The 55,083-nt window shown below is 71.7% G+C and carries 59 protein-coding genes and 1 pseudogene (2 of these 60 running past the window's edge); 33 read left to right on the forward strand and 27 right to left on the reverse strand.

Features of this window, described 5'->3' with window-relative positions; all coding sequences use genetic code 11:
* Together EV187_RS03065 and EV187_RS03070 are read left to right on the forward strand one after the other, a co-directional pair.
* A protein-coding gene (locus tag EV187_RS03065) for a purine-cytosine permease family protein (RefSeq protein WP_130351543.1) crosses the window boundary here: on the forward strand, positions 1 to 311 show its 3' end. It extends 1,081 nt beyond the left edge of the window; only the last 311 of its 1,392 coding nucleotides appear in the window; its start codon lies beyond the left edge, outside the window; its stop codon occupies positions 309 to 311.
* Complete coding sequence (locus EV187_RS03070) at positions 304 to 933, forward strand: cyclase family protein (RefSeq protein WP_130351544.1); 630 nt, start codon at positions 304 to 306, stop codon at positions 931 to 933. The genes EV187_RS03065 and EV187_RS03070 overlap by 8 nt, the downstream gene beginning before the upstream one ends.
* A 60-nt stretch (positions 934 to 993) precedes the next feature.
* On the opposite strand, the gene EV187_RS03075 is transcribed toward EV187_RS03070, so the two are convergent.
* The gene (locus EV187_RS03075; RefSeq protein WP_207221715.1) at positions 994 to 1,686 is read right to left on the reverse strand and encodes an NAD-dependent deacylase; all 693 of its coding nucleotides are present in this window, start codon (positions 1,684 to 1,686) and stop codon (positions 994 to 996) included.
* Between the two features lie 97 nt (positions 1,687 to 1,783).
* On the opposite strand from EV187_RS03075, the gene EV187_RS03080 reads away from it, so the two are divergent.
* On the forward strand, positions 1,784 to 2,341 hold the full coding sequence (locus EV187_RS03080) for a hypothetical protein (RefSeq protein ID WP_207221716.1): 558 nt from the start codon (positions 1,784 to 1,786) through the stop codon (positions 2,339 to 2,341).
* Between the two features lie 88 nt (positions 2,342 to 2,429).
* Here EV187_RS03080 and EV187_RS03085 read toward each other — a convergent pair whose 3' ends face one another.
* On the reverse strand, positions 2,430 to 2,849 hold the full coding sequence (locus EV187_RS03085; protein ID WP_130351546.1) for a DoxX family protein: 420 nt from the start codon (positions 2,847 to 2,849) through the stop codon (positions 2,430 to 2,432).
* Positions 2,846 to 3,040 (reverse strand): hypothetical protein, encoded by a 195-nt coding sequence (locus EV187_RS03090; RefSeq protein ID WP_130351547.1) that lies wholly within the window; start codon positions 3,038 to 3,040, stop codon positions 2,846 to 2,848. Before EV187_RS03090 ends, EV187_RS03085 begins: the two co-directional genes overlap by 4 nt.
* A gap of 30 nt (positions 3,041 to 3,070) precedes the next feature.
* Between EV187_RS03090 and EV187_RS03095 the strand changes: the two genes are divergently transcribed.
* On the forward strand, positions 3,071 to 3,718 hold the full coding sequence (locus tag EV187_RS03095) for a uracil-DNA glycosylase (RefSeq protein ID WP_130351548.1): 648 nt from the start codon (positions 3,071 to 3,073) through the stop codon (positions 3,716 to 3,718).
* A 12-nt stretch (positions 3,719 to 3,730) separates the two neighbouring features.
* Here the strand turns inward: EV187_RS03095 and EV187_RS03100 are convergent, their stop codons facing one another.
* Both EV187_RS03100 and EV187_RS03105 read right to left on the reverse strand, forming a co-directional pair.
* Positions 3,731 to 4,447 (reverse strand): IclR family transcriptional regulator, encoded by a 717-nt coding sequence (locus EV187_RS03100; protein WP_130351549.1) that lies wholly within the window; start codon positions 4,445 to 4,447, stop codon positions 3,731 to 3,733.
* An 8-nt stretch (positions 4,448 to 4,455) separates the two neighbouring features.
* Positions 4,456 to 5,631 carry an adenosylhomocysteinase gene (locus tag EV187_RS03105; RefSeq protein ID WP_130351550.1) on the reverse strand — a complete coding sequence of 392 codons (1,176 nt, stop codon included), beginning with the start codon at positions 5,629 to 5,631 and terminating at the stop codon, positions 4,456 to 4,458.
* A 147-nt stretch (positions 5,632 to 5,778) separates the two neighbouring features.
* Between EV187_RS03105 and EV187_RS03110 the strand changes: the two genes are divergently transcribed.
* Positions 5,779 to 6,858, forward strand: coding sequence for a trans-sulfuration enzyme family protein (locus EV187_RS03110; protein WP_341272743.1), 1,080 nt, complete (start codon positions 5,779 to 5,781; stop codon positions 6,856 to 6,858).
* Between the two features lie 19 nt (positions 6,859 to 6,877).
* Here EV187_RS03110 and EV187_RS03115 read toward each other — a convergent pair whose 3' ends face one another.
* A complete protein-coding gene (locus EV187_RS03115; protein ID WP_242609403.1) occupies positions 6,878 to 7,711 on the reverse strand; it encodes an alpha/beta fold hydrolase in 834 nt (277 codons plus the stop codon).
* 59 nt (positions 7,712 to 7,770) lie between these two features.
* Between EV187_RS03115 and EV187_RS03120 the strand changes: the two genes are divergently transcribed.
* Positions 7,771 to 8,565, forward strand: a complete 795-nt coding sequence (locus EV187_RS03120) for an EI24 domain-containing protein (RefSeq protein ID WP_242609404.1) — start codon at positions 7,771 to 7,773, stop codon at positions 8,563 to 8,565.
* Positions 8,566 to 8,594: 29 nt separating this feature from the next.
* On the opposite strand, the gene EV187_RS03125 is transcribed toward EV187_RS03120, so the two are convergent.
* Together EV187_RS03125 and EV187_RS03130 are read right to left on the reverse strand one after the other, a co-directional pair.
* Complete coding sequence (locus EV187_RS03125) at positions 8,595 to 9,185, reverse strand: class I SAM-dependent methyltransferase (RefSeq protein WP_165391088.1); 591 nt, start codon at positions 9,183 to 9,185, stop codon at positions 8,595 to 8,597.
* 63 nt (positions 9,186 to 9,248) lie between these two features.
* The gene (locus EV187_RS03130) at positions 9,249 to 10,199 is read right to left on the reverse strand and encodes a cytochrome b/b6 domain-containing protein (protein ID WP_130351552.1); all 951 of its coding nucleotides are present in this window, start codon (positions 10,197 to 10,199) and stop codon (positions 9,249 to 9,251) included.
* 278 nt (positions 10,200 to 10,477) lie between these two features.
* Between EV187_RS03130 and EV187_RS18285 the strand changes: the two genes are divergently transcribed.
* The 3 genes from EV187_RS18285 (at position 10,478) to EV187_RS03140 (ending at position 13,404) form a co-directional block, all read left to right on the forward strand.
* Positions 10,478 to 10,615: a hypothetical protein gene (locus EV187_RS18285; protein WP_165391089.1), complete on the forward strand. Its 138-nt coding sequence runs from the start codon at positions 10,478 to 10,480 to the stop codon at positions 10,613 to 10,615.
* Between the two features lie 139 nt (positions 10,616 to 10,754).
* Positions 10,755 to 12,137 (forward strand): NAD(P)-binding protein, encoded by a 1,383-nt coding sequence (locus tag EV187_RS03135; protein WP_130351553.1) that lies wholly within the window; start codon positions 10,755 to 10,757, stop codon positions 12,135 to 12,137.
* Between the two features lie 160 nt (positions 12,138 to 12,297).
* Positions 12,298 to 13,404, forward strand: coding sequence for a phage tail sheath family protein (locus tag EV187_RS03140; RefSeq protein ID WP_130351554.1), 1,107 nt, complete (start codon positions 12,298 to 12,300; stop codon positions 13,402 to 13,404).
* A gap of 70 nt (positions 13,405 to 13,474) precedes the next feature.
* Here EV187_RS03140 and EV187_RS03145 read toward each other — a convergent pair whose 3' ends face one another.
* Positions 13,475 to 14,620 (reverse strand): epoxide hydrolase family protein, encoded by a 1,146-nt coding sequence (locus tag EV187_RS03145; RefSeq protein ID WP_130351555.1) that lies wholly within the window; start codon positions 14,618 to 14,620, stop codon positions 13,475 to 13,477.
* Between the two features lie 63 nt (positions 14,621 to 14,683).
* On the opposite strand from EV187_RS03145, the gene EV187_RS03150 reads away from it, so the two are divergent.
* The 3 genes from EV187_RS03150 to EV187_RS03160 all read left to right on the forward strand — a co-directional run bounded on the left by EV187_RS03150 (position 14,684) and on the right by EV187_RS03160 (position 17,534).
* On the forward strand, positions 14,684 to 15,652 hold the full coding sequence (locus tag EV187_RS03150; RefSeq protein ID WP_130351556.1) for a helix-turn-helix transcriptional regulator: 969 nt from the start codon (positions 14,684 to 14,686) through the stop codon (positions 15,650 to 15,652).
* On the forward strand, positions 15,649 to 16,098 hold the full coding sequence (locus EV187_RS03155; RefSeq protein WP_130351557.1) for an SRPBCC family protein: 450 nt from the start codon (positions 15,649 to 15,651) through the stop codon (positions 16,096 to 16,098). Before EV187_RS03150 ends, EV187_RS03155 begins: the two co-directional genes overlap by 4 nt.
* Positions 16,099 to 16,259: 161 nt before the next feature.
* Positions 16,260 to 17,534, forward strand: coding sequence for an endonuclease/exonuclease/phosphatase family protein (locus tag EV187_RS03160; protein WP_130351558.1), 1,275 nt, complete (start codon positions 16,260 to 16,262; stop codon positions 17,532 to 17,534).
* An 82-nt stretch (positions 17,535 to 17,616) separates the two neighbouring features.
* Here the strand turns inward: EV187_RS03160 and EV187_RS03165 are convergent, their stop codons facing one another.
* Together EV187_RS03165 and EV187_RS03170 are read right to left on the reverse strand one after the other, a co-directional pair.
* A complete protein-coding gene (locus EV187_RS03165) occupies positions 17,617 to 18,153 on the reverse strand; it encodes a hypothetical protein (protein WP_130351559.1) in 537 nt (178 codons plus the stop codon).
* 67 nt (positions 18,154 to 18,220) lie between these two features.
* Positions 18,221 to 19,210, reverse strand: a complete 990-nt coding sequence (locus EV187_RS03170; RefSeq protein ID WP_242609405.1) for an NAD(P)-dependent alcohol dehydrogenase — start codon at positions 19,208 to 19,210, stop codon at positions 18,221 to 18,223.
* A gap of 141 nt (positions 19,211 to 19,351) precedes the next feature.
* Between EV187_RS03170 and EV187_RS03175 the strand changes: the two genes are divergently transcribed.
* Positions 19,352 to 20,095 (forward strand): TetR/AcrR family transcriptional regulator, encoded by a 744-nt coding sequence (locus EV187_RS03175; RefSeq protein WP_130351560.1) that lies wholly within the window; start codon positions 19,352 to 19,354, stop codon positions 20,093 to 20,095.
* A gap of 5 nt (positions 20,096 to 20,100) precedes the next feature.
* On the opposite strand, the gene EV187_RS03180 is transcribed toward EV187_RS03175, so the two are convergent.
* Positions 20,101 to 20,715 (reverse strand): histidine phosphatase family protein, encoded by a 615-nt coding sequence (locus EV187_RS03180; protein ID WP_130351561.1) that lies wholly within the window; start codon positions 20,713 to 20,715, stop codon positions 20,101 to 20,103.
* A 972-nt stretch (positions 20,716 to 21,687) separates the two neighbouring features.
* Between EV187_RS03180 and EV187_RS03185 the strand changes: the two genes are divergently transcribed.
* Genes EV187_RS03185 through EV187_RS03195 form a run of 3 tightly spaced genes read left to right on the forward strand, consistent with a single transcriptional unit; the run spans position 21,688 to position 24,258 of the window.
* Positions 21,688 to 22,425, forward strand: coding sequence for a DUF2306 domain-containing protein (locus tag EV187_RS03185; RefSeq protein ID WP_130351562.1), 738 nt, complete (start codon positions 21,688 to 21,690; stop codon positions 22,423 to 22,425).
* A gap of 4 nt (positions 22,426 to 22,429) precedes the next feature.
* Entirely contained in the window at positions 22,430 to 23,566 is a 1,137-nt protein-coding gene (locus tag EV187_RS03190) for a sensor histidine kinase (protein WP_130351563.1), read from the forward strand.
* On the forward strand, positions 23,563 to 24,258 hold the full coding sequence (locus tag EV187_RS03195; protein WP_278038596.1) for a response regulator: 696 nt from the start codon (positions 23,563 to 23,565) through the stop codon (positions 24,256 to 24,258). The genes EV187_RS03190 and EV187_RS03195 overlap by 4 nt, the downstream gene beginning before the upstream one ends.
* Before the next feature lie 90 nt (positions 24,259 to 24,348).
* Here the strand turns inward: EV187_RS03195 and EV187_RS03200 are convergent, their stop codons facing one another.
* Positions 24,349 to 25,383: a ScyD/ScyE family protein gene (locus EV187_RS03200; protein ID WP_165391090.1), complete on the reverse strand. Its 1,035-nt coding sequence runs from the start codon at positions 25,381 to 25,383 to the stop codon at positions 24,349 to 24,351.
* Between the two features lie 246 nt (positions 25,384 to 25,629).
* Between EV187_RS03200 and EV187_RS03205 the strand changes: the two genes are divergently transcribed.
* A complete protein-coding gene (locus EV187_RS03205; RefSeq protein ID WP_130351566.1) occupies positions 25,630 to 26,331 on the forward strand; it encodes an endonuclease/exonuclease/phosphatase family protein in 702 nt (233 codons plus the stop codon).
* Positions 26,332 to 26,391: 60 nt separating this feature from the next.
* Here the strand turns inward: EV187_RS03205 and EV187_RS03210 are convergent, their stop codons facing one another.
* Together EV187_RS03210 and EV187_RS03215 are read right to left on the reverse strand one after the other, a co-directional pair.
* Positions 26,392 to 27,327, reverse strand: a complete 936-nt coding sequence (locus EV187_RS03210; protein WP_130351567.1) for an aldo/keto reductase — start codon at positions 27,325 to 27,327, stop codon at positions 26,392 to 26,394.
* Positions 27,328 to 27,349: 22 nt separating this feature from the next.
* A complete protein-coding gene (locus EV187_RS03215) occupies positions 27,350 to 28,222 on the reverse strand; it encodes an aldo/keto reductase (protein ID WP_130351568.1) in 873 nt (290 codons plus the stop codon).
* Positions 28,223 to 28,340: 118 nt separating this feature from the next.
* On the opposite strand from EV187_RS03215, the gene EV187_RS03220 reads away from it, so the two are divergent.
* Complete coding sequence (locus EV187_RS03220) at positions 28,341 to 29,249, forward strand: LysR family transcriptional regulator (protein ID WP_207221718.1); 909 nt, start codon at positions 28,341 to 28,343, stop codon at positions 29,247 to 29,249.
* 173 nt (positions 29,250 to 29,422) lie between these two features.
* Entirely contained in the window at positions 29,423 to 30,034 is a 612-nt protein-coding gene (locus EV187_RS03225; RefSeq protein WP_130351570.1) for a dihydrofolate reductase family protein, read from the forward strand.
* Between the two features lie 54 nt (positions 30,035 to 30,088).
* Here EV187_RS03225 and EV187_RS03230 read toward each other — a convergent pair whose 3' ends face one another.
* The 5 genes from EV187_RS03230 to EV187_RS03250 form a co-directional block, all read right to left on the reverse strand.
* The gene (locus tag EV187_RS03230; protein ID WP_242609406.1) at positions 30,089 to 30,886 is read right to left on the reverse strand and encodes a siderophore-interacting protein; all 798 of its coding nucleotides are present in this window, start codon (positions 30,884 to 30,886) and stop codon (positions 30,089 to 30,091) included.
* Between the two features lie 68 nt (positions 30,887 to 30,954).
* A complete protein-coding gene (locus EV187_RS03235; protein ID WP_130351571.1) occupies positions 30,955 to 32,721 on the reverse strand; it encodes a glycoside hydrolase family 35 protein in 1,767 nt (588 codons plus the stop codon).
* Between the two features lie 97 nt (positions 32,722 to 32,818).
* On the reverse strand, positions 32,819 to 34,159 hold the full coding sequence (locus EV187_RS03240) for an ABC transporter substrate-binding protein (RefSeq protein ID WP_130351572.1): 1,341 nt from the start codon (positions 34,157 to 34,159) through the stop codon (positions 32,819 to 32,821).
* Between the two features lie 98 nt (positions 34,160 to 34,257).
* A complete protein-coding gene (locus tag EV187_RS03245; RefSeq protein ID WP_130351573.1) occupies positions 34,258 to 35,199 on the reverse strand; it encodes a carbohydrate ABC transporter permease in 942 nt (313 codons plus the stop codon).
* A complete protein-coding gene (locus tag EV187_RS03250; protein WP_130351574.1) occupies positions 35,196 to 36,131 on the reverse strand; it encodes a carbohydrate ABC transporter permease in 936 nt (311 codons plus the stop codon). Before EV187_RS03250 ends, EV187_RS03245 begins: the two co-directional genes overlap by 4 nt.
* Positions 36,132 to 36,248: 117 nt before the next feature.
* Here EV187_RS03250 and EV187_RS03255 point away from each other — a divergent pair, with 117 nt between their 5' ends.
* Positions 36,249 to 37,286: a LacI family DNA-binding transcriptional regulator gene (locus EV187_RS03255; RefSeq protein WP_242609408.1), complete on the forward strand. Its 1,038-nt coding sequence runs from the start codon at positions 36,249 to 36,251 to the stop codon at positions 37,284 to 37,286.
* Between the two features lie 83 nt (positions 37,287 to 37,369).
* Positions 37,370 to 38,902, forward strand: a complete 1,533-nt coding sequence (locus tag EV187_RS03260) for a glycosyltransferase family 39 protein (protein WP_165391091.1) — start codon at positions 37,370 to 37,372, stop codon at positions 38,900 to 38,902.
* Here the strand turns inward: EV187_RS03260 and EV187_RS03265 are convergent.
* Positions 38,884 to 39,654 (reverse strand): SDR family oxidoreductase, encoded by a 771-nt coding sequence (locus EV187_RS03265; RefSeq protein WP_130351576.1) that lies wholly within the window; start codon positions 39,652 to 39,654, stop codon positions 38,884 to 38,886. The two genes, EV187_RS03260 and EV187_RS03265, sit on opposite strands and share 19 nt — an antisense overlap.
* Complete coding sequence (locus EV187_RS03275) at positions 39,651 to 40,169, reverse strand: hypothetical protein (RefSeq protein WP_207221719.1); 519 nt, start codon at positions 40,167 to 40,169, stop codon at positions 39,651 to 39,653. The genes EV187_RS03265 and EV187_RS03275 overlap by 4 nt, the downstream gene beginning before the upstream one ends.
* A gap of 144 nt (positions 40,170 to 40,313) precedes the next feature.
* Between EV187_RS03275 and sigJ the strand changes: the two genes are divergently transcribed.
* On the forward strand, positions 40,314 to 41,231 hold the full coding sequence (sigJ, locus tag EV187_RS03280; RefSeq protein ID WP_130351577.1) for an RNA polymerase sigma factor SigJ: 918 nt from the start codon (positions 40,314 to 40,316) through the stop codon (positions 41,229 to 41,231).
* Positions 41,232 to 41,299: 68 nt separating this feature from the next.
* Complete coding sequence (locus EV187_RS03285) at positions 41,300 to 42,382, forward strand: DNA glycosylase AlkZ-like family protein (protein WP_130351578.1); 1,083 nt, start codon at positions 41,300 to 41,302, stop codon at positions 42,380 to 42,382.
* Between the two features lie 19 nt (positions 42,383 to 42,401).
* Here EV187_RS03285 and EV187_RS03290 read toward each other — a convergent pair whose 3' ends face one another.
* A complete protein-coding gene (locus tag EV187_RS03290; protein ID WP_130351579.1) occupies positions 42,402 to 43,925 on the reverse strand; it encodes an ATP-dependent DNA ligase in 1,524 nt (507 codons plus the stop codon).
* Between the two features lie 79 nt (positions 43,926 to 44,004).
* Positions 44,005 to 45,195 (reverse strand): MFS transporter, encoded by a 1,191-nt coding sequence (locus EV187_RS03295; RefSeq protein ID WP_130351580.1) that lies wholly within the window; start codon positions 45,193 to 45,195, stop codon positions 44,005 to 44,007.
* Between the two features lie 154 nt (positions 45,196 to 45,349).
* Here EV187_RS03295 and EV187_RS03300 point away from each other — a divergent pair.
* The 8 genes and pseudogenes from EV187_RS03300 to EV187_RS03335 form a co-directional block, all read left to right on the forward strand.
* Positions 45,350 to 45,748 (forward strand): annotated as a pseudogene (locus tag EV187_RS03300) (winged helix-turn-helix transcriptional regulator); the annotation flags it as partial.
* A gap of 131 nt (positions 45,749 to 45,879) precedes the next feature.
* Positions 45,880 to 46,902 (forward strand): 1-aminocyclopropane-1-carboxylate deaminase, encoded by a 1,023-nt coding sequence (locus tag EV187_RS03305; RefSeq protein ID WP_130351581.1) that lies wholly within the window; start codon positions 45,880 to 45,882, stop codon positions 46,900 to 46,902.
* Positions 46,903 to 47,087: 185 nt separating this feature from the next.
* Positions 47,088 to 48,035 (forward strand): NAD(P)/FAD-dependent oxidoreductase, encoded by a 948-nt coding sequence (locus EV187_RS03310; RefSeq protein ID WP_130351582.1) that lies wholly within the window; start codon positions 47,088 to 47,090, stop codon positions 48,033 to 48,035.
* 53 nt (positions 48,036 to 48,088) lie between these two features.
* Positions 48,089 to 48,538, forward strand: a complete 450-nt coding sequence (locus EV187_RS03315) for a hypothetical protein (protein ID WP_130351583.1) — start codon at positions 48,089 to 48,091, stop codon at positions 48,536 to 48,538.
* Positions 48,539 to 48,715: 177 nt separating this feature from the next.
* Positions 48,716 to 49,696, forward strand: coding sequence for a methionine ABC transporter ATP-binding protein (locus EV187_RS03320; RefSeq protein ID WP_130351584.1), 981 nt, complete (start codon positions 48,716 to 48,718; stop codon positions 49,694 to 49,696).
* On the forward strand, positions 49,693 to 50,448 hold the full coding sequence (locus EV187_RS03325) for a methionine ABC transporter permease (protein WP_242609410.1): 756 nt from the start codon (positions 49,693 to 49,695) through the stop codon (positions 50,446 to 50,448). The genes EV187_RS03320 and EV187_RS03325 overlap by 4 nt, the downstream gene beginning before the upstream one ends.
* Before the next feature lie 78 nt (positions 50,449 to 50,526).
* On the forward strand, positions 50,527 to 51,369 hold the full coding sequence (locus EV187_RS03330) for a MetQ/NlpA family ABC transporter substrate-binding protein (protein WP_130351585.1): 843 nt from the start codon (positions 50,527 to 50,529) through the stop codon (positions 51,367 to 51,369).
* Positions 51,370 to 51,487: 118 nt separating this feature from the next.
* On the forward strand, positions 51,488 to 51,808 hold the full coding sequence (locus tag EV187_RS03335; protein ID WP_242609411.1) for a TfoX/Sxy family protein: 321 nt from the start codon (positions 51,488 to 51,490) through the stop codon (positions 51,806 to 51,808).
* Between the two features lie 41 nt (positions 51,809 to 51,849).
* On the opposite strand, the gene EV187_RS03340 is transcribed toward EV187_RS03335, so the two are convergent.
* Together EV187_RS03340 and EV187_RS03345 are read right to left on the reverse strand one after the other, a co-directional pair.
* Entirely contained in the window at positions 51,850 to 52,323 is a 474-nt protein-coding gene (locus EV187_RS03340; protein ID WP_130351586.1) for an SRPBCC family protein, read from the reverse strand.
* A gap of 149 nt (positions 52,324 to 52,472) precedes the next feature.
* Positions 52,473 to 53,270, reverse strand: a complete 798-nt coding sequence (locus EV187_RS03345; protein ID WP_130351587.1) for a bestrophin-like domain — start codon at positions 53,268 to 53,270, stop codon at positions 52,473 to 52,475.
* A 161-nt stretch (positions 53,271 to 53,431) separates the two neighbouring features.
* On the opposite strand from EV187_RS03345, the gene EV187_RS03350 reads away from it, so the two are divergent.
* Complete coding sequence (locus EV187_RS03350) at positions 53,432 to 54,196, forward strand: SDR family NAD(P)-dependent oxidoreductase (RefSeq protein ID WP_130351588.1); 765 nt, start codon at positions 53,432 to 53,434, stop codon at positions 54,194 to 54,196.
* Positions 54,197 to 54,229: 33 nt separating this feature from the next.
* Positions 54,230 to 54,520: a DUF4287 domain-containing protein gene (locus EV187_RS03355; protein ID WP_130351589.1), complete on the forward strand. Its 291-nt coding sequence runs from the start codon at positions 54,230 to 54,232 to the stop codon at positions 54,518 to 54,520.
* A gap of 15 nt (positions 54,521 to 54,535) precedes the next feature.
* Here EV187_RS03355 and EV187_RS03360 read toward each other — a convergent pair whose 3' ends face one another.
* Positions 54,536 to 55,083: the 3' portion of an NUDIX hydrolase gene (locus EV187_RS03360; RefSeq protein ID WP_130351590.1), read on the reverse strand. 64 nt of this gene lie beyond the right edge of the window; only the last 548 of its 612 coding nucleotides appear in the window; its start codon lies beyond the right edge, outside the window; the stop codon is at positions 54,536 to 54,538.

Here is a 55,083-nt window from a genome sequence, read left to right on the forward strand (position 1 = left end):
CGATCATGATCGCCGACTACTACATCGTCAAGCGGGGGGCCTACACGGCCGACATCCTCAAGGCGCGCGAGGGCCGATACTGGTACCTCGCCGGGGTGAACTGGGCAGCCGTCGTCGTGTGGGCGATCGGGGCGGTCGCGGCGTACGTCTTCACGTACACCCTGCCGACGCCGGTCGGCGCGACGATCCCGGCGTTCGTGATCACCTTCGTGCTCTACCTGCTCGTCTCGCTGCGGGAGCGCTCCTCGACGCGGGCGGAGCCGAGCACGAACCTCGCGGATGCCGCGCCCGAGGCCGTGCCGCATGCGTGACCTGAGCCATCCGATCCGATCGGGGATGCAGGTCTACCCGGGCGACCCCGAGGTCCGACTGTCGGCGGCGCTCGAGCTGGAGCGCGACGGCGCCGCCGTCACCGCGCTCCAGCTCGGGTCGCACAGCGGCACGCACGTCGACGCGCCGGCGCACACCGTCGCCGGCGGACGCACGATGGACGCCGTCGGCCTCGACGAGCTCGTCGGCGACGCCCTCGTGATCCGGGTGCCGGGCCTCGCCGACGGCGCGACGGTCGGCATCGACGAGCTCGGTGAGGTGCCGGCGGGGGTGCCCGGGATCGTCGTGATCGACACGGGCTGGGCGCGGCACTTCGGCACCGAGCGGGCGCTGCGGCATCCGGCGATCGGCGTCGAGGCGGCGCGCCTGCTCGTCGACCGCGGCATGCGGGTGCTCGGCGTCGACACGCTGAGCCCCGATCCGACGGATGCCGCGGGCACCTCGGAATTCCCGGTGCACGAGGTCGTGCTCGGCGGCGACGGGCTCATCGTCGAGAACCTCACCGGGCTCGACGACCTGCCGACGCGCGTGCGGATCGGGATCTTCCCGCTGCGCCTCGGCGACGACGGCGCACCCGCCCGCGTGGTGGCGTTCGTGGACTGAGCGGCTCGCCGTCCGGGCGATCCGACGGGCTCACGGCCCACTGTCGCACGGACGTCGCGCTCAGTCGCCCGCCAGCACCTCGTCGACCCACTCGGGCACGACGAGGCTCGCGGGCCCGTGCCGCACCTCGTCGAAGAGCGGCGTGATCTCGCTGGCCGCGAGGTTCAGCTCGATCGTGGTGGCCCCGGCCTCGGCGGCCGTCATCACGAACCCGGCCGCCGGGTAGACGGCGCCCGAGGTGCCGATCGCCGCGAAGAGGTCGCAGGTGGTGAGCGCGTCGTCGATGACGTCGAGGTCGTACGGCATCTCGCCGAACCACACCACGTCGGGGCGCAGCATCCGCCGGCCGCACTCCGGGCACGGCGGGCGCTCGGCGAGGTCGGCCATGACCGGGACCCGGCGCCCGCAGCCCAGGCACGACGCGAGCAGCAGGTCGCCGTGCATGTGCACGACGCGCTCGGAGCCGGCCCGCTCGTGCAGGTCGTCGATGTTCTGCGTGACCACCAGCAGGTCGTCGCCGACCTCGCGCTCGAGCCGGGCGAGCGCGTCGTGGGCGGGGTTGGGCACCGCCAGGGCGACGGCGTGCCGGCGCAGGTCGTAGAACCGCTGCACGGTGTCGGGGTCGCGCTCGAACGCCTCGGGGGTCGCGACGTCCTCGACGCGGTGCCCCTCCCACAGTCCGCCGGCGTCGCGGAACGTGGGCACGCCGCTCTCGGCCGAGATGCCGGCGCCGGTGAGCACGACGATGCGCATGGCCACCATTCAATCGCGGATCGTACGACGAGGGGTGTACCCCGGGTGACTCCGACGAGCGGATGCCGCGGCGCCGCGGCCCCGGCATCGTGGAGGCATGACCACCTCCACGACGCGAACGACCCCGCGCCCGGCGACCGGCTCCCGGGTCATCCGGATGCCGCTCTCCGCCCGCACGCGCAAGCTGCTGCTGCTCGTGCACATCGCGTCCGCCGGGGTGTGGCTGGGACTCGACCTCGTGCTCGGCATCCTCGTCTTCACGGTGCTCACGGGCGATGGGACCGGGGCGGGCGCCGCCGCCGCGAGCCTCGCCGCGGTCGCGACGTGGCCGCTCGTGGTGGCGGGCCTCGCGACGCTCGCCTCGGGCGTGCTGCTCGGACTCGGCACGAAGTACGGGCTCGTGCGCTACCGCTGGGTGCTCGTGAAGCTCGTCGTCAACGTGGTGCTCGTGACCCTCGTGGTGCTCGTGCTCTGGCCCGGCATGGTCGCCGTCGGCGAGGCCGGTCGCGCGGCGCTCGCCGACGGGACGGCGCCGGCGATGACCGCGACGCTCGTCTTCCCGCCGGTCGTCTCGTCCACCGCCCTGCTCGTGGCGATGGCGCTGTCGGTGTTCAAGCCGTGGGGGCGCACGCGACGGGTCCCGCGCGACGAGTGATCCGTGAGGCGCGAGCGGCAATGCCGAAGTACCGGAGTACCCGAGGAATCGCGAGCGAACACGATCGGGCGACCGGGTCGATTGCGGGTCAGGAGCGCCGGTCGGCGGGCGTCGTCGACCAGACGGCGAGCGCCACGAGCAGCGGCTGGAAGAACAGCCGGATGAAGCGGGCACGGTCGGTCGTGAGCCCGAAGGCGCTTCGCCGCTCCGCCCACTGCGCGAGGTTGCCGGGGAACACGGCGATGAAGAACGCGGCGACGATCGCGCCGATGCGCTCACGCTCGCGCGGGAGCGCGACGAGCGCCGCTCCGAGGCCGATCTCGGCGACACCCGACCCGACGACCACCGCGTCGGCGTCGATGGGCACCCACGGCGGCACCTGCGCCCGGAACTCACGGCGCGCCCAGAACAGATGGCTCACCCCCGCGAAGACGAGGGCGCCGGCGAGCATGAGGCGTCCGATCGAGCGAGCGGGAGTCGACCGCGGGATGCCGGCCTTCCGCGTCATCGCTCGATCGACTTCTGCTCGTCGGGGCGTCGCACGAAGTACCGGAGCGCGAAGAAGACCACGACCGCGACCACGGCGACGATCGCGAGCTTGCCGATGAACCAGAGCAGGCTGAACAGGACGTCGACGAGGAACCAGGCGACGATCACCGCGACGATCACGCCGATGACGGTCCAGACGGTGCGGCTCATGCTTCGAGGCTAGTCGTAGGATGACGGCTCATGACGCCGGATTCGATCGAGGCCTTCGTCGAGCGGCTCGCGGCGAGCCCATCGGGCCCGAGCAGCGTGAACCCGTTCGACGCCACGCGCAGCGACAACGCGATCAGGCGTCGGAACCTCGCGCGGTACCTCGGGCAGCTCTCCGAGCGACGACCGACCACGCTGCTCGTGGGCGAGGCGCCCGGCTATCGCGGCATGGCGATCACGGGCGTCCCGTTCACGAACACGGTGCTCCTGCAGCGCGGCATCCCGGAGTTCGGGCTGCTCGGCGCCGCGAACGGCTACGAGGTTCCGGATGCCCCGGGCGTCGCCGCCGAACCGACGGCGACCGTCATGTGGCGCACGCTCGTCGCGCTCGACTTCCTTCCGGTGCTGTGGAGCGCCTTCCCGCTGCATCCGCACCGACCCGGGGACCCGAGGTCGAACCGCACTCCGACCATGACCGAGACCTCCGAGTGGGCCTGGTCCTGGCAGGCGCTGACGCAGGTCTTCCCGATCCGGTCGGTGGTCGCGGTCGGCAGCATCGCCCACTCCGCACTGGCGAGGAGCGGGTGGTCGGCGCCGCGCGTGCGGCATCCCGCGCACGGCGGTCGTGAGGAGTTCCGGCTCGGCCTCGAGGCGCTGCTCGCCGAGGGCGCCATCGCCTGAGCCGGCGTCGACTCAGCGGATGCCGCCGCCGAGGCGTGCCGAGATCTCCGCCGCGGTCGCCCGCGCCGCGTGCACCACGTCGTCGAGCCGGACCGCGCTGTACGAGGTGCCGATGTACGGCACGGTGAGCGCCGCGACGGTGCCGCCGATCCGGTCGGTGACCGCGACGACCACGTCGGTGACGCCGGCTTGCAGCCGATCCGGGCGGGTCAGGTAGCCGTCGGCGAGCTGCTCGGCCTCGCCGGGCAGGAGGTCGGCCGCGGCATCCGACGCCCCCGCCGAGAGCACCGCCCCGGTCGCCGTCGACTCCAGGGGGAAGCGCGCCCCCACCCGCACCTGGTAGCCGAAGTCGGCCGGCGACTCGGCCTGCGCGATGATGCGCACCGCCCCGGCGTCATCGACGCCGAGGTTGCAGGACTGCCGGATGGCGTCGGCGAGCTCGCGCATGGGGCCCGCCGCGAGCTGCACGAGTCCGCGGAGCGGCGGGTGCCGGTGCGCCAGGTCGAAGAGCGCCATCGACAGCACGTACCGACCCGAACGCTCGTCGCGGGTCAGGTAGCCTCGGCGCTCGAGTGTCGCGAGCACGCGGTAGATCTGGCTGACGTTGCGGCCGACCGCCTCCGCGATCTCGGTCTGCGAGAGGCCACCGGCCTGGGCCGCGAGGAGCTCGAGGATGTCGAGCGCCTTGTCGAGGGCGGGGGCGGAGTAGTCGGTCGTGCGTTCGGCCATGGCGGGCCTCAGCGGTCCGCGCCCATCGCCCGCACGAAGCGGCGGGCGATCTCGCGCTCGAGGTCGTCGGGCACGGGCTGCGCCCCCGGCGCAAGCGACCCGGCATCCGTCGCGACCCGCTCGAGCGAGAGGGACTGCAGGAGGAACCCCAGGTCCATCGCCTCGAGCGAGTTGCCCTTCGGCTCGCGCCCGGCGAGGTTCACCATGCGACCGCCGGCGAGCAGGATGAGCTCCCTCCCGTCGGGCAGGTCGACCCGCTCGATCGCCGTGTCGAGCTCGGTCACGGCGACGGCGCGGGCGGCGAGCGCGGCCGTGTCGATCTCCCACGGGAAGTGCCCGGCGTTCGCGAGCACGGCGCCGCTCGGCATCCGGTCGAACACCTCCTCGGTGACGATGCCCGGGTGTCCCGTGGCGGTGATGAAGAACTCGCCCCACTCGGCGAGGTTGCGGAGGTCGTCCACCCGATACCCGTCGAGGGCCGCCTCGAACGCCTTGATCTCGTCGATCTCGGCCACGGCGACCCGCCCGCCGAACGCACGCAGGTACTGCGCGATGCCCCGCCCGCACCAGCCGTACCCGGCCACGACGAATCGCCGCCCCGGGATCATCAGGTTGGTGATGCGCATGATGCTCTCGACCACCGACTGGCCGACCCCGTGGCGGTTCTCGCCGATCGCCTTGAGCGGGCTGTCGTTGATCACGATCGTCGGGAACGGCACTCGGCCTGCGAGCTCGGTGCGCAGGCGGATGCCGCCGCTGGTCGTCTCCTCGGTGCCGCCGATCACGTGGCGGGTCGCGTCCGCCGCGACGATGCCCGCCACGAGGTCGGCGCCGTTGTCGAGCACGATGTCGGGCCGGGCGTCGACGACGGCGGCGACGTTGGCCTCGTGCTCCGCGAGCGTGTCGTTGCGTCGGCCGAACACGGTCATGCCGAGGCTGCGCAGGTAGGCGACGATGTCGTCCTGCGTCGACCCGTGATTGCCCGTCGCCACGACCTCGGCCCCGCCCGCCGCCAGCACCTCCAGCAGCACGGCGGTCTTCGGCTCGACGTGCAGCGACATGCCCACGCGGCGGCCGGCGAACGGCCGGCGCTCGGCGAAGTCCCGCCGAGTCGCGGCGAGCAGGGGCATCCGCGACCGGATCCAGGTGGTGCGGGCCGCGCCGCGATCGAGCAGTTCCGACATCTCGTCCGTCTTTCATATATGAATGCAGCTTTCACATATGGTACCGCTACGCCTGCCGAAACACACCCCGACCCCGGGATACGCTGGCCGGGGCGCGCTGCCGCAGGCGTGGCATCCGCTCGCCCGGAGATCCCGGAGGTCTGGAACGTGCACGACGCGAACGACGAGATGCCCCTGCATCCCGACACCATGGCGATCATCGCCGGGCGGCCCCCGCACGAACCCGACCAGCCCATGAGCGTGCCGGTGCACCTGACGTCGACCTACGTGGCTGGCGGCCAGGTCGAGTACGGCCGCTACGGGAACCCGTCGTGGACGGCGTTCGAGGAGACCCTCGGTGCGCTCGAGGGCGGCCACTGCGTGTCGTTCGCCTCCGGCATGGCCGCCATCGCCGCCGTGTTCGACCTCGTCGAGCCGGGGGGCACGATCGTCGCGCCCCGGCACTCGTACACCGGCACCGTCGCCGCGCTGGCGGAGCGCGAGGAGCACGGCCGGGCGAAGGCGCTGTTCGTCGACATCACCGACACGGCGGCCGTCGCCGAGGCGTGCGCGGATGCCGCGATGGTGTGGTTCGAGACGCCGACCAACCCGGCGCTCGAGGTCGCAGACATCACGGCGATCGTGCGTGCCGCGCACGCGCACGGCGCCATCGTCGCGGTCGACAACACGTTCGCGACGCCGCTGCTGCAGCGTCCGCTCGAGCACGGCGCCGACATCGTCGTGCATTCGGCCACGAAGTACATCTCGGGACACAGCGACGTGCTCATGGGCGCGGCCGTCACGGCCTCCGACGAGCTCGCCGCCGCCCTGGTGCAGCGCCGTTCGTTGTACGGCGCGATCCCGGCCCCGCTCGAGGCGTTCCTCGCGCTGCGCGGGCTGCGCACGCTGCCCGTGCGCCTCGAGCGCGCGCAGGCCACCGCGCAGGAGCTCGTGCGACGCCTCGACGGGCACCCGGCCCTGGAGGAGGTGCGCTACCCCGGCTTCGGCGCGATCGTGTCGATCGTGGTGCGCGGCGGCGCCGATCCGGCCGACGCCCTCGTCGGACGCACGCGGCTGTGGGTGCACGCGACGAGCCTCGGAGGCGTGGAGTCGACGTTCGAACGTCGCCGCCGCTGGCCGCTTGAGCAGCCGACCATCCCCGAGGGGCTCGTGCGCTTGTCGGTCGGGCTCGAGCACGTCGACGACCTGCACCGCGACCTGGTCGGAGCGCTCGACTCGCTCGGCTGACGCCCCGGCGTCACCCGATTCAGGAGCCGCGCTCGAGCAGCCAGTCCATCGCGTCGGGCACGGTGTCGAGCACCGAGACGTGTCCGTCGTCGAGCCGCATCCAGAGGGTCGCCCTCGGCAGCCGTCCGAGCATCCAGGACGCGTGCCGCCGCGGGACGACCCGGTCGCCCTCGCCCTGCACGAGCAGCACCGGCGCCCGCACCGCCTCGAGCTCGAAACCCCATGGCTTCGCGAACGCGACGTCGTCGTCGATGAGCCCGTCGGGCCCGAACTGCGCCGACCGCGCGACGTCGTCGCCGAGCGCCGACCAGGGTCCGTCGAGCGCCGCGAAGTCCGCGGGCAGGAACTGCTCGGGGTCGAACTCCTCGGTCTCGGCGTATCCGGCGCGCGCCTCCCGCCCGTCCATCGCTGCGCGCAGGCCGCCGGGCGCCTGCATGCCGTCGAACCAGTCGAACGCGTCGGTCCACGGCGCGATGGCGGCGAGCGTGACGACCGCCGTCACGCGATCCGGCAGCAGCGCGGCCCCCGCCAGCGCGTGAGGGCCGCCGCCCGAGGCACCCATGGCGGCGAATCGCGCGACGCCGAACGCCTCCGCGACGGCGGCCGCGTCGGCCGCGGCCGAGGCGACGTCGCGACCCGGCTGCGGCGTCGATCCACCGTACGCGGGCCGTGCGTACGAGAGCACGCGGATGCCGCGTGCCGCGGCCGCGGCCAGCACCGGCGCGAGCGGGGCACCCGTCTGCGGGGAGCCGTGGTGCCACATGAGCACGAGCCGCGCCGCGGCATCCGCCCCGCTGTCGTAGGCCCGGAGCACGCGCCCGTCGTCGAGTCGCACGTCGACCGTTCTCAGCACGCCGATCCCTCCGTCGTCAACCCCGCCACCCGCGGAGGTCACCAGCCTAGGCTGGGCGCGTGGTGGGCGGCTTCTTCTCAGGTGCGGGGATGCTCCTGCGCGGATTCCGATTCTGGGGTCGGCGCCCGGGCGTGATGCTGCTCGGCCTCATCCCGGCCGCGATCGTGTTCCTCCTCGTGCTCGGCGCGCTCGTCGCGCTGGGCTTCGGTCTGCCGGGGTTCACCGGCTGGCTGACGCCCTTCGCCGACGAGTGGGTGGACCCGTGGCCGACGCTGATCCGCAGCGCGATCGGCGCGATCCTCTTCGGCGCCGCCGTCGTCCTCGCCGCCGTGACGTTCACCGCCGTGACGCTGGCAGTGGGCGACCCGTTCTACGAGCGCATCTGGCGCGCGATGGAGCTCGAGCTCGGCGGCAGCGTCCCCGAGCAGGGCGCCGGGTTCTGGCGCGGCGTGCGCGACTCGGCCGCCCTCATCGGGCTCGGGCTGCTCGCGTCGATCGGCGTGGTGCTCACCGGGTTCCTGCCCGTGGTCGGCGCGGTGGCAGCGCCCGTGCTGGGCATCCTGCTGTCGGGGCGGCTGCTCGCGATGGAGCTCAGCTCACGGGCGTTCGAGGCCCGTGGCATCCCGGCCTCGCACCGGCGGATGCTGCTGCGCGGCCACCGGGCGAAGCTGCTCGGGTTCGGCGTCGCGACGCAGCTGTGCTTCATGGTTCCGCTCGGCGCCGTGCTCACGATGCCGGCGGCGGTCGCCGGGTCGACGATCCTCGCCCGGTCGGTGCTCGATGCGGCCGCCGGACGATCGGCGGATGCCGCGGCAGTCGGTCCGGCAGCGGCGACGGATCACCGCCTGGCATAGCCCGCTCCCCCGCAACGTCCTGCGCTTCGTCAGCCGCCGGGCGCGCGACCGTCGAAGAGCAGCATCGGCACCGGCCCGAACGGCCGCGAGCGCACGCGCAGGCGGCGGATGTCGCCGCCGACGAACCCCGCGTCGACGAGCGTCCGCTCGGTGTCGCGGTCCCAGTGGCATCCGTGGCAGACGCGCTTCGAGATCGGCGTGGCCACCCGCTGCACGAACCGCTTGAGGGTGCCGTCCGGCGCGACGACGTGGTCGACGAACACCACCCGGCCGCCCGGCACGAGCACGCGACGCACCTCGGCGAGCGCGGCGGCCGGGTCGGTCACCGAGCACAGCACGTACGTGCCGACGACCGCGTCGACGGAATGATCCGGCAGCGGGATCGCCTCGGCCTTCGCGTCGAGGGGCACGGACTCGTGCCGCCACTCCCGGGCGCGCGTGGCGAGCTCCTGGCGTCGCTTCGCGTCGGGTTCGAGCCCCTGCCACGTGACGCTCGGGTCGAACGCGCCGAAGTTCTCGCCGTCGCCGGCGCCGATCTCGAGCACGCGCCCGCGCACCCGCGCCAGGAAGTCGCGCTCGAGTTCGTCGAGCTCGTCGTCGCCGATCAGCGGGGTGGCCACCACCGCACGCTACCGCGCCGCGGCCCGGGCGTCACGGGGGCGTCGGCCTCGCGGCATCCGACGTCAGCCCTGCACGCGACCCGACGTGGCCGCGATCCGCTTCAGCAGCGGTGGCTTCGCGAGCACCCACGCGACGACCATGACGACGACGGATGCCGCGAACACCGCGAACCCGATCCAGTCGTCGGCGTCGCGCGCGGCGTACATCTGGTTGAGCTTCCGAAGCGCGCCCGTGGTGAGCACGAGCACGACGTGCACGAACGTGAACAGGAGGAAGAACAGCATCACGGGGTAGTGCAGGGCCTTCGCGAGCTTCTCCGGGAACGCCCGCACGAGCGGCCCCTCGAGCGGCCACACCGACGAGAGGCGAAGGCCGGTGAGGATCGCGATCGGCGACGCGATGAACACGATCGTGAAGTAGGCCAACTGCTGCAGCGAGTTGTACACCACCCACGAGTTCTCGGTCGGCCACTCGAGCGACGCGTACTGCAGCGCCGCGGAGAGCGCGTTCGGCACCACCGCCCAGTCGGTGGGCACGATGCGAAGCCACTGCCCGGTCGCGAACAGGAGCACGACGTAGACGACGCCGTTGAGCACCCAGAACGCGTCGAGCCACAGGTGGAACCAGAGGTGGATGCCCATGCGCCGCGGATTGCGCCGGGTGCGCGGCCACCGCGTGTTGTCGCGTGTCCAGAAGCCGGGCGGCCGCTGCTTCGAACGCAGTTGGTAGCCGGTGCGCACGATGAGGAGGAGGAAGAACGAGTTCAGGAAGTGCTGCCAGCCGAGCCACGCGGGGATGCCCACCGGCGTGCCCTCGGGCGGCGGCACGATGCCAGGGTACGTGGCGATGAACTCCTCCACCGCCGGCAGTTCGCGGAGCCACCGCGCCACGAGCACGACGACCACGAGCGCGGCGAGCGAGATGACGGTCGTCCACAGCACCAGCCTGCGCTGCGCCCTCCACCAGTCGGCGGCACGAGCGGCGCGGCTGGGCTTCGACGAGGTCACGGTCATCTCCGGGGGCGGTTCCTTCTCCGGCGGAGGCCGGGCGGGGCGCGGCGGCCGGGCGCGGGCGCGCCGACCACCGCGATGAATTGCGGATGCCTCGACGATAGCGGCGGCGGCCGGGAGCGCGAAGTCCGACCGCAACAGCACGCCACACCGCGCCGGGCCGCCGTCGCTCGCAGCCCTCGAGCCGGCCGGCGGGGCCGGTCACCTGAGGGACTCACAGCCTGCGGGCATAGGGTTGCGAGCACGGGGCCGTCCGGGCTCCCGAATCAAAGGGCGTCACCGTGTCAGACAAGTCACCGAAGAAGTCGTCCAGCAAGACCGCAGCCTCCAAGACGCTCAAGGAGAAGCGCGCCGACAAGAAGGCGAAGGTCGCCAACCGCGCCGGCAACGACGTCACCGACGTCACGCACCGCAAGTAGCGCGCCACTCGACGAGGGCGCCGCTCCGGCATTCCGCGAACGGTGCCCGTCGTCGGGCGCGCGCGGCCGACGGCCACACCTCACGCGTGATCGCGGCACACGCGTAGACGCGCCGCCTCCGCAGTGCTTCAGTGGTCTCGTGACCCACCCGGTCGAAGCCGACTACCTCGTGGTGGGCGCCGGCGCCACTGGGATGGCGTTCACCGACGCCCTGATCGACCATGCCGACGGCGTGCGGGTGGCGCTCGTCGACCGCCGTCACGGTGCGGGCGGGCACTGGCTCGAGGCCTACCCGTTCGTCCGGCTGCATCAGGCCTCCGCCTTCTACGGCGTCGCGTCGACGCTCCTCGGCGGCGGGCGGGTGCAGCATCGCGGACCCGAGGCCGGACTGCAGGAACGGGCGACCAAGTCGGAGATCTGCGCATACTACGAGCGGATGCTGGCCGACCGCATGCTCGAGTCGGGACGGGTCGACTTCTTCGCGGGCTGCGAGTACGTCGGCGACCATACGTTCGTCTCGCGGGTCTCGGGCGAGCAGTACACGGTGGCCGAGCGGTGCCGGATCGTCGACGCGCACCACCTGTCGCCCGTGATCCCTGCTGAGCAATCGGCGCCGTTCGGTGTCGGCGACGGTGCGCGGGTCGTGTCGGTCAACGAGCTGGCGCACGTCGCGGAGGCGCCGAGCCAGTACGTGATCGTCGGCTCGGGCAAGACCGCGACCGACGCGTGCGTCTGGCTGTTGGCGCGCGGTGTGGATGCCGACGCGATCTGCTGGGTACGGCCGCGCGATCCGTGGATGCTCAACCGTGCCGTGATCCAGCCGGAGCCGACGGTCTTCCTCGGCATGGTGGCCGACACGATGCGCGCGGCGACCCGGGCGGCATCCCTCGACGACCTGTTCCTGCGGCTGGAGGAGGCCGGGATCATGCTGCGCATCGACCGATCCGTCACGCCCACCATGGCCAAGACGCCCACACTCGCAACCTGGGAACTCGAACGGCTGCGCACGATCGAGCACGTCGTGCGGCACGGGCACATCGCACGGGTCGACCGGGGACGCATCGCGTTCGCGGACGCGTCGGTCGCGATCGCCGACGACGCCCTCGTGGTGCACTGCGCGGGTGAGGGCCTGCGATATCCGCCGCTCGTGCCGGTGTGGCGGCCCGAGGCGATCACGCTCCAGCCGATCAGGTCGGGTTTCCCGTGCTTCGGCGCGGCGCTCGTCGGGTACGTGGAGGCGACCCGCGACGACGACGCCGAGAAGAACCGGCTGTGCCCGCCGACGCCCTACGGCGACTCGCTCGCCGGGTGGGCGCGGATGACCGTCATGGGCGCCCGCGCCTCGAGGTCGTTCGGAGCGGAGCCCGACATCACGGCCTGGGCGTCCACGGTCGCGCTCAACCCGGCGCGCATCCCACCCGAACGGGCCGGGTCCGCCGATCTCGTCGAGGTGCTCGACCGCCTGCAAGCCGACCTGAGCGGTGGACTGGATCGGCTCGCGCACCTGGCCGGCATGGCCTGAGGCAGCGGGGCGGCATCACGACGCGAGGGCGCGGAGTTCCTGCCCCGCGCCTTCGCCGTCGCCGCCGGATCCCCGCCTTCCCTTGACGCCGGGCGAGCCCGGGAGGAGGCTCGCGACGAGGCATCCACCGACGCATCGTCTCGAAGGGCGGGAGGGCTCCATGACACGACCGATCGAGGGCGTCGGGACCAACGTGGCCGCCTTCGTCGGGCTCGCCGAGACGGGCCCCTTCGACACGCCGGACACGTTCGACGGCTGGGGCACCGACGAGGACGAGCTCTTCGACCGTTTCCGGGCTCGTCCCCTGGGTCGCGCCCTGAAGAGCTTCTTCGAGAACGGCGGCATGTCCGCGGTGGCGGTCCGCGTCGCCGACGCCGGCATCGACGGCGTCCGCCCGGGGCTCGAAGCCCTCGAGCGGGTGGACCTCGTCAACCTGCTCGTGCTTCCCGCGGAGTCCGCCGACCGGGATGACGCTCGCGAGATCGTCGCCGAGGCGGTCGCATACTGCGGGCGCCGACGGGCCATGCTCCTCGTCGACCCGCCGTCGACGTGGACGAGCGCCGAGGCGATGACCGCGGCCTTGGCGGACGGCGCGGTGACGGCGGTCGGCACCGCGAGCCCGAACGCCGCGCTCTACGCCCCGCGCCTTCGTCGCGCCGACCCGACGCAGGTCGGCGTGATCGACCCCTATCCCGCCTCGGGCGCGGTGGCGGGCGTCATCGCCCGCACGGATGCGGCGCAGGGCGTGTGGGCCGCGCCCGCGGGCCAGGAGGCCGAGCTCCGCGGAGCCGACGACCTCGAGTTCCTCCTGGAGCAGGACGACGTGCGGGAGCTCGGCGCCAAGGGCGTCAATGCCCTGCGCCGCTTCCCCGGCCGCCGGCCGATCGTGTGGGGCGCTCGCACGCTCGCGGCGGGCGACCCCGCCGCCGGCGAGTGGAAGTACGTGCCCGTGCGCCGCACGGCGCTGTTCCTCGAGGAGAGCATCGAGCGCGGACTGCAGTGGACGGTGTTCGAGCCGAATGACGAGCCGCTGTGGCGGGAGGTCCGGGAGTCCGTCGGCGCCTTCCTCCACGACCTGTTCCGGGCGGGGGCCTTCCACGGTCACTCGGCGTCGGATGCGTACTTCGTGCGCTGCGACCGCGAGACCACGACGCAGCGCGAGCGCGCCGCGGGTGAGCTCGTGGTGCTGGTCGGCTTCGCCCCGATCCGTCCGGCCGAGTTCGTCGTGCTGCGGATCCGGGCGCGGGCGCTGCCGCCTGCCGAGTGAGCGACCTCGCCTGACGCGAGCGGATGCCGCGAGCCCGTGCCCGCGGCATCCGTCCTTCTTGACGGCGGGGTCAGCCCTGCAGCGAGCCAAAGAACGCCCGGATGTCGCCGACGACGAGCTCGGGGCGCTCGAGCGCGGCGTAGTGACCGCCCTCCTCGAACCGGCTCCAGTGCACGATGTTCGAGTTGTCGCGCTCGGCGAACACCTTGATCGTCTGGAAGTCGTCCTTGAAGACCGCGACCCCGGTGGGCGCCGCGTTCACCTGCGGCTCCGCCTCGAGGCGGGCGTTCTCGAGGTAGCTGCGGCTCATGCCGGCCGCGGCGTTCGCGAACCAGTTCACGCTGACCTCGGTGAGGATCTGCTCGAGCGGCACGAGCGCGGTGCCGTTGCCGAAGGAGTTGAACAGCTCGCTGTAGGCGAGGAGTGCGACCGGGGAGTCGCTGAGGCCCACGGCCACGGTCTGCGGCCGCGAGGCGTTCATGGTGTTGTAGCCGCCGACCGACTGGAACCACTGCATGTGCTCGAGTCCCGCGTAGTCCTGCGGCTCGAGGCGCTCGAACTCGCTCGGGTCGCCCGACGGGAACGAGAACAGCTGCAGCACGTGCAGGCCGAGGAAGCCCTCGGGATTCTGCAGGCCGAGCTCGCGGGCCACGAGCGCGCCGTTGTCCGAGCCGTGGATGCCGTACTCCGAGTACCCCAGCCGGTGCATGAGCTCGTCGTACGCGCGGGCGACTCGCGGCATCGCCCACCCCGTCTCGGTCACCGGATTCGAGAAACCGTAGCCCGGGGCATCCGGCACCACGACGTCGAAGGCGTCCTCGGCGCGACCCCCATAGGCGACGGGGTCGGTGAGCGGGCCAATCATGTCGAGGTAGTCGACGGATGACCCGGGGTAGGTGTGCGCGAGGATCAGCGGTGTGGCATCCGGGTGCGGCGACCGCACGTGGATGAAGTGGATCGGCTGCCCGTCGATCTCGGTGATGAAGTGCGGGAACGCGTTGATCCGTGCCTCCTCGGCGCGCCAGTCGTAGGTGGTGCGCCACTGCTCGACGGCGTCGCGGAGGTAGGCGTTCGGGGTGCCGTAGTCCCAGTCGTCGACCGGGGCCGGTTGCGGGAGCCGGGTGCGGGCGAGGCGTTCCATGAGGTCGTCGAGCTCGGCCTGGTCGACCTCGACGCGGAAGGGACGGATGTCGGTGGAAGCGGTGGTGTTCGTCATGTCTCCGACGCTACGGTGCATATAGGCACGTTCAGTTCCTAATACTTCGGAAAGGAGGAGCCGATGTCCGATACGGCCGCACGGCTGCTCGCGCTGCTCTCCCTCCTGCAGTCGCGCCCCGACTGGAGCGGCACCGAACTGGCCGAGCGCCTCGGCGTCACCACCCGCACCATCCGCAACGACATCGACCGCCTGCGCGAGCTCGACTACCCGGTCGACGCCACGCGCGGCGCGGCCGGCGGCTACCGGCTGGGCGCCGGTGGCAAGCTCCCCCCGCTCCTGCTCGACGACGAGGAGGCGGTCGCCGTGGCGATCGGGCTGCGCGAGGCCACCGGCATCGCGGGCATCGAGGAGTCGAGCGCTCGCGCCCTCGCGAAGCTCGAGCAGGTGCTGCCGTCGCGCCTGCGCCCGACCGTGGCCGCGATCGGCGCGGTGGTCGATCGCGCGCCCGAGAACATCGGCACGGATGCCCCCGACCCCGAGGTCGACCACGCCGTGCTCGCCGCGATCGCCGCCGCCATCCGCGACGAGGAGTGGCTCCGCTTCGACGACCGCGGCACGCCGAGGCTCGTCGAGCCGTACCGCCTGCTGAGCTGGCAGCGACGCTGGTACCTCGTCGCGCGGGACCCGCAGTCGGGCGAGTGGGGCGTGTTCCGCGCCGACTGGATCGAACCGCGGATGCCGACCCGCCGCCGCTTCTCGCCCAGCCCGCTGCCCGACGGCGACTACACCGCCTTCGCGATGCGCTCGATCGCGATGAGCGGGTGGAACGTGCACGCGCGCTTCCGCGTGGCGGCGCCGGCCGACGCCGTGATCGCGCGTATCAACCCGACCGTCGGCGTCGTGGAGGCGGTGTCCGACGACGAATCGGTGCTCGTCACCGGCGCCGACTCGCTCGACACCATCGCCGCCTACATCGGCATGCTCAACATGGACTTCACCGTCGAGTCCCCGCCCGAGCTCGCTCCGTTGCTGCGCACGTACTCCGAACGCTACGCGCGCGCCGCCGACGGTGGGAGGCTGGAGCCATGACGACGATCGAGCGCCGAATCGACATCGCAGCATCGCCCGAGGTCGTGTTCGACCTCGTCTGCGACCTGCACGGCTACGGCCGCTGGTTGCCGTCGTCCGGCGACTATGAGGGCACGAGCGAGATCGCTCCCCCACCCGTGGCCGTCGGCACGACCTATGCCGAGCACAGCCGACGCGGCGTCCGGCACGGAGTCGTCATCGCGCTCGCCCGCCCCGACGTCGTCGCGTTCCGGCAGCCGATGGCCCTGCGCCCCCGTCTGGCCGGCACGATCGACAGCACGGTGTCCATGTCGATCGCGGCCACCGCCATGGGGGCGCGCGTGACGCGCACCGTCGAGCTCGGCATCCCCGCACGGCTCCGACTCGTGCGCTCGCTCATCGTGGGGCGCTACGCGAAGGAGAGCGAGCGGATGCTCCGTGCACTGAAGGCCTACGCCGAGCGCTGAGCGCCGAGCGCCGAGCGCTGGAGCGATCCCGGGGCCGCTCGGCCTCACCGGGAGGAGCAGAACGGGACATCCGGCCACCGCAGGTTCTTCCGGTCGTCACCATCGATGCCTAACGTGGGTGTGGTCGCACACCGCCGATGACGCCGATGAAGGAGAAGGGCATGTCCACGAGACGCCGCCGCACCACCGCCGTACTGACCGCCGCCGCCACGCTGATCGGAGCCGCCGCCGTCACGGCGATGGCCGGACCGGCCTCCGCGGCACCGCCCGACGGGCGCGGCCCGACCGAGCTGCGCGTGGCCACCTACAACCTCTCGCTCAACCGAAACGCCCCCGGCCAGCTCGTCGCAGACCTGTCGACCGGCACGAACGCGCAGGCGAAGACGGTCGCCGAGATCATCCAGCACGCGAACCCCGACATCGTGCTCCTCAACGAGTTCGACTTCGTCGAGGGCGGCGTCGCCGCCGACCTGTTCCGCGAGAACTACCTCGAGGTGCCGCAGGGCACCGCCGACGCGGTCGAGTACCCCTATGCCTTCGTCGCCCCGTCGAACACCGGCATCGCGAGCGGCTTCGACCTCAACAACAACGGCGCCACGGTCACCACGCCGCTCGCGCCGGGCTACGGCGACGACGCGTTCGGCTTCGGCGCGTTCCCGGGACAGTTCGGCATGGCCGTGCTCTCGAAGTACCCGATCGTCGAGGAGGACGTGCGCACCTTCCAGCGCTTCCTCTGGAAGGACATGCCCGGCGCGCTGCTGCCCGACGACCCGAACACGGCCGCGCCCGCCGACTGGTACTCCCCCGCGGAGCTCGCGGTGTTCCGCCTGTCGAGCAAGTCGCACTGGGACATCCCCGTCGAGGTGGGCGGCAACATCCTGCACGTGCTCGCCTCGCACCCGACGCCCCCCACGTTCGACAGCGTCGAGGACCGCAATGGCCTGCGCAACCATGACGAGATCCGGTTCTGGGCCGACTACGTGCAGCCCGGTCCGGGCTCGGACTACATCTACGACGACGCGGGGGCCAGGGGCGGTCTCGCGCCGGGCGAGTCGTTCGTGATCCTCGGCGACCAGAACGCCGATCCGCTCGACGGCGACTCGGTCGCGGCCGCCATCGACCAACTGCTGCGCCACCCGCGCATCACGGACCCGCTGCCCACGTCGGCGGGCGCCGTCGAGGCGGCGGCGCTCCAGGGCGGTGCGAACCTCCTGCACGAGGGCGACCCCAAGTACGACACGGCCGACTTCAACGACAACCCGGCGCCCGGCAACCTGCGTGCCGACTACGTGCTGCCGTCGCGCGACCTGCGGGTGACCGACGCGGCCGTGTTCTGGCCGGTCGCCGCCGACCCGCTCTCGGCGCTCACGGGCAACTTCCCGTTCCCGTCGAGCGACCACCGGCTCGTGTGGGTCGACCTGCGCGTGCACCCCTGAGCGGGGCTCGAACGTCGCGCATGCCATGAGATGACGGATGCCGCGGGCCTCGTGCCCGCGGCATCCGGGTGCCGGCGACGGACTATCCGGAGCCGGGCAGGCCGACCCGATCGGGCACGGCGCCGACGACCCGGGGCAGCCAGGACTCGACGTCGGGCCAGGCTCGCCCGGTCGGCAGGTGCCGGAGCAACCGCGCGAGGGAGTCGTCGCCGGTCGGCCACGGGATGACCCTCGTGGGCGACTCGGAGGCGAGGACGCCGAGCCACCAGTGCTTCCAGGTGATCGGGAGCGTCTCGGGATGCAGCACCACGTAGTAGTCGGGAACGCTCATCGCGTGGCGCTCGGCCGCCTCCATGGCGCGATCGATCTCGAGCTCCAGCACCCCGAAGGTGGACTGGTCGTCGAAGAACTCCACCCAGGCGGCCGCGACATGACCGAGTGGATCGCGGTCGTGCACGACGTAGGGTGCACCCGCGGTGGCGGACCAGCGGGCCACCTCGTCGTCGGATGCTCCGGAGAAGCTCGCCGCGCGAACGTTGGCGAACCCCTCGAGCGCATGGATGGCCGACGTCGCCTCGTCACCGACGACGACCAGTGTGGTGCTGGCCGGTGCCTCCATTTCCGAATTCTACGTCCGTCACCTGCGAGCGCCGCCGGATGCCGCGGCGGGTTCGAAGAGCGACGGATCAGGGAATGCGCAGCACCACGTTGCCTCGCTTGCGGCCGCTGTCGACGTAGCGGTGGGCCTCGACGATGTCGTCCAGGTCGTACGTGCGGTCGATCACGGGCCGGATCCCGCCCTCCTCGGCGAGGCGCGAGAGCCCTGCAAGGTCGTCGTGCGAGACGGGCCCGGGCGTGAACGTGACGGTCTTTCCGCTGCGACGCGTCTGCCGCGACGCGGCCAGCATGCCGCCGAGGCCCGTGATCACGAGCAGGAGGGCACCGCCGGGCCTCAGCGAGTGCTCCACCCGCGTGAACGGGGCGTCGCCGCCGCACTCCACGATGACGTCGTAGGTGCGACCGCTCGCGGCGAAGTCCTCACGGGCGCGATCGATGACGTGGTCGGCGCCGAGCGAGCGCACCAGGTCGGCCTTGCCCGCGCTGCACACGCCGGTGACGGTCGCGCCGCGCTGCTTCGCGAGTTGCACGACCGCCGTGCCCACGGCACCGGATGCCCCGTTCACGAGCACCTCCGAGCCCGTGCCGAGCTGCACGCGGTTGAGGTAGGCGAGCGCCGTGTACCCGCCGAACACGAGCGACGCGGACTCCTCGAAGGTGAGGTTGCGGGGCTTCTGCGCGATCGCGTCGGCCTGCGGCACGCACGCGTATTCGGCGTGTGCGCCGAACGACGCTCCGAGCATCGCGATCACCTCGTCGCCGGGTGCGAAGCCGGTGACCTCGTCGCCGACGGCCTCGACGACCCCGGCGGCATCCATGCCGAGCACCCGCCTGCGCGGCCGGAACACCCCGAGGGCGAGCGGGATGTAGAACCACATGCCCTTCGGCAGGTCGCGGCTGCGCGTGCGGTGGTCGGCGATGCTCACGGTGCTCGCGTGCACCCGCACGAGCAGCTCGTCGGCCTTCGGCACCGGCTTGTGCACGCGCTCGACCTGCACGACCTCGGGCCCACCGAAGCGGTGGATCACCGCGGCCCGCATCGTCGTCGTCTGCGTCATCGTGGCTTCCATGAGCTGCACCTGCCTTACGTTGTAAGTCTTACAACGTAAGGTAGCGTGGATTCCGACGGTTGTCGAGAGGGAGAATCCCGCACACGTCGCACGCTTGTAGCGTGGTGAGCACGAGGGGAGGACGAGCCGATGTCGTCGACCACCGCACAGAGCGCCGCGCGGAACGCCGCGCGCAGCGCCGAGGGCCGCACCCCGCTCACGCGCGAGCGGGTGCTGCAGACGGCCGTCGACCTCGCCGACGCCGGCGGCATCGACGCGCTGACGATCCGCCGCCTCGCCGAGCAGCTCGGCGTCGAGCCCATGTCGCTCTACTACCACGTGCCCAACAAGGAGGCGATCCTCGACGGCATCGTCGAGCTCGTGTTCGCCGAGGTCGAGGCGGCGACGGGCGGATTCGACGTGCCCGACGCGGACGCCGCGTGGAAGGCCTCGCTGCGCACGCGCATCCTCGCGGCGCGCGGCGTGATGCTGCGGCATCCGTGGGCGCCGGGGGTCATGGACTCGCGCCACGGGCTCGGCCTCACGACCGCCCGCTACGTCGACTCGGTGGTGGGCACCCTGCGATCCGGCGGCTTCTCGTACGACCTCATCCACCACTCCATGCACGCACTCGGCAGCCGCATGTTCGGGTTCTCGCAGGAGCTCGGCGAGGAGGACGGCGGTGACGCGGCGTCCGGTGACTCCGAGCAGCTCCAGCAGATGGCCGCGCAGGTGCCCCACCTCGCCGCGATGCTCTCGGTCGTGCGGCACGACGACCCCGACTCCACGCTCGGATGGTGCGACGACCAGTTCGAGTTCGAGTTCGGGCTCGACCTCCTGCTCGACGGGCTGGAGCGGGCCCGGCAGCGAGAATCGAGCCCGGGGCCGCGGTGACCGGCTCAGCCGGCGAGCCGGAGCTCCGCCTCGCGCTGCTCGATCTCGAGGCGCACCCGCTCGAAGTCGACGCCACCCACGGAGAGCACCTGCCACGCGGCATCCGTGCGCCGCACATGTGACGACGAGGCGTTGTCGAGCTTCGGGTAGTGGGCCGCCTCGTGCCCGCTGATCTCGGCGAGCGTGTGGCGGATGAGAGTGCCGTGCGCGACGACGAGCACGCGTGCACCGTCGTGGTCGCGCGCGATCCGCTCGATGCCGCGCAGGCCGCGCGGTCCGACCTCCTCGTCGGGCTCCTTGCCGGCGAAGTCGCGGTCGGGCCAGCGCACGTACAGCTCCGAGACGGGCGTCCCCTCCGCCGCGCCGAAGTCCTGTTCGACGAGCTCGTCGTAGCTGGCGCCGAGCGGCAGGCCGAGTGTCGTCGCGATGACCTGCGCGGTCTCGCGCGCCCGCACGAGGGGCGAGCTCACGACCGCGTCCCACGGCGCGCCCGCCAGGGCGGATGCCGCGGCGAGCGCCTGTGCGCGACCCGTGTCGTTGAGCGGGATGTCGGTGCGCCCCTGCATGACGCCCGCGAGGTTCCAGTCGGTCTGTCCGTGGCGGATGAGGGCGAGCAGCATGCCCTCCAGCCTAGGCGGGCGCGGCTGGGCGGATGCCCCGTGCGGAGGCGTGCGGCGGTGCGTGCTGTCGATTCGGCAGACCCGCTGCAGGGGGTACCTGCAGTTGGCGACTCGCGTGCGCCGATACGACTTCCGCTGCACTGCCGCACGACCGCGCGGCCATGCGACCGCGCCACCGCACGACGGACTGCACAACCGCACCACCGCACTACGGACCGCACAAGCGCACCACCGCACGACGACCGCACAACCGCACAACCGCACCAGAGCACCAGAGCACCAGAGCACCAGAGCACCAGAGCACCAGAGCACCAGAGCACCAGAGCACCACCGCGCCACAGCACCACCGCGCCACAGCACCACCGCACCACAGCACCACCGCACCACAGCACCACCGCACCACAGCACCACCGCACCACAGCACCACCGCACCACCGCACCACAGCACCACCGCACCACAGCACCACCGCACCACCGCGCCACCGCGCCACCGCGCCACCGCGCGACGGACCGCACCACTGCGGCACCGCACAACCGCACCACCGCACCACCGCACAACCGCACAACCGCACAACCGCACCACCGCACCACCACACGACGGACCGCACCACCGCACAACCGCACAACCGCACCACCGAACCACCACACGACGGACCGCACCACCGCACAACCGCACCACCGCACCGCCACACGACGGACCGCACCACCGCACAACCGCACCACCGCACCACCGCGCCACCACACGACGGACCGCACCACCGCACAACCGCACCACCGCACGACCACGCCACCGCACGACGGACCGCGCCACCGCACCGACCGCACCAGCGCGCGACCGGAAGGACACGACTTCGAACCGCGGCGACCGACGACGCGCGAACGGCCGGCTGACGTGCGACTCGGCCGATCGGACGAGGCGATTCGGGCCGATCCGCCGATGCCCCGAACGGCGTGGCTCCCGAGCATTGAGGCATGACCGCATCCTCCGCGCACCCGTGGGCGCGCATCCGCCCGCCGATCCCCTCCCCACCGCCGGCGAAGCCGCGACGCGAGTGGCTGGCCCCCGCCGGACTCATCCTCCTGAGCCTCGTCCCGGTGCTCGCCGGGTCAATGCGGCTCACCGAGCTGGCGAGCGGCGGCACGGTCACTCCCGAGAACGCCCGGTTCCTCGACTCGCCGGTTCCGGTCGTGGTGCACATCGTCGCCTCGACGGTGTTCCTGCTGCTCGGGGCGCTGCAGTTCGCGCCCTCCCTGCGCCGCCGACGCTGGCACCGCCTCGCCGGGCGCGTGCTGGTGCCGGCCGGACTGCTCTCGGCGCTCTCGGCGATCTGGATGACGCTCTTCTACGACCTGCCCGCCGTGAACGGCGTCGCGCTCTTCGTGATGCGCCTCGGCTTCGGCTCGGCGATGGCAGCGGGCATCGTGTTCGCGTTCGTCGCGATCCGGCGCGGCGACGTCGTCACGCACAGCGCATGGATGACCCGCGCCTACGCGATCGGCCTCGGCGCCGGGACGCAGGTGTTCACCTTCCTGCCGTGGACCCTGGTGTTCGGCGCTCCGGATGAGGCGATCCACGCGCTGCTCATGGGCGCCGGCTGGGTGATCAACCTCGCCGTGGCCGAGGTCGTCATCCGTCGTCGGGCCGCTCGCCGCGGTGGCCCGTCCCGTTCGGCCGGCCGATCCGGCGCAGCTCGTGCGCCCCTATCATGAGGGCATGACGAGCCCCCTCCGCTCGCTCTGGGACGCACCGGCCGCCGTGCCGCCGCCACCCCGGCGTGTCTGGCGCGACTGGGTGCTGGTGGCCGTGCTGCCGCTCGTCGCGATCTTCGAGGCGGCGGTGCGCCCCGACGACGTGCCGTGGCGCTGGCTCTGGGTGGGCGTGCTCGTCGCACTCGTGCCGACCCTGCTGTGGCGCCGGACGCACCCGCTGGCGATGCTCGCCATCGCGTTCGGCGTCGGGTCGGTCTTCACTCTGGCGACCGGCGGCGACCCGCAGCTCGTCACGACGGCGTACTTCCTGCTGCTCGTGTACGCCGTCGTGCGGTGGGGCTCGGGACGCGCGATGGCGGCGGCGGGCGCGATCATGCTCGCGTCATCCGCGTTGTCGTTCGCGCTCGCCCCGACCGCCATCGGCGATGTCATCGGGGGCCTGGCCGTCGTGGCCGCGACGGTCAGCCTCGGCGTGGCCTTCCGCTGGCGGGCGGCGGCACGGGCTCGGGAGATCGACCGCGTGAAGCTCCTCGAGCGCGAGCAGCTCGCCCGCGACCTCCACGACACCGTCGCCCATCACGTCTCCGCGATCGCCATCCAGGCGCAGGCCGGCACGGCGGTGGCGGCCACCGATCCCGCCGCCGCCGTCGAGGTGCTGCGCGTCATCGAGGGCGAGGCCTCCCGTACGCTCGACGAGATGCGCTCCATGGTCCGCGTGCTCCGTCGCGACGACGTCGCCGATCGATCGCCGGGTCCGGGGCTCTCCGATCTCCGCGCGCTCGCGCACGCCGGCACCGGTCGCGGGCCGACCGTCGAGGTCCGACTCGTCGGCGACGTCGAGGCCGTTCCCCCCACCGTCGCCGCCGCGGTGTATCGCCTCGCGCAGGAGGCGGTGACGAACGCCCGGCGCCACGCGCGCAGTGCCACCCGCGTCGACGTGCGCGTGGAGGTGGACGAGGCGGCGATCCGGCTCGACGTGCGCGACGACGGCGACCCCGTGGCATCCGCCGCCGCCGGCTACGGGATGACGGGGATGGCCGAGCGGGCGACCCTGCTCGGCGGCACCTGCGAGGCGGGCCCCGCGTCCGGAGGCGGATGGGCCGTGTCGGCCGTGCTTCCACGGTCGGGCTGGTCGACGTGAGCGTCGACACGAGCGTGCGCGTGCTCATCGCCGACGACCAGGAGCTCGTGCGCACCGGGCTCCGGATGATCCTCGATGCGCAGCCCGACATCGAAGTCGTGGGCGAGGCGGCCGACGGTGCGGAGGCCGTGGCGCTCGCGCGGAGCATCCGCCCCGACGTGTGCCTCTTCGACATCCGGATGCCGGTGATGGACGGCCTCGAGGCGACGCTCGCCCTCGCCGGGCCGGGCGTCGACGACCCCGTCCCGGTCGTCGTGATCACCACCTTCGACCTCGACGAGTACGTGTACGCGGCGCTGCGCGCGGGAGCCCGGGGCTTCCTCCTGAAGAACGCGGGAGCAACGCTGCTCGCCCAGGCCGTGCACGCCGCCGCCCGCGGCGACGCCCTCATCGATCCGAACGTCACCGTGCGCCTGATCCGGACGTTCTCCGGTTCGACTGCGGGTGGGCGCACGTCGCGCCCGGTGCAGCCGATCGAGCCGCTCACGCCGCGCGAGGAGGAGGTGCTCGCGACCGTCGCGCGGGGGCTCGGCAACACCGAGATCGCCGCCGAGCTCCACATCTCGCTGAGCACCGTGAAGACGCACCTCGCGAGCCTCATGGCCAAGATCGGCGCACGCAACCGCGTCGAGGTCGCGATCTGGGCGTACCAGACCGGACGCGTCGATGCGGGGCCGGATCGCCGGACCTAGACGGATGGGCGTGCGGTCACGGCCACGGCGGCCTGCCCGCAGGAGCTCGCCGACGAGCCGGCCACCGCGAGGGCCGCGCCGCGCGTCGCGTCAGCCCTGGCCCTTGGGCCCGCACCCTCCCCACATGCCGTGACGGTCGGGGGCGACATCGTCGACGACGAGCACGTCTCCCCCGAGCGTCACGATGAACGCCGTGTCGCCGACGAACGACAATGACGTCGGACGATCGAGGTCGTCCACGATGACCGTGAACGTGCCGTTGCCGTTGACGCGCAGGAGCTCGCCGCTGTCGGGGAGACCCGGCGAGCCTGGTTCCACGTCTCCCGGCGAGTCGCCCTGCGAGAGGGCGTAGTAGCCGCACGAGGCCGCCTCGACGTCGACGATGAGGCTGGAGCCCGCCGCCACGGCACGCGGCGACGACGGATGGCTCGGATCGATGACGACCACCCTGCCGGTGGCCGGGTCGTGCGGGATCGGCCCCGCTTCGGCCATGAACACCTTCGCGCCGTCGACCTGCAGGCCCGTGGGGACGATGTTCCCGTACTGGGCAACCTCGCTGACCTCGCCGTCGAGGTCGGCGAACAGCAGCCGGTTGTGGTGCCCGTCGGTGACGAGGAACCCGTCACCGTACGGCACGAACGCGTACTGCACGCCGCTCGGCACGAAGTAGTCGGCGTCCGGCGGATTCTCGATCGACCAGTTGGCGGTGTCGGCGATGAGCGTCGTGGAGTCGACGTCGTCGACGCGGTAGATGCCGCCGGTGTCGCTGCCGCCCACGTCGGGACCGACGACGCTGATGAGCACGTACGCCGTCTCGCCGATGAAGGCGACGTCGAAGACGCCGCCCGGCGCCGTGATCGGCAGGCCAGTCGCGAACGGCGTCGTCGCGCCGGTGGTCGTGTCGATGCGCACGACCTCGCCGCCTGCCCGGTCGGCGACGTACAGCGCACCATCGGGGCCGATGGTGCTGCCGATCGGACCGGCCAGCCCGGTGGCGAGCACCTCGGCGACCGGCTCGGGACGCTCGCCCGGCGGGACCGCGTTGGCCGTCGTCGGCAGGAGCACCGCCGGCACCAGTGCAGCCGTCATGATCGCGGCGATGATCGCCGCTCGTCTCGTACCCATGTCCTGCATCCCCAATGCATGTCGAGCCGTCGGCCACGCCGCGGAAGCGGTGCGACCCCGGGGCGCCGCCCTGCGCAGGATCACGGATGTCGCTGCGAGGAGGCAGCACCGGCCCAGCCTCCTCCTGCGCGGCGTAAACGTCAAGGATTCCTCAGTTTTGCAGCGGGCTCCGACGACGCGATCGGGAATCCGGGAGCATGCTGTCAAGCGCGTCACAGGTGCCCCGGCGCTGCGTAGGCTGAGCGGGTGAAGGTCGTCAGCTACAACCTCCGGAAGCATCGGGCCATCAACGAGCTCGCGGCGCTCGACGAGCGCTACTCCCCCGATCTGATGTGCCTGCAGGAGTGCGACACCACCGACCTCCCGCAGCGCCTCGGTCACCTCGAGCTCGCCATGTCGACGTCGGGCAACCGGCTCGGGCTCGCCGTGTACTACCGCCCCGATCGATACGAGTTCCGGGTCGTGCGGAGCTTCGCGCTCAAGAAGTCGCTGCACGACCACCTGCTGCGCCCCGCCCACGAACGGCTCATCGGGGTGCGCCTGCTCGACCTCGAGGCCGAGCGCGAACTCGTCGTGGCCTCGTTCCATGCGGCGCCGCTCACCGCGCTGAACTCCCTGCGTCGCCACCAGATCAAGTCGGCGCTCGCGCAGCTCCAGTTCCTCGGCCCGGGGCTGCCGACGCTGATGGTCGGCGACTACAACTACCCGGTCTTCAAGGACAACCTCGCCGAGAAGGTCCGCGAGGTCGGCTACGAGCTGACCCTCAGCGACAGCCGCACGTACACGCGCTACAAGTTCTTCCGCGGGCACTTCGACCTCGCGACTTCCGTCGGCTTCGACATCGACCGGGTCGAGACCCTGCCGCGCGGGTCGTCCGACCACCTCCCGATCCTGGTCGACGCGCGGTACGCCGGCGTGCCCGCCCAGGCGGCGGACGTCGTCATCTGAGCCCGGCCGCGCACCTCGTTCGGTGCCCGGCCGGGGGCCGCTCGCGAAGCGATCCGAGGGTCAGGGCACCAGGTGGCCGGCGGCCCGGAAGAGCTCGTACCACTCCGCGCGCGTCAGCGGGATCTCGGAGCCCTGCGCCGCGGCCGTGACGCGCTCCGGGCTGGTCGTGCCGAGCACGACCTGCATCTTCGCGGGGTGGCGGGTGATCCACGCCGTCGCGATCGCGATCGGCGGCACGTCGTAGGCGCCTGCCAGCCGGTCGATGACGGCGTTGAGCTCGAGGTACTCGGGCGAGTCGAGGAAGACGCCCGTGAAGAATCCCGCCTGGAACGGCGACCACGCCTGCACGGTGATGTCGTGGAGGCGGCAGTAGTCGACGATGCCGCCGCCGTCGAGCGTCGCCGACTGGCCCTCGGCCGCCATGTTCGCCGCGACGCCCTGGGTGATGATCGGCGCGTGCGTGATCGAGAGCTGGAGCTGGTTGGCGACGATGGGCTGCCGCACGTGCTTCCTCAGCAGGTCGATCTGGCGCGGCGTGTGGTTCGACACCCCGAACGCCCGCACCTTGCCGGCGGCCTCGAGCTCGTCGAAGGCGCGGGCGACCTCCTCGGGCTCGACGAGCGCGTCGGGCCGGTGCAGCAGCAGGATGTCGATGTAGTCGGTGCCGAGCGCGGCCAGCGAGCCCTCGACCGCTTCGATGAGGTGCTCGTACGAGAAGTCGAAGTACGGGCCGTTGCGCACGATGCCGGCCTTGGTCTGGATGGTGAGCTCGGCTCGCTCCGACGGCGAGAGTCGCATCGCCTCGGCGAAGCGTCGCTCGCACTCGTGCAGCTCCCGGCCGTAGATGTCGGCGTGGTCGACGAAGTCGATGCCGGCGTCGCGCGCCGCGCGCACCAGCTCGCGGATCTCGTCGTCGGTCTTGTCGGAGATGCGCATCAGGCCGAGCACGACGTTCGGCGCGGCGATCTCGGTGCCGGGGAGGGTGAAGGTCTTCATGGTGCTCCTGGTCGGGATGGGGTCAGGCCGCCTGCGAGAGCTCGGCGAGGACCGCCAGCTCATCGGCGGTGAGGGAGAGTTCGGCGGCGCGCACGGAGTCCTCGATGCTCTGCGTCCGCGAAGCACCCGGGATCGGGATGACGACGGGCGCGAGCGCGAGCTCCCATGCGAGTGCGACCTGCTGCGGGCTGACGCCTCGCCCGTCCGCGACCTCCTGGAACGTCGAGTGCTGTCGGCCCATGTCGCCGGCTCGACGGATCCCGCCGAGCGGCGACCACGGGAGGAAGGCGATGCCGAGCGCGGCGCAACGGTCCAACTCGGGGAGGCTCGATCGGAATGCCGGAGAGAACTGGTTCTGCACCGAGACGAGCCTGCCGTCGAGGATCGCGTTCGCCTCGTCGATCTGGGCGACATTCGCATTCGAGATGCCCGCCATCTGGATCACGCCGTCATCGAGCAGGTCGCGGATGGCGCCGATCGAGTCGGCGTACGGAACGTTCGGGTCGGGCCGGTGGAATTGGTAGAGCCCGATCGACTCGACGCCGAGGCGGCGTGCCGAGGCCTTCGCGGCCTCCTTCAGGTACTCGGGCCGGCCGTTCTGCGTCCATGACCCATCGCCGGGGCGCAGGTGGCCGCCCTTGGTGGCGACGAGCACCTCGGAGGTGTCCGCGCCGTAGGACCTCAGCGCCTCTGCGATGAGCTCCTCGTTGTGACCGACGTCGTCGGCGCGCAGGTGGTACGCATCCGCGGTGTCGATGAGGGTGACGCCGGCGTCGAGTGCCGCGTGGATGGTCGCGGTCGATCGGGCCTCATCGGGCCGTCCTTCGATGGACATCGGCATTCCGCCGAGGCCGATCGCACTGACTGCACGAGATCCGATGGTTCGCTGCTGCACGATGGTGCCTTTCCTGTCGCTGGGCTTGCCATCTCACACTAAGGACGAGCATCCTAGAAGTCCAACAACTAATAGTCATGGTATTGAGAAGCGGTACTGATCAATGGACCTTCGGCAGATGGAGTACCTCGTCGCCCTGGCCGACGAGCAGCAGTTCACGCGCGCGGCTGCGGTCTGCAGGGTCTCGCAGTCGGGCCTTTCGGCGGCGATCCGCAGTCTCGAGGACGAGCTCGGTACGACCCTGTTCCTTCGCACGACCCGCCGCGTCGAGGCGACCGACGCCGGGCTCGCCCTGCTCCCGTACGCGCGCACCATGCTCGCCCAGGCGGCTGCCGGGCGCGACGCCGTCGTCCACGCGACGCGCGAGCTGTCGGGCAAGCTGCGCGTCGGCGCCGAGCAGTGTCTCGGGATCGTGGATGTCCCGCCCCTGCTCGAGCGATTCCGTCGCCGGTACCCGCTCGTCGACATCCACTTCACGCAGGCCGGCTCGCACGACCTCGTCGAGCAGGTTCGCGACGGAGAGCTCGACGTGGCGTTCGTCGCGACGACCGATCACCTCACCGGCATGACGCGCACGGAGCTCGGTCGACGGCCGCTCGTGCTGTTGTGCCCGCCGGAGCATCCGCTCGCCCGCTCCGCCCGTCTCGAGTGGGAGGAGCTTCGCGACCAGGACTTCATCGACTTCCAGGAGTCGTGGGCGGTGCGCTCCGTCAACGACTCCGAATGTGCCGCGCACGGCGTCGGCCGTCGGGTGCGCTGCACGGTCAACGACGTGCACACGCTCATCGACCTCGTCCAGCGTGGTCTCGGCGTGGCGCTCGTGCCCCACCATGTCGCCTCCAAGCCGCAGGCGGCCGGTCTCGTGCCGGTGCAGTTGGCGCAGAGCGCGACGCCGCAGTGGGTGGTGTCGGCCGTCACCGGCAGTCCGGCCGCGGCATCCGCCCCTCTGCTGCTCGAGATCCTCGATACCGAACTGGGGCGCCCCGAGCCGGTGCGGGACGTCGTCGCGGCTACACCCCGATCGTGAGCGCCGCCGTGTACCCGGCGGCGACGGGAGGTCGGCGACCCGGCGCTCGTCCTCCCTCGACCCGGCGTGCGCTCGTCGCTAGCGTGGCACGTGGTGGTGTCGATTCCGGGCCACGCCGATCGACGCATGGGTAGAGGCGGCATCCGGTCGCCGTTCACGCGAAGGAGCACACCATGGGAATCCTCTCCGTCGACCTGTTCATCACCCTCGACGGCGTGTACCAGGCGCCGGGCGGCCCCGACGAGGACCGGGAGGGCGGCTTCGAGTTCGGGGGCTGGCAGGGCGCGTACTTCGACGACGAGACCGGCGAGGCGATCGGCGCCGGTATCGACCACATGGACGCGCTGCTGCTCGGTCGCAAGACGTACGACATCTTCGCGGGGTTCTGGCCGAACCAGGGCGACGACCCGATCGCGGTGACGTTCAACGCCCTGCCGAAGTTCGTCGTGTCGCGCACGCTGACCGACCCGGGGTGGGAGGGCACCACCGCGCTGTCGGATGTCGCGGAGGTGGCCGCGCTGAAGGACCGGTTCGAGGACATCCACGTGATCGGCAGCGGCGACCTCGTGCGCTCGTTGCTCGAGGCCGACCTCGTCGACCGGCTGAACCTCATCCTCTATCCGCTCACGTTCGGATCGGGCAAGCGGCTCTTCGCCGACGGCACCGGCGTGCCGGCGGCGTTCCGCTTCGCGCAGCCGCCGCGAGCGTTTCCGAAGGGAGCGATCTCGCTGGTCTACGAGCGTGCCGGCGCCCCGGTCACGGGGGTCGACATCAGCCAGGGCTAGTCGCGGCGTGCGCCGGGCCGGGTCGCGCCCGGGGCATCCGCGCGCCGCGTCGGCTCACTGCGCGGCGCGCCAGTAGCCGCAGAAGGTGACGTTCGCCTTGGGCACCGCGCGGTCGTTCACGAGGTGGCGCCGGGCGCCCGTGGCGAGCTTCGACTCGCCGGCCGCGAACGCGTTCACCGACCCCGCGAACGGCGGCAGTTCGCGCAGGTGGTCGAGGGCGGCGACGCCCACCGGCCCACCCGGCTCGCGCACGATCCAGTGCACGTCGACGCCGTCGGGCGCGTCCACGGGCTGGCGATCGTCGAGGTCGGGCAGCTCGATGAGCGCGTGGCCGCGCGCATCGCGCGGCAGGTCGCGCAGGATCCCGACGACGGCCGGCAGGGCGCTCTCGTCGCCGACGAGCAGCACGTCATCGGCGTCGAGCTGCCGATACCCGCAGCCCTGGTCGATGAGGGCCACGGATGCCCCGATCGGCAGGCCCTGCGCCCAGGGCCCCGCCACCCCGGCGTCGCCGTGCACGACGAAGTCGACGTCGAGCTCGAGATCGTCGGGCCGGAACTCGCGCACCGTGTAGTTGCGGATGACCGGTCGCGTCGCCTTCGGCAGCATGAGGAACCTGAGGTACCCCGCCATGTCGTAGGTATCGGCGAGGTTGTCGAACCGCGTGTCGTCCGAGGTGGGCACGGCCAGCCGGAACCACTGGTCGAAGCCGAGGTGGCGCCAGTCCGCGAGGTCGTCGCCCGCGAGGGTGAGGCGCACGAAGTGGGGCGAGATCCGCACTGCCTCCACGACGTCGGCGTTCACGAGGCCGGTCTCCGCATGGGTCACGACGAGGTTGCTGATGGCGGCCACGTTTCCTCCGGGTTAGGTAATCCTTACCTTACCCGAGAGCGCGCCCGCTGCAACCCGCACCAGGGCCGTCAGATCTCGGTGTGCCCGAGCTCGGGCGCCGGGAGCAGCCGGATCACGGGGTCGGCGATCGCCTCGAACTCGAGCAGCACGAGCTCGTTGCGCCCCGCCCGCGTGACCGGACCCGGCACGACGAGGGTGCGCTGCGGTCCGCGGCGCCAATACCGGCCGAGCAGGAACCCGTTGATCCACACGAGGCCCTTGCCCCAGTGCAGGGTGTCGAGGAACAGGTCGGCCGGCTCGTCGAGCTGGAACTCCCCCCGCGCCAGCGTGGGGCCCGCGGCGAACCCGACGGAACGTCCATGCGACGCGAGCTCCGGCACGCGGTCGAGGTCGACGAGGCGCACGCACCAGTCGGTGACGTCGTCGCCGTCGAGCGCGACACCGCCGATGAGGCCCTTGTGCTCGCCCAGGCGAGCGCCGTAGTCGACACGTCCCTGGTCTTCGACCAGGATCACGAGCTCGCCCCGGGTCTCTGGCAGCACCACGGAGCGCTCGTGCGCGTCCCGCGACATCACGCCGACGGGAACCCCGTCGAGCAGCACCCACGCGCGGTCGCGGACCTCCTCGCCGACGGTGAGCACGCCCGGGCCGCCGCGGCTGAGTCGCGTGGCGAACAGCGCGATGCCGCGGTCGTGGCCGAGCTCGTCGAACGTCGGCATGGTGTCATGGCGGGTCTCGTCGCCGAGGCGCGCGGCCACCTCCAGGAGGGCCTGGCCCACGGCGAGCGGCGCCACGAGCTCGGGTGCCGTCGGCCGAGGCACCGGCACCTCGTCGGGGACGTCGGCATAGCGCGAGATGACCTCTCGGAACGCCCAGAACTTCTCGGTCGGGTATCCGCTCTCGTCGAGCGGGGCGTCGTAGTCGTAGCTCGTCGTGATCGGCGCGTAGCGTCCCTTGTCGTTCGCCCCGTTCGTGAGGCCGAAGTTCGTGCCGCCGTGGAACATGTAGACGTTCACCGACCCGCCCGCCGCGAGCAGCGCGTCGAGCTCGGCAGCGGATGCCGCGGCATCCGTCACGTGGTGGTGCGAGCCCCAGTCGTCGAACCAGCCGCACCAGAACTCCATGCACATGAGCGGGCCGGTGGGCTGGAATTCGCGGAGCGTCTCGAGGCGCTCGGGCACACGCGAGCCGAACGACCCCGTGAGGTGCAGGCCGGGCAGGCTGCCGTCCGCGAGCATCTGCGGGGTGGGCTGGTCGATCGTGGTGAGGGGCACGGTGATGCCGGCGTCGCGGGTGACCCGCACGAGCTCGGCGAGGTAGGCCTTGTCGGCACCGTAGGCGCCGTACTCGTTCTCGATCTGCACGAGGATGACCGGCCCGCCGACGTCGAGCTGCCTCGGCGCGACGATCTCGTACACGCGACTGAGGTACTCGCTGACCGCCGCGACGTAGTGCGGCTCCGACCGGCGCACGCCCACCTCGGGATCACGGAAGAGCCACGCGGGCAGGCCGCCGTTGTCCCACTCGGCGCAGATGTACGGCCCGGGGCGCACGATGGCGTGCATGCCCTCGGCCGCGACGAGGTCGAGGAAGCGGCCGAGGTCGAGGCCACCGTCGGCGCGCCACTCGCCGCGGTGGGCCTCGTGCGCGTTCCAGGCGACATACGTCTCGATCGCATTCAGGCCCATCAGCCGCGCCTTGCGGATGCGGTCCGCCCAGAGGTCGGGGTGCACGCGGAAGTAGTGCAACGCGCCCGCGAGGATGCGGTGCGGCTGCCCGTCGAGCTCGAAGTCGGTCGGCCCGATGGCGAAGCGGGAGTGGACGGTCACTGGCATCCGTTCTGGTGGTTCTGGATCGTGGGGAGGGAATCGAGGGACTGGACGGGCGGGGCCGGCCGGGCGTGCCCGACCGGCCCCGCCGCGTGTGCGACGACTACTCGCCGACCGTGAAGCCCTGCTCGTTGCCGTACTCGACGAGCTGGCTCTGCCAGTCGGCGAGGCCCTCGTTCAGGTCGGCCTTGTTCGCGTACGACTGGCCGACCGTGTCGCCGAAGATGCTGTTCGCATACACCTGGTAGGGCAGGTACGACCAGCCGGATGCCACGTCCTTCGAGGCCTGGGTGAGCACCTCGTTGATCTTCTGGCCGCCGAAGTACTCCGACTCGAGGCCGACGAACTCGGGGTCCTCGAGGTCGGCGGTCGTCGACGGGAAGCCGCCGCTCTCGAGGAACACGTCGATCGACGCGGGGTCGCTGTTCAGCCAGCGGAGGAACGCGGCCGCGAGCGCGGGGTTCTCGCTCTGCTTGACGACCGACTGCCCGCCGCCGCCGTGCTCGGCGGTCACCGCCGTGCCGTCGTAGGTCGGCAGCGGGGCGACGCGCCAGTCACCGGCGGCGTCGGCCACGCTCGACTCGAGCACGCCCGGCATCCACGCGCCGATCGGGAGGCTCGCGATCGACCCGTCGGCGAGGCCCTTGAACCACTCGTCGCTCCAGCCCGGCGTGGTCGAGAGCAGGTCCTCCTCGACGAGCTGGTTCCAGACGCCGGTCCACTTCTCGGTGCCCTCGTCCTGGAAGCTCACCGTCACGTCGGTGCCGTCGATCTCGAACGGGCGACCGCCCGCCTGCCAGATCATGCTCGTCGCGAAGCCTGCGTCGCCGGTGTCCGACGTGATGTACTTCGTCGGGTCGGCGGCGTGCAGCCGGCGCGCGGCGTCGACGTACTCGTCCCACGTCGTCGGCACGGCGATGCCGTACTGGTCGAAGACGGTCTTGTTGTAGAACAGGGCCATGGGGCCCGAGTCCTGCGGCAGTCCGACGAGCTTGCCGTCGACGTTCACGCTGCCCCAGGTGGAGGCGCTGTACTGGTCCTCGAGCTCGTCGAGGCCGTACTCGCCCAGGTCGACGAGCGCGTCGGCGAGCGCGAACTGCGGCATCGCGTAGTACTCGATCTGCACGACGTCGGGCGCGCCCGAGCCGGCCTTGATCGCATTCTGCAGCTTCGTGTACTCCTCGGTGTTCGTGCCGGCGTTCACGAGCTCGACGTCGACGTTCGGGTACGCCTCCTCGAACGCGGCGACCTGCGCCTCGGCGCTGGGCGTCCAGCTCCAGTAGGTGAGCTCGCCGCCGGCCTCGAGTGCGGCGTCGAGGTCGTCGGGCGAGCCGCCGCCGGTGGCGTCGGCGCCGGTCGAGCACGCGGCGAGCGCGCCGACCGCGAGGGCGGCGGTCGCAGCGACGGCCAGGGTCCGCCGTGCGGCGGTGCGGGCGATGGTCATGTGATGTTTCCCTTCACTTCGTTGTGCGATCTGTGTTCCGGGGCAGGACGCTCCGGGGTGAGCGGTGGGGTTGGGGTTCGACATGCAGGGCCGCTCGGTCACTGCTTGACGCTGCCGGCGCTGAGCCCCGACTGCCAGAACCGCTGCAGGCCGAGGAACGCGATGACGATGGGGAGGATCGTGAGGAGCGATCCGGTGATCACGAGGTTGTAGATCGGCTGCGCCGCCACGCCCGTGGCCTGGGCGTTCCACTGGTTGAGGCCGACCGTGAGCGGGTACCACGTGGGGTCGCTCAGCATGATCAGGGGCAGGAAGTAGTTGTTCCATGTGGCCACGACCGTGAAGAGCAGCACGGTCACGATGCCGGGTGCGAGCAGCCGCACGGAGATGGTGAAGAACGTGCGGAACTCGCCCGCGCCGTCCATCCTGGCCGCCTCGAGGATCTCGGTCGGCACCGAGTCGACCGCGTACACCCAGATCAGGTAGAGGCCGAACGGACTGATCAGCGACGGGATGATGATCGCCCAGGGCGTGTTCGTGAGGCCCAGCTGGCTGAAGAGGAGGAACGTCGGCACGGCGAGGGCGGTGCCCGGCACCGCGATCGCGCCGAGCACCACGGCGAACACCGCACGGCGACCGGCGAACCGGAACTTCGCGAGCCCGTACCCGGCGAGGGTCGCGAGCAGGGTCGCGCCGCCCGCGCCGAGCACCACGTAGAGCAGGGTGTTGCCGAACCAGCGCAGGAAGATGCCGTCGCGGTAGGTGAGGGTCTCCCAGATGTTCTGGAACAGCACGAACTCGTCGTCGAACCAGAGTCCGAAGCTCGAGAACAGCCCGCTCTGCGTCTTCGTCGCGTTGATCACCAGCCAGGCGAGCGGCACGAGGCTGTAGAGGATGAAGATCGACATCAGCAGCGTGAACGCCACCGACTTGCGCGGGCGCAACGGCGAGTGGGGGCGTCGCGGGCTCCGACGAGCGGATGCGGGATCGGCCGACCGGCCGTCGACCGATCGGACCTCGGGGGCGAGGGTGGCGCTCATCGTTCTTCCTTCCGAGAGCCGCGGAGCTGCACGACGTAGGCGATGACCGCGGTGATCACGCCCATGACGATCGCGACCGTGGCCGAGTAGTTGTACTGCTGGCCCGAGAACGAGAGGTTGTAGGCGTACATGTTCGGCGTGAAGAACGTGGTGATGATGTTCGGCGCCAGCGTGCGCAGGATGTTCGGCTCGTTGAAGAGCTGGAAGCTGCCGATGATGGAGAAGATCGTCGCGATGACGATCGCTCCCCGCAGGGCCGGCAGCTTGATGCCCGTGACGACGCGCATCGGCCCCGCACCATCGAGCTCGGCGGCCTCGTAGAGATCGGTGGGGATCGTGCGCAGCGCCGAGTAGAAGATGAGCATGTTGTAGCCCACGAACTCCCACGTCACGATGTTGCCGATCGAGACGAGGATCCAGTTGCGGGCGAACGGCGTGATCACCTCGCTGCCGAGCCAGTCGTTGACGTTCGCGGCGAGTCCGAAGTCGTCGCCGTAGATGAAGCCCCACATGAGCACGGCCACCACGGCGGGCACCGCGTACGGCAGGAAGATCACGATGCGGAAGAAGCCCGAGGCGTGGAGCCGGGCGCTGTCGATCGCGAGCGCCGCGACGAGCGCGAGCCCGAGCATGATCGGCACCTGGATGAGGAGGAACAGGACGACGCGTGCGAAGCCCTCCCAGAACTGGGCGTCGCCGAACAGCTCCACGAAGTTCGCGAGGCCGACGAAGGCGTTGCCGCCCACGAGCTGCTCGCGGAAGAGGCTGAGGTGGACCGAGTAGGCGACGGGTGCGATGAACACCAGGAGGAACACCACGAGGAACGGGGCGACGAACGCGAGGCCCTTCCACTCGCTGCGCGCGCGGACCCGCGTGCGCCGCGGGGGCGGCGGGGCGATCACCGCCGCGGGTGCAGGGGACGTCGTTGTCATTTCACTGTTTCCAATCGCTGGCATGTTCACGTCAACATGCTGAGCCGATACCGTAGCATGTTGACGTGAACATGCGCCAGTCCGTGCATGACACCCGATGTTTCGAGGGAGCCGGCGATGACGACAACCGATGCGACCGACACGCTGTCCGTGCGGCGGCGCGGCCCGTCGATGGCGGATGTCGCCCGAGAGGCGAACGTCTCGGGGCAGACCGTGTCCCGCGTCTCGAACGGGCGCAGCAACGTCGACGCAGACACCCGCGAGCGCGTGCTCGCGGCGATGCGGAAACTCGGCTATCGGCCGAACAGCGCAGCCAGGGCGCTGCGCAGCGGACGGTTCCACAGCATCGGCGTGATCATGTTCACCCTCTCGAGCTTCGGCAACATGCGCACCCTGGACGCGATCGCGGGCGCGGCCACGGATGCCGGGTACTCGATCACGCTCATCCCCGTGCCGCACCCGACCCAGGGCGAAGTCTCGGTCGCATTCGATCGCCTGAGCGAGGAGGCCGTCGACGGGGTCATCATCGTCGTCGAGGCGCACCTGCTCGACGAGAACGACGTCGTGCTGCCCGCGGGCCTGCCCGTGGTGGTCGTCGATTCGACCGCCGGCGGCCGCTACCCCATGGTCGACACCGACCAGGCGCACGGTGCCCGCCTCGCGACCGAGCACCTGCTCGGGCTCGGACACCGCACCGTCCGGCACATCGCCGGGCCCGAGCGGTCGTACTCGGCCACGCACCGCCGAGAGGCGTGGGAGGCGACCCTGCGCGAGCACGGGGCCGACGTGCCGCCCGTGCTCGTCGGCGACTGGTCGAGCGAGTCGGGCCATGAGCTCGGGCTCGAGCTCGCCCGCGACCCCGACGTCACGGCGATCTTCGCCGCGAACGACCAGATGGCGCTCGGCGTGCTCCGAGCCATGCACGAGGCCGGCCGCGCGGTGCCCGGCGAGGTGAGCGTCGTCGGCTTCGACGACATGGAGGAGTCCCGCAGCTTCTGGCCGCCGCTCACCACGGTGCGCCAGTTCTTCGGCGAGGTCGGCCGGCGATCGGTCGAGGAGCTCCTGCACGAGGTGGAGACCGGCGAGCGCGGCGGCAGGACGCTCGTGGCCACCGAGCTGATCATCCGCGACAGCACGGCGAGGCCGTCGGCCTGACCGCGACGGCGTGATGCGGTGCCGGGAGGCGGCATGCTCCGCCATGGTCGCGGCTCCCCTCCGCGAGGCGCATGATGGGCGTGATGGTGATGACCGGCCGAGCCGGACGCACCGGCTCGTACAACGAGGAATCGTCGATCGCCCAGTGGAGCGACGGACGCGTGGCCGTCGTGATCGGCGTCGCATCCGCCCTCGTCGCGATCGCCGGATCGTGGATCCCGTCGCTCTGGGGCGACGAAGCCGCGAGCATCATGTCGGCGCGTCGGGACTGGGGATCCCTCTGGGCGCTCCTCGGCACGGTCGACGCGGTGCACGGGCTCTACTACGTCGTGCTGCACGTGTGGATCGAGCTCGTCGGCGCCTCGCCGTTCGCCGTTCGAGTGCCGTCGGGCATCGCCGTCGGCGCGGCATCCGCGGGCCTCTACCTGCTCGTGCGCCGGCGGGCGCCGCGCGAGCCGGCGGTGATCGCCGCAGCCGTGTTCGCCGTGCTGCCACGCGTGACCTTCCTCGCGACCGAAGCCAGGTCGCTGGCGCTCGCGACCGCCGCGGCCGTCTGGCTCACGCTCCTCCTGCTGCGACTGCTCGATGCCCGGATGCACCGGGGCTGGTGGTGGGGCTACGCGCTCGGGCTCGCACTCGCCGTCCACCTGTTCCTGTTCCTCGCATTGCTCATCCCGGTGCATGCCGTCGTCGTCCTCCTCGACCGCGGTTCGGGGCGGCGGCGGGGCATCCGGATCCGTCCCTTCCTGCTGGCCTGGGCGGGAGCCGCACTCCTCATCGCCCCGATCGGCGTGTTGGCCCTGACGCAGCGGCACCAGATCGCGTTCCGCAAGCCGTATCGCACGGTCACGGCCGAGGGGGTGCTCGTCGACCAGTGGTTCATGCTCGAGGCGCTCGCGCTCATCGCATGGGCGTTCATCATCGTGGCGGTCGCCGTCGTGGTCCACCGTCGCGAGGACGCGTGGCACGGCAACCGTCAGCTCCTCCTCCTCGGCGGAGCGTGGATCGTGGTGCCGACGGCGACCCTGATGCTCGTCGCGGCGGTCGTCTCGCTCGGGTACACCCCGCGCTACCTGGCGTTCTGCGCACCCGCCGCGGCCATCGTGATCGCGATCGCCGTCGCCGCGCTCCCCCGACGGTGGATGCGCGCCGTCTCGGTCGGCGTGATCGCCGGCCTGGCGATTCCCGTCTACCTCGACCAGCGCACGCCGTACTGGAAGAACGGCGGCACCGACTGGCAGGCCGTCGCCGAGGTCGTCTCCATTCATTCCCGGCCGGGCGATGGGATCGTGTTCGACGAGAGCGTCCGCCCGTCGCGTCGGCCCCGCCTCGCGATGCACACGTATCCCAACGGGTTCGACGGTCTCGTCGACCTCGGGCTCGTGCGACCGTACGACGAGACCGACGGATTGTGGGATGTCGCGACCCCGCTCGCCGAGGTCAGCCACCGTCTCGAGGGGATCGATCTCGTCGTGGTCGTGTCGCGGAGCGCCGACGGCGTGGACGCCGACATCGCGACGCTTCGGCGCGAGGGATTCGACCTGCGCGAGATCGTGCGACTCGAGTCGAGCGTGGTGCTGATCTACGAGCGCGCGCTTCAGCCGCCGATGACGTGACGGCGAAGGGCGGCCGTCGCGGCCAGCCACTCGTCGAACGTCTGCACCCCGAGATCCGACCCCGGTCGCGCGAGCAGGGTGCCGTCGCGCATCGCCCGCCCGTACGCGCCGGGAAGCGGCACCTCGAGGACGCGACCCCGCCGACCCGTCGCCGCCGCCCAACGACGCACCAGGTCCGACATCCGCTCGACTCGCGGACCGGCGAGGTCGGCGACCCGACCCGCAGGGGCGGCTGCGGCGAGCGCGACGAGCCGCTCGGCCACCTCGCGCGCCGCCACGGGCTGGGACCGCAGCGTCGGTACGACGACGACCGGGCCGAGCGCCATGCGCGCGTGGAGCTGCGCCGCGAACTCGTGGAACTGCGTCGCCCGCAGGATCGTCCACGGCACCGGCCCCGCCTCGATGAGCTGCTCCTGCAGCGCCTTCCCGGCGTAGTAGGAGTGCGGCGCCTCGTCGACGCCGACGATCGAGAGGGCGACGTGGTGGCGCACGCCCGCCGCGGTCTCGGCGGCGAGCAGGTTGCGGGTGGCCGCGCCGAAGAACGCCCGCGACGCGGCATCCGAAATCGTCTGCACCGACGCCACGTCGATGACGACGTCCACGCCCGAGAGTGCATGGGCGAGGCCCTCGCCCGTCACGAGGTCGACGCCCGTCGATCGGGTCAGCACCACGGGCTCGTGCCCGGTCCCGCGCGCGACGTCGACGACGTGGCGTCCGACGGCTCCGGTTCCTCCGGCGACGGCGATCTTCATCGGGTGGTCTCCTCGGTCGATGCGGCGGGTTCGGTCGAGGCGGCGGGTGCGGTCGATGCGGCGGGTGCGGTCGACGCCGCGGGTTCGGGTGTCTCGGGAGCGCCAGAGCCGTTCCCTCGCGGCGGGACGACGAGCGGAAGGCTCAACACCAGCGAGAGCGCGAGCGAGATCGGTTGGCCCACCGCGTCGAGGGGGGCGAGGTCGGGCAGGTGTGCGAGGTGATAGGCGAAGTGCGGCACGGAGAACACCAGCCAGGCCACGCCGACCGCGATCGAGGCATCCGCTCGCCGTGACAGGGCGGCGACGACGCCCGCGCCGACGAGAGCGAGGTAGAGCGCGCCGACGTCGCGGATGAGGTGCTCGTTGAACGGCCCGTCGACCCCGACCCACGGCCCGAAGCCGGCGCCGGGGAACCGGTCGAAGAACGATCGCGGGGCGAGGAGCGCCCAGGCGCCGACGACGGCGCCGATGGCGTTGAGGACCCAGAGGATGATGCGTCGGAATCTCGTGTTCACACCGAGTACGACCGGATGCCCCGGCCAAACGTGAGGTGCCCGGCCGAGATCGTCGTGGCACATCACATCCCACGGCGCTGCCTGGTCTTGAATGGTGAGGGCGCGTGCGAACGGATGCCGCGCCGCCGACTCCGTGGAGGCATCATGCGCGAACCCGAGGCCGAGGCCCTCGGCGAGCTCCTCGAGGAGCGCACCCACCTCATGAACCTCGCGTTCCGCATGCTCGGCTCGGCGAACGACGCCGAGGACGTGGTGCAGCAGGCCTACGTGCACTGGTTCCAGCTCGACGATGCCGAGCGGGCGGCGATCGAGCGCCCGCGCGCATGGCTCACCACCGTGGCCTCGCGCATCTGCCTGAACATCCTCGACTCGGCGCGGGTGCGCCGCGAGCGCTACGTGGGCGAGTGGCTGCCCGAACCGCTGCCGTCGGCGTCGGCCGGGGCATCCGTCGTCTCGGGCGTCTCGACCGCCGCCGTCGATCCGCTCGACCGCATCACGCTCGACGACTCGGTGAGCATGGCGCTGCTCGTCGTGCTGGAGTCGCTGACGCCCGCCGAACGCGTGGCCTTCGTGCTGCACGAGGTGTTCGGGGTGCCGTTCGCCGAGATCGGCGAGATCGTCGGCCGGTCCCCCGAGGCCACCCGGCAGCTCGCGTCGTCGGCTCGACGGCATGTCCGCGACCTGCGTGCACGGCCGACGGATGCCGCGGACCACGCCCGGCTCGTCGCCGCCTTCCGCCGCGCGTGCGAGGTCGGCGACCTCGACGCCCTCGTGCGCATCCTCGACCCCGAGGTCACGTCGACGAGCGACGGCGGCGGCAAGGTGCGCGCCGCCCTGCGCCCGGTGGTCGGCGCCGAGAACGTCGCGCGATTCCTCCTCGGGGTCCTGCGCAAGGCGCAGGGGCTGTCGGTGGCGGAGCGCGACATCAACGGCGAGCGCGGGCTGGTCGTCAGCGCGGGCGACCAGGTGGTCGGCACGGTGTCGCTCGGCACGGCCGGCGGCCGGATCCACGACGTCTGGATCGTGATGAACCCCGACAAGCTCGCGGCGTGGAACCGCTGAGGCCGCTCGCCGCGGGCGCGGTCGCGCCAGGGGGTGACTCGATCGCGCGGGATGGATAACGTGGGCGGGTGGAGCCGCACCGTCTCGATCGCGCGCAGGCGCGCCGCATCGCCATCCGTGCCCAGTTGCTCGACGCCGATCGCCCGACCGACCTGGTCGGGGCCGTGCGCCACCTCACGTTCCTGCAGGTCGACCCCACCGCGGCGATCGCGCCGAACGCGGACCTCGTCGCCTGGAGCCGGCTCGGCGACGGGTACGCCCCCGACGACCTCGTCCGGGCCCTCGAACGCGACCGCACGCTGATCGAGTACAACGCGCTCATCCGGCCGATGGAGGACCTCAGCCTGTACCGCGCCGACATGGCGGGATATCCGGAGTACCCGCGGTGGCACGAGTGGCTGCGCGCGAACGACCCGTTCCGCCGCGACGTGCTCGCGCGCCTCCGCGATGCGGGCCCGCTGACCTCACGCGACGTGCCGGACACGAGCGTCGTGCCGTGGTCGTCCTCGGGCTGGACGGGCGATCGCAACGTGATCCAGATGCTCGAGTTCCTCGCCCTCCGCGGTGAGGTCGCCATCGTCGGGCGGCGCAAGCGCGAGCGTGTGTGGGACCTGGCCGAGCGCGCGTACCCGGCCGACCTCGCCGCGGTGCCGTCCGACGAGGCACGACGCGTCCGGGACGAACGACGGCTGCGATCACTCGGCATCGCCCGCGCGAAGTCACGGACGGTGCCGATGGAGCCGGCGGATGTCGGCGCCGCCGGCGAACCCGCCGTGGTCGATGGCGTCGCGGGCGAGTGGCGCGTCGATCCTCGGCTGCTCGCGCAGCCCTTCGACGGACGCACCGCCCTGCTCTCGCCGTTCGACCGCCTCATCCACAATCGCACCCGCGCGCTGGAGCTCTTCGACTTCGACTACGCGCTCGAGATGTACAAGCCGGCCGCGAAGCGCCGGTGGGGCTACTTCGCGCTGCCGATCCTGCACGGCGACCGGCTCGTCGGGAAGCTCGACGCGGCGGCCGACCGGAAGGCCGGCGTGTTCACCGTGAACGCGATCCACGAGGACGTGCCGTTCACGAAGCAGGTGCGCCACGACGTCGACGCCGAGGTGCAGCAGCTCGCCTCCTGGCTCGGTCTCGAGGTGCGTCGCTGACGAAGCGCCCCCGCTCGCGTCACCCGCGCAGCAGCGCGCGCAGCGTCTGGATGGTGTCGGCGTCTTCGGGACGCTTGTCGTCGCGATAGCGCTTGACCCGCGCGAACCGCAGCGCGATGCCGCCCGGGTACCGCGTCGAGCGCTGCACGCCGTCGATCGCGATCTCGACCACGGTCGTCGGCGCGACCCACACGGTGTTCGCGGTGCGCCGCACCTCGATCTGCTGGAAGTACTCGGTCTGCCACTTCAGCAGTCGGTCGGTGAGGCCCTTGAACGTCTTGCCGACCATGACGTAGTCGCCCGGCTCGCCGAACTCGCCGGCGGGATCGAGCGCTCCGAGGTGCAGGTTCGACAGCCAGCCCTCACGGCGGCCGGAGCCCCACTCGCACGCGAGCACGACGAGGTCGTAGGTGTGCACGGGCTTGACCTTGATCCAGCTGGAGCCGCGGCGGCCGGCCGCGTAGGGCGAGCCGATCGCCTTGACGACGACGCCCTCCTGGCCGGCGGCGAGCGCGTCGTGCGAGACGCGCTCGGCGACCTCGGGATCGTCCGTGACCTCGCCAGGGATGCGATGCTCGCCGGCGATGCGCTCGAGCTCGCGCATGCGGGTCGACAGCGGTTCGTCGAGCAGGTCGCGCCCGTCGACGTGCAGCACGTCGAAGAACCACGGATGCAGCAGGGTCTCGCGCGCCGCCTCGGCGCCGAACCGCGACATCGTCTCCTGGAACGGCCTCGGCGCGCCGTCTTCATCGAGTGAGAGCGTCTCGCCGTCGAGGATCACGTCGCGCACCGGCATCCGCCGCACCACCTCGACGACCTCGGGCAGGCGATGGGTGATGTCGGCGAGGTTGCGCGTGAACACCCGGACGTCGTCGCCGGCGCGGTGCACCTGGATGCGTGCACCGTCGAGCTTGTATTCGACGGATGCCTCGCCCGTCGTCGCGATCGCGTCGGCCGCGGTCGGGGCGGTGGCGGCGAGCATCGGCAGCACCGGCCGACCGACCACGAGCCCGACGTCGTCGAGCTCGGCCGCGGTGCCCGTGAGCGCGAGCCGCGCCGTCTCGCCGAGGTCGCCCGAGAGCATCGCCGCGCGGCGCACCACGTCGCCCGGCCGGTCGGCGGCCCGTGCGATCGCGTCGGTCAGCACGCCCTCGAGCGCCCCGGTGCGCATGTCACCGAGGAGGGCACGGCTGACGAAGCCCTGCTCCCGCTCGGTGGCGCGCGACGTGAGCTCGCGCAGCGCGGCGGCGCGCTCGCCCGCCGATCCCGAACCGGAGGTGGTGGCGAGCCGATCGAGCAACTCGTCGAGGTCGGCGACCGAGAGCGTCGGCTGTGCCGCCGGCTCCCCCATCGCGGCGGACATGCCGCGCCAGCCGACGCCCACGCGCCCCTGTCGCGGCTTGCCGACGAGGAATCCGACGGCCGGGGCGATCTCGTCGGGATCGAGCCGGCGCAGCAGGTCGGCGAGCGCATCGACCTTGGCCAGCCGCGATCGCGTCGAGGCGACGGCGTCGGCCGTGGTCACGAGCTCGTCGAGCAGCACGGGGCCAGTCTGCCACCCGCCGCCGAAAACGGCCCGTCGCCCTCGGCGTCCTCGGCGCCGCCGCCGGCGACCGTCGGTCCTAGGCGGCGGCGACCGGCACGCGCCGCCGTGCCGTGTTCGCCACCACGAGCGCGGCGACGCCGAGGAGCAGGATGACGGGCGCCCCGAGCTCGAGCGCGAACTGCAGGCCGGACGTCGTGGCGAGCACCCCGAGCGCGAGCGCGGCGACCGCCTGCACGAGGTAGCCCACGACGTAGGCGGCCGAGATCACGGCGGCGCGGTGGTGGGCGGGTGCGCTCGACGTGACGAGGCCGAGGCCGCCGGAGAACATGAGGCTGTATCCGGCGCCCGCCACGAGCGATGACGCGATGAACGCGGGAAGCGAGTGGTCGAGACCCGCGACGATGAGCAGGCCGAGCCCGACGACGGCGAGCACCGGCCCCAGCGTGACGGCCGCACGAGGGCGAAGCGGGCGCGCGAACACCGCGACCGCGCCGATCGTCACGGCGGAGAGCGCGATGATCGCGCCGTCCAGGAAGGCGTTGTCGCTGCGCACCAGGTCGCGGGCGATCTGCGCGCCGAGCGCGAGGAAGATCGCTCCCATCGCGTAGGCCGCCGAGATGCCGAGCGTGCCCGCCGCGAAGGCGGCACGTTCCTCACGGGGCATCCGGGGCCGTCGCGGTCGCCACGGAGCGGCGGCCGCGTCGCGGGTGTGGCGGGGCAGGAGGAACGCGAACCCGCCCACGATCGCCGTGACCGCGGTGAGCACCCAGAAGCTCAGGTGCAGCGGGGCCGGCGCGTACTGCACGAGGGCTCCCCCGACGATCGTCGCGAGCGCGAGTCCCGTCGCGGTGGCCGCCGTCGTCGCCGAGCTCGCGCGGCGGGCGCCGTCTCGTCCGCCCAACTCGACCATCGCGGCCGTCGCGGGGCTCAGCGACAGCCCGACGCCGACGCCCATGAGGGCCCGGCCGATGAACACCCACGTGAGGTCGGGGGCGAGGCCGAATGCGATGGAGCCCGCGGTGAGGGCGCCGAGGCCCATGAGGATGACGGCGCGCCGCCCGATCACGTCGGACAGGTTGCCGAAGACGATGAGCACCGGCACGAGCACGAGCGGGTAGATCGCGAAGATCGCCGTGGTCGCCGAGGGCTGCAGCTGCCACTCCTCGGCATACAGGGGGTAGACGACCGTGGGCGCCCCGCTCGCCCACAGTGCGAGTCCGGCGACGGATGCCGCGGTCCAGAATCCTGCGCGCTCCGACAATGCCATGGTGCCGCCTCCCGATCACCTGAGTTGGATTAACCAAGTTAGCATGCTGAATCCGTTTTTCCTACTCAGTTGCTAGGATGGAGGCGTGGAAGCTGCAGTGGACGCCGGCGCGGAGCGATGCTCGATCGCCCGGAGCCTCGAGGTGCTCGGGCAGAAGTGGTCGTTGCTCATCGTGCGCGAGGCGACGTGGGGTCGCACCCGGTTCGCCGAGTTCCGCGCGCGCCTGGGCGTCGCGCCCGACGTGCTCACCGATCGCCTCGGCCGGCTCGTCGACGCCGGCATCCTCGAGCGCCGTCCCTACCGCGAGGACGGCGAGCGCGAGCGCGAGGAGTACGTGCTCACCGATGCCGGACGCGCCCTGCTCCCGGTGCTCGCGGCGATGAGCGCCTGGGGCGACGAGTACCGGCCCAGCGGCTTCGGTCCCGCGGCGCTCTACGCCGACCGCGACTCCGGCACTCCCCTGCGGCTCGCGTTCGTCGACGCCGACGGAGTCGAGCGGGACACGGCGGAGGTCGCCGTGGTGCGCGGTCCGGGCGCCAGGCCGCTGGCGTAGGTACGCACGTCCCGGGCCGCCTTGACAGGGCGCCGTGATTCCACTGCAATATATTGCATGCCGCAGACTCCGCTCGAGCCGCGGGCACCCGCGCAGCGGCCGTCACGTACCCCCACCTGAGGAGCAGCACCATGGCACTCGCCGACTTCCCCCGCCATCGGTTGACGTTCGGGCCGAGCCCGATCCATCCGGTCGATCGGCTGAGCGCCCACCTGGGCGGCGCCCGCGTCTGGATGAAGCGGGAGGACGTGAACAGCGGCCTCGCCTTCGGCGGCAACAAGACCCGCAAGCTCGAGTACCTCGTGCCCGACGCCCTCGCGAAGGGCGCGGACACGCTCGTCTCCATCGGCGGCGTGCAGTCCAACCACACGCGACAGGTCGCCGCCGTCGCCGCGCACCTGGGCATGAAGGCCGTGCTCGTGCAGGAGCACTGGGTCGACTGGCCGGATGCCGTGAACGACCGCGTCGGCAACATCCTCCTGTCGAGGCTCATGGGCGCGGACGTGCGGCTCTCCCCCGCCGGGTTCGGCATCGGATTCAAGGAGTCGTGGCGGCAGGCGATCTCGGACGTCGAGGAGGCCGGCGGCACGCCCTACGCGATCCCCGCCGGGGCATCCGACCACCGGCTGGGCGGTCTCGGCTTCGCCAACTGGGCGCACGAGGTCGCGGCTCAGGAGCGCGAACTCGGCGTGTTCTTCGACACGATCGTCGTGTGCTCGGTCACGGGTTCGACGCACGCCGGCATGATCGCGGGCTTCGCCGACCTCGACCACAACTTCGGCGGCCGCCCGCGCCGCGTGCTCGGCATCGACGCCTCGGCGAAGCTCGACGAGACCCGCGACCAGGTCGGCCGCATCGCCCGCAACACGGCCTCGCTGATCGAGCTGGGACGCGAGCTGCGCGACGACGAGATCACCGTGCTCGAGGGCTGGGCGGGCGACCGGTACGGCATCCCGGTCGAATCCACCGACGAGGCGATGCGCCTCACCGGTCGCCTCGAGGGCGTCATCCTCGACCCCGTCTACGAGGGCAAGTCGATGGCCGGCCTCATCGACCTCGTGTCGAGCGGTGAGATCCCGCGCGACTCGAACGTGCTCTACGCCCACCTCGGCGGCCAGCCCGCCATCAACGCCTACAGCGGCCGCTACCACTGAGCCGTCGCGTACCACCGAGCCGTCGCGCGGACGGTGCGTGGGGCACGAGCGGACAGGCGCCGGCGGTGCTCGCGCGAGCGGATCCCGACGCGTGCGTGGCCCGGCGTCCCGGTGCTAGCATGCGCGAGCGCCGGTCTCGTGGCGCGCTGTCCGATGCCGGGCCCCGATGACAGGAATGAGGCGACATGACCACGCCGCGCACCGAGTGGGACGTCATCGTCGTCGGCGGTGGGAGCGCGGGACTCAGCGCCGCGCTCATCCTCGGCCGATCGCGCCGCCGGGCGCTGGTCATCGACGACGACCACCCGCGCAACGCGGTCGCCGCGCACATGCACGGCGTCCTCGGACGCGATCACACCCCGCCGCTCGACCTGCTCGCGGCCGGACGTGCCGAGCTCACCCGCTATGACGTCGCCGTCGAGTCCGGTGCCGTGGCGTCGGCGGCGCTCGTGGATGGCGATGAACCCGGCTTCGAGGTCGTGCTCGACTCCGGCGAGCGGCACACCGCGCGGCGGATGCTCGTCGCCACCGGACTCGTCGACGAGCTGCCTGACATTCCGGGCCTCGCCGAGCAGTTCGGGCGCGGGGTCGTGCTCTGCCCGTACTGCGACGGCTGGGAGGTCCGGGACCGGCGCGTCGCGGTGATCGCCGCCGCGACGCTCGACACCTTCCAGGCGCAGCTGATGCGCCAGCTCACGACGGAGGTCGTCTTCCACACGAACGGCGCGACCCTCCCCGACCGTGCGCGAACGGAACTCGAGGCCCGCGGCATCGCCATCGAGGAACGCGAGGTCGCCGGGGTCGACGCCGAGGGCGGCGCGGTTCGCGGCATCCGGCTCGCCGACGGCACCGCGAACCCGGCCGACGTCGTGTTCGTGGCGTCCCGGCCGGCCCCGAGGAATGCGGTGCTTCGCGACCTTCGCGCACGGACGATGCGCCACTCGGGCGTCGACTGGGTGCTCGTCGACGACGACGGACGGACGAGCGTGCGCGGGTTGTACGCCGCCGGCAACGTCGTCTCGGCGAAGTCGTCCGTCCCGTGGGCCATGGCTTCGGGGTCGCAGGCGGGCATCGCGATCAACGCCGACCTCATCGACGAGGACGTGCGCCTGGCCGTCGCCGCCCGGGGCTGAGCCGTCGGCACCCCGCCCTTGCCGCCTCTCCGGCCGCGTGCCACCATGACGCCATGCGGATCCTCGGATTGGTGTCGTTCGTGCAACTGCTCCTCGGGGTCGCCGGGTTGAAGAAGTCGCTCCGCGAGGGGCGCGTCGCCGACGTGCCGTTCGCCGAAAAGCGGTCGAAGAAGGAGCTCCAGCAGCGCCACTGGACCGACGGCACGGCCCTCTCGGCACCGACCCCCATGCTCATCCTCCAGGGCATCGCGAGCATCGTCCTCATCGTGCACCCGCGTCCGCCGAAGTTCTTCGCGCGCCTCCTCGGGGTGCTCGGCGCGGTCATGGCGATCGGCTACCCCGTCGAGAAGGTGTGGCGCGACTCCCTCGTCGAGCCCGACCGGAAGCTCACGCCGCTCACGTTCGGCGGGTTCCTCCTCGCGCTGAAGATGGCGATCCTGGGTTGGTCGGTCGGCCGGGGTCGGCGGAGTCGCGCCGTCGAGCCCGGCGACACCGACGCCTGACACGCCGACACGCCGACGGGGCATCCGGCCGGAGCGGGGGCCGCCGAAACGGCTGCTGCTCGACGCGGGTAAGCGTCATCCTTCGTCATGCGACTCGCGGTTGCGCGGGGCATGGGATCGAATGGGACTCCGGCGCCCGAGGGAGCGCGTCGCTCGCAGCCCCCTCGGAAGGCCTCCATGATCACGATCGACCGCGTCACCCGCACGTTCGACGGTGCCGTGCGCGCCCTCGACGACGTGTCGATCCACGTGCGACGCGGCGAGGTCTTCGGCGTGGTCGGCCAGTCGGGCGCGGGCAAGTCCACACTGCTGCGCACGGTCAACGCGCTCGAGCGACCCGATTCCGGCACCGTGACCGTCGACGGCGTCGAGGTCACCGCACTGCAGGGCCGCCGGCTGCTCGAGGCGCGCCACCGCATCGGCATGGTGTTCCAGCACTTCAACCTCGTCAGCAATCGCACCGCCGTCGAGAACATCGAGTTCGCCCTCGAGGCGGTCGGCCGACCCCGCTCGGCGAAGCGCGACGAGGCCCTCGAGATGCTCGACCTCGTGGGGCTCGCGCACCGCGCCGACGCCTACCCGGGCGAGCTCTCGGGCGGGCAGCGCCAGCGGGTCGGCATCGCCCGGGCGCTCGCGTCGAAGCCCGACGTCCTGCTCTCCGATGAGGCGACCAGCGCCCTCGACCCCGACACCACCCGGCAGATCCTGGCCCTCATCCGCCGACTCTCGCGAGACCTCGGCCTCACGGTGCTGCTCATCACGCACGAGATGGACGTCGTGAAGCAGGTGTGCGACAGCGCGGCGCTGCTGGAACAGGGTCGCGTGGTCGAGCAGGGTCCGCTGCTCGACCTCGTGCGCACGAAGGGCAGCCGACTCGCGCACGACCTGTTCCCGCTCGGCGAGGCGCCGGAGCTCCCGGGATACGGGGTGCTCGACCTCACGTTCGCCGGCGGTGAGGCGGAGCGGCCCACCATCGCCATGCTGGCGCGCGACCTCGGGATCGACGTGTCCATCCTCGGCGCCACGATCGAGACGATCGCGGGCGAGCAGGCCGGGCGCACCCGGCTCGCGATCCCGGGAGAGCCGGGCGTCGTCGAGCGCGCCGCGCGCTTCCTCGGTGAGCAGGGCGTCGGCGTCGAGGTGGTGAGCCGACCGTGATCGACATCACCTCACCCGACTTCTGGAGCGACCTCGGCGGCGTGCTGCTCAAGGGCACCCTCGAGACGCTGTGGATGACGAGCGTGGCACTCGTCTTCACGATCCTCATCGGCCTGCCCCTCGGCATCGTGCTCGTCGGCACCGAGCGCGGCCGGTTCCTGGAGGCGCCGTTCGGCTCGCGCGCCTTCGGCACCGCCGTGAACCGGGTGCTCGGCTTCGTGGTCAACCTCGGCCGATCGGTGCCGTTCATCGTGCTCATGATCGCGCTGATCCCCTTCACGCGATTCCTCGTCGGGTCGTTCGTCGGCACGGGGCCGGCGATCGTGCCGCTCACGATCGTCGCGATCCCGTTCTTCGCCCGTGTGGTCGAGATCGCCGTGAAGGAGGTCGACGGCGGCCTGTTCGAGGCGGCCGAGTCCCTCGGCGCCTCACGCTGGCTGCTCGTGCGCCGGGTCATCCTGCCGCAGGCGGCGCCCTCGATCGTGCTCGGAACGGCGACGACGATCACGTCGATCATCAACTTCTCGGCGATGGTCGGCGTGGTCGGCGGCGGCGGCCTCGGAAACGTCGCACTCACCTACGGCCTCCAGCGCTACAGCTGGGTGCACATCGTCGCGGTCATCGTCATCCTGTTCGCGATCGTGCAACTGGTGCAGGCGGGGGCGAACGGCCTCGCGCGCCGTGTCGACCATTCCAGCGGACGCAGTCGGGCTCATGCCCGGGAGATCGACGAAGCCGAACGCGTCATCTGAGACCGCCGCCGCGCCGCGGCATCCGCACCGCGGCATCCGCACCGCACCGCATCCCAACCCCATCACAGAGGAGTCACCATGAAGACCCGCACGCTCGTCCGTCGCGGACTCTCGATCGCTGCCATCGCCGCCCTCACCGCCGGCCTCGCCGCCTGCGCCGGCGGCACCTCCACCGCCGCCACGGATGCCGCCGCCGACGGCGAGAGCCTCGGCACGATCAAGGTCGGCGCGCTCCCCGTGCCAGCCGGCGACCTGTTGGACTGGGTCGACGAGAACCTCGCCGAGGAGGCCGGGCTCGACATCGAGTACGTCGAGTTCACCGACTACAACACGCCGAACCCGGCGCTCACCGACGGCTCGACCGACGCGAACCTGTTCCAGAACTCCACGTTCCTCGAGACGTACAACGAGCAGGCCGGTGGCGACCTCGTCTCGATCGGCGAGATCTACCTGCCCGCCGCGGCGTTCTACAGCGAGAGCCTCCAGAGCGTCGACGACCTCGCCGAGGGCGACTCCGTCGCGATCCCGAACGACCCGACGAACGAGGGCCGGGCGCTCGGCCTCCTGGCGGCCGAGGGCGTCATCGAGATCGAGGACGGCGCGACCAACCTCGACGGCATCACCGACAACCCGCTGAACCTGCAGTTCACCGAGGTCGAGAACGCGAGCCTCGCGCTGGCGCTGCCCGACAACGACGCCGTGTTCGTGACGGCCTCGTTCGCGCTTCCCGCCGGCCTCACGGAGGACCAGGCGATCCTCGTCGAGGGCACCGACAGCACGTACTACAACGTGCTCGCCACGCGACCCGACCTCGAGGACGACCCTCGCATCGAGGCGCTGTACGGCCTGCTCAAGGACCAGCGCACCAAGGACTACCTGCTCGAGACCTGGGGTGGGCTGATCGTGCCGGTCGAGGACTAGGCGGCCGACGACTCAGGACGCCCGGCGCACGCTCCGCGTGCGACCGGGCGTTCGCCGTTCGCCCCGCCCCGAGACGCCGGCCCCTTCCGATGTCGGGGGGCGGGCGTAGCGTCGACGCATGGACGAACGTACGCGCGGGCGGGAGCGACTGGCCGAGGTGACCAGCAGCCTCACCGAACGGCCCGATGTCGGCGTGGGCCGCATGTTCGGTTCCGAGGGCTACTCGGTGCGCGGCAAGCTGTTCGCCTTCGTCTCGAGCGACGGCCGGCTCGTGGTGAAGCTGCCCGGCGAACGCATCGAGCGACTCGGGCTCGACAACATGGTGATGCGCGGCAGCCCGATGCGCGAGTGGGCGGCGGTGCCCTTCGACGAGGGCGCCGAACGCTGGCGCTCCGTCGCCGAGGAGGCCTACGCGTTCGTCGACTCGATCACGCCGTGAGCCGGCGGGGTCGAGGCGACGGATGCATCCGCCCCTTCGCCTCAGCCTCCGGTCGCGTCGGGCGAGCGGTCGACCTCGCCGCGCCATCCGTGGGCGGATCCGCCGCCCTCCTCGGCGAGCTCCTTGAACCGACGGAGGTCGGCCTTGATCTGCAGGTCGTCGACCTGCAGCACCGCGCCCGCCTTCTCGACGAAGCCCTCCGGCTTCCAGTCGAGCTGCACGGCGATGCGCGTCTGATCGGGGCTCAGCTGGTGGAACGTCACGACGCCGGCGTGCTCCTCGCCTCGCGTGCTGCGCCACGCGACGCGCTCGTCGGGCTTCTGCTCCGTGATCGTGGCATCGAACTCGCGCTCGACGCCGCCGACCTTGACCTTCCAGTGCAGCTCGGTGGGCGACAGCTGATCGATCCGCTCGACCCCGTGCATGAAGGCGGGGAAGGATTCGAACTGCGTCCACAGGTTGTAGACCCGGCTGATCGGTGCATCCACGTCGATGGTGTCGGTGACCTGGCTCATCAGGTTCCCCTCTCTCGATGGTCTCGCCTCCAGCCTGCGCGGGCGCCCGAGCATCCGGCAGGGGGTTGAGCCAGGACGCCCCAGACGATAGGGCGAGCGGCGAGGCCGACTCGCGGCGCGGCAGACGGTCGCGCCCGACCGCCGCGCCCCTACTCGTCGCCGAGGCGAACGATCGTCTGCTGGATCACCCGCTCGTACGCTCCGGGTCCGACGGAGATGGACCCCTGGTACGGATGGTCCATGTCGGCGGTGGCGAACATCACCAGGCCGATGAACAGCGAGAGCAGGCCGGCGATCAGCAGGTGCAGGCGCAGGCTCTTCACGTAGATGAACGCGATGAGCACGGCGTTCACCGCTGCCCCGACCCAGATCACCAGCCAGAACAGCGGAGGCAGTTCGAGCGTGACCGCGTCGATGCGGTCGCGCCGGGCCTCGACGAAGTCGTCGAACGTCGCGAGCAGCTGGATGTACTCCGCCTGCTCCGCGGGAGTCACCGGTTCGTAGGCGTGCAGCATCCGCTCGATGTCGTCCACCAGCACGGCGCTCTCCTCGGGAAGGAGGCCGCGCCGCTGCGAGGCGAAATCCTCGTCCACGACCGTGTGCAGGTACTCGGCGATGCCCACGCGGATGGGTTCGCCGTCCTGCTGCGGCAGCGCGGTCGTGCCGCGGTACAGGGCCGTGAGCTGTGCGGCCTCCTCGAGCGTGTTCGTGCGGGTGTCGGCGAAGTTCTCGTACACCGACACGGCCACGAGGGCGAGCAGGATGCCGAAGAACACGCCGAACGTGCCGATCACGTGGGCGAGGGCGCGGTCCCACTCCGCCGGGCTCGTGACCATCTTGCGGACCACGGGACGCAGTGCCACGACGACCAGGCACGACGCGAGCACGAAGCCGCCGACGAACAGCGGCATGGTGATCCAGATGGGCGTCTCGTAGAACCAGTTCACTCGCGGCCCCCTCCCGGTGCGAGTAGCGGATGGGCGGCGACACGCCCGATCGTGCGTTCAGCCTAGGGAATCCGGGTTCCCACCGCACCAGCGGGCCGTGAATTCGGCGGGCACGTCGATTTGCGGATGCCGCCGTCCGGCGTGGGTCCTACCATGACGACATGGCGGTGCAGCAGCGCGTCCACGTGGTCACCGGCGCCGCAGGCGGAATCGGCCGGCGGATCGCCGAGGTGCTCCTCGCTGACCGGTCGGCCGTGGTCGTCGTCGATGTTCGCCCGGCCGATTGGCTCGCGGATGCCGCGGGCGTGTCGATCGTCGGCGACGCCGGCGATCCCGCCGTGCTCGAGGTCGCACTCGAGCGCGCCCGCTCGCTCGGCGAGCTGCGCGGTTGGGTCAACAACGCGGCGGTGTTCCGCGACGCGTGGCTGCACGAGGCAGGAGGCTCGGCGACCATGGAGCTCGTGGCGTCGAACCTGCGGCCGGTCCTCGCCGGGGCGGCCGCCGCGATCGGCGAGTTCCTCCGGTCCGACGTGCCGGGAGCCATCGTCAACGTGTCCTCGCACCAGGCGCAGCGGGCCGTCCGCGGCGCGCTGCCGTACGCCACGGCGAAGGCCGCCATCGAGGGGCTGACGCGGGCGATCGCCGTCGACTACGGCAGCCGCGGCATCCGCTGCAACTGCGTCGCACTCGGCTCCATCGTCACCGAGCGCTACGCCCGCCACCTCGCCGACCTCGACATCACGAGTCGCGCCGCGTTCGAGACCCAGGTGCGGCAGCTCCATCCCCTGGGTCGCCCGGGCGACACCGCCGACGTCGCTCGAACCGTCGCGTTCCTGCTCTCGGATGCCGCGGGCTTCATCACCGGCGCCGTGATCCCGGTCGACGGGGGCCGCGCGGCGCGCGGCGCCGACCCCGAGGAGCGTTGACCGCCCACCCCGCACGATGACGGAAGGAACCGCATGTCATTCCAGGCCTACCTCGACAACATCGAGGCGAAGACCGGACTCACCCCGCGCCAGTTCATCGAGCTGGCGCACGAGCGCGGCTTCGAGGAGCACACCAAGGCGACGCCGATCGTGGCGTGGCTGAAGGAGGACTACGGACTCGGCCAGGGCCACGCGATGGCGCTGGTGCACGTCATCACGAAGGGCCCGCAGATCAGCACCAAGCACGTCGGCACCGGCGGCACCCACAGCGACGCCACCGAGACGCTCTGGCTCGACGGCAGGGCGACGAACCCGAACCCGTGACGCCTCCCCGCGGGCTCAGCGCCGCCGGTCCTGCGGCTCGACGATGCGCTCGGGGTCCCACGGCCGCGCCCACCCGAGCTCGTCGAACATGCGCGAGAGCACCAGCGCGGTGAAGCCCCAGATGAGGCGGCCGTCGACCGCGAAGGCGGGCGACCGGTAGGTTCGCCCCTCGACGGTGAACGCCGTGTTCGCGCGATTCGCCGGGTCGAGCATGTCGGCCACCGGAACCCGGAACACGTCGACGGACTCGTCGTGGTCGACGGCCGCGACCTCCGACGGCTTGGTCCACCATGCCGGGACTGGCGTGACGATGTGGTTGCTCACGGGCACCGACATCACGGGCAGCGTGCCGAGCGGCTCGATGCCGTGGGGGTCGAGCCCGGTCTCCTCGACGGCCTCGCGCAGGGCGGCGGCGATGGGTCCGTCATCGGATGGCTCGAGCCGGCCGCCGGGGAAGGCGATCTGCCCGGCGTGGCTGCCGAGCGTGGTCGCGCGCCGCAGCAGGAGCACGTCGAGGTCGTCGGCGACGGGACCGTTCGCACGCGCCGGCACCGAGTCGAGCA

Source organism: Agromyces ramosus, from assembly GCF_004216665.1.
Taxonomy (GTDB): Bacteria; Actinomycetota; Actinomycetes; order Actinomycetales; family Microbacteriaceae; genus Agromyces; species Agromyces ramosus.

Coding starts and splice junctions, on each gene's coding strand:
- EV187_RS03070 (WP_130351544.1), top strand. CDS start 304: ATGCGTGACCTGAGCCATCCGATCCGATCGGGGATGCAGGTCTACCCG.
- EV187_RS03075 (WP_207221715.1), bottom strand. CDS start 1,686: ATGCGCATCGTCGTGCTCACCGGCGCCGGCATCTCGGCCGAGAGCGGC.
- EV187_RS03080 (WP_207221716.1), top strand. CDS start 1,784: ATGACCACCTCCACGACGCGAACGACCCCGCGCCCGGCGACCGGCTCC.
- EV187_RS03085 (WP_130351546.1), bottom strand. CDS start 2,849: ATGACGCGGAAGGCCGGCATCCCGCGGTCGACTCCCGCTCGCTCGATC.
- EV187_RS03090 (WP_130351547.1), bottom strand. CDS start 3,040: ATGAGCCGCACCGTCTGGACCGTCATCGGCGTGATCGTCGCGGTGATC.
- EV187_RS03095 (WP_130351548.1), top strand. CDS start 3,071: ATGACGCCGGATTCGATCGAGGCCTTCGTCGAGCGGCTCGCGGCGAGC.
- EV187_RS03100 (WP_130351549.1), bottom strand. CDS start 4,447: ATGGCCGAACGCACGACCGACTACTCCGCCCCCGCCCTCGACAAGGCG.
- EV187_RS03105 (WP_130351550.1), bottom strand. CDS start 5,631: ATGTCGGAACTGCTCGATCGCGGCGCGGCCCGCACCACCTGGATCCGG.
- EV187_RS03130 (WP_130351552.1), bottom strand. CDS start 10,199: ATGACCGTGACCTCGTCGAAGCCCAGCCGCGCCGCTCGTGCCGCCGAC.
- EV187_RS03140 (WP_130351554.1), top strand. CDS start 12,298: ATGACACGACCGATCGAGGGCGTCGGGACCAACGTGGCCGCCTTCGTC.
- EV187_RS03145 (WP_130351555.1), bottom strand. CDS start 14,620: ATGACGAACACCACCGCTTCCACCGACATCCGTCCCTTCCGCGTCGAG.
- EV187_RS03150 (WP_130351556.1), top strand. CDS start 14,684: ATGTCCGATACGGCCGCACGGCTGCTCGCGCTGCTCTCCCTCCTGCAG.
- EV187_RS03155 (WP_130351557.1), top strand. CDS start 15,649: ATGACGACGATCGAGCGCCGAATCGACATCGCAGCATCGCCCGAGGTC.
- EV187_RS03160 (WP_130351558.1), top strand. CDS start 16,260: ATGTCCACGAGACGCCGCCGCACCACCGCCGTACTGACCGCCGCCGCC.
- EV187_RS03165 (WP_130351559.1), bottom strand. CDS start 18,153: ATGGAGGCACCGGCCAGCACCACACTGGTCGTCGTCGGTGACGAGGCG.
- EV187_RS03170 (WP_242609405.1), bottom strand. CDS start 19,210: ATGACGCAGACGACGACGATGCGGGCCGCGGTGATCCACCGCTTCGGT.
- EV187_RS03175 (WP_130351560.1), top strand. CDS start 19,352: ATGTCGTCGACCACCGCACAGAGCGCCGCGCGGAACGCCGCGCGCAGC.
- EV187_RS03180 (WP_130351561.1), bottom strand. CDS start 20,715: ATGCTGCTCGCCCTCATCCGCCACGGACAGACCGACTGGAACCTCGCG.
- EV187_RS03185 (WP_130351562.1), top strand. CDS start 21,688: ATGACCGCATCCTCCGCGCACCCGTGGGCGCGCATCCGCCCGCCGATC.
- EV187_RS03190 (WP_130351563.1), top strand. CDS start 22,430: ATGACGAGCCCCCTCCGCTCGCTCTGGGACGCACCGGCCGCCGTGCCG.
- EV187_RS03200 (WP_165391090.1), bottom strand. CDS start 25,383: ATGGGTACGAGACGAGCGGCGATCATCGCCGCGATCATGACGGCTGCA.
- EV187_RS03210 (WP_130351567.1), bottom strand. CDS start 27,327: ATGAAGACCTTCACCCTCCCCGGCACCGAGATCGCCGCGCCGAACGTC.
- EV187_RS03220 (WP_207221718.1), top strand. CDS start 28,341: ATGGAGTACCTCGTCGCCCTGGCCGACGAGCAGCAGTTCACGCGCGCG.
- EV187_RS03225 (WP_130351570.1), top strand. CDS start 29,423: ATGGGAATCCTCTCCGTCGACCTGTTCATCACCCTCGACGGCGTGTAC.
- EV187_RS03235 (WP_130351571.1), bottom strand. CDS start 32,721: ATGCCAGTGACCGTCCACTCCCGCTTCGCCATCGGGCCGACCGACTTC.
- EV187_RS03240 (WP_130351572.1), bottom strand. CDS start 34,159: ATGACCATCGCCCGCACCGCCGCACGGCGGACCCTGGCCGTCGCTGCG.
- EV187_RS03245 (WP_130351573.1), bottom strand. CDS start 35,199: ATGAGCGCCACCCTCGCCCCCGAGGTCCGATCGGTCGACGGCCGGTCG.
- EV187_RS03250 (WP_130351574.1), bottom strand. CDS start 36,131: ATGACAACGACGTCCCCTGCACCCGCGGCGGTGATCGCCCCGCCGCCC.
- EV187_RS03255 (WP_242609408.1), top strand. CDS start 36,249: ATGACGACAACCGATGCGACCGACACGCTGTCCGTGCGGCGGCGCGGC.
- EV187_RS03260 (WP_165391091.1), top strand. CDS start 37,370: ATGGTGATGACCGGCCGAGCCGGACGCACCGGCTCGTACAACGAGGAA.
- EV187_RS03265 (WP_130351576.1), bottom strand. CDS start 39,654: ATGAAGATCGCCGTCGCCGGAGGAACCGGAGCCGTCGGACGCCACGTC.
- sigJ (WP_130351577.1), top strand. CDS start 40,314: ATGCGCGAACCCGAGGCCGAGGCCCTCGGCGAGCTCCTCGAGGAGCGC.
- EV187_RS03295 (WP_130351580.1), bottom strand. CDS start 45,195: ATGGCATTGTCGGAGCGCGCAGGATTCTGGACCGCGGCATCCGTCGCC.
- EV187_RS03305 (WP_130351581.1), top strand. CDS start 45,880: ATGGCACTCGCCGACTTCCCCCGCCATCGGTTGACGTTCGGGCCGAGC.
- EV187_RS03310 (WP_130351582.1), top strand. CDS start 47,088: ATGACCACGCCGCGCACCGAGTGGGACGTCATCGTCGTCGGCGGTGGG.
- EV187_RS03315 (WP_130351583.1), top strand. CDS start 48,089: ATGCGGATCCTCGGATTGGTGTCGTTCGTGCAACTGCTCCTCGGGGTC.
- EV187_RS03320 (WP_130351584.1), top strand. CDS start 48,716: ATGATCACGATCGACCGCGTCACCCGCACGTTCGACGGTGCCGTGCGC.
- EV187_RS03330 (WP_130351585.1), top strand. CDS start 50,527: ATGAAGACCCGCACGCTCGTCCGTCGCGGACTCTCGATCGCTGCCATC.
- EV187_RS03335 (WP_242609411.1), top strand. CDS start 51,488: ATGGACGAACGTACGCGCGGGCGGGAGCGACTGGCCGAGGTGACCAGC.
- EV187_RS03340 (WP_130351586.1), bottom strand. CDS start 52,323: ATGAGCCAGGTCACCGACACCATCGACGTGGATGCACCGATCAGCCGG.
- EV187_RS03350 (WP_130351588.1), top strand. CDS start 53,432: ATGGCGGTGCAGCAGCGCGTCCACGTGGTCACCGGCGCCGCAGGCGGA.
- EV187_RS03355 (WP_130351589.1), top strand. CDS start 54,230: ATGTCATTCCAGGCCTACCTCGACAACATCGAGGCGAAGACCGGACTC.